Here is a 54132-nt window from a genome sequence, read left to right on the forward strand (position 1 = left end):
AGATAAGGGTTATATTACTGCACTAAAAGAAGAATTTGCAGAAAGAAACTTGCACTTAATCACTAAGTTAAGAGCTAATATGAAGAAAAATCAAGTATTAACAGAACCACAAGCCTATTATTTAAGGCATAGAGGATTGATAGAAACTGCTTTCGATGTACTTAAAAATCAACTAAATATAGAACATTCAAGGCACAGAAGCCCTAAAAATTTTCTTATTAATTTGCTGGCAGGCTTAATTGCTTATACATTTTTGGAAAAAACACCAAACATAAAAGCATATCCACAAAAATTAGAGGACAAACAAATTGTATTTATTCAAGAAAATGTAAAATAATTCACGTTAAATTAAGCAATATGAAAATCGGTGGTAAATAATCAACTGTAAATACCAATCTAAGCAAAATGACAACACAACTAATCAGCAAAGAAGAAATTATACAAGGCATCGGTCTGAAAAAATATCATTTGGCATGGATGGCAGACTTTATTATGCAAGCATTGGGTTTGCATCAAATCAATCAATTTTATGCCGCCCTACCTTCGCAGACTGATGGACTATCATTTTTAGCGACAGCTATGAAAAATCTGAAAGTGAACTTTCCTGTGCCAGAAAACGATTGGGCAAATATTCCAAGAGAAGGTGCGTTTATTAGTGTATCTAATCACCCTTTTGGAATGTTAGACGGGATTCTATTAATCATGATTTTGGGGAAAATACGCCCTGATGCCAAAGTGATGGCAAATTTTCTTTTGCAAAGGATAGAACCTATCAAGCATTTTTTTATCTCTGTCGACCCTTTTGAAACAGCCAATCAAACCACCAGAAGTTTGGCAGGGACAAAACTTACTTTGCAACACCTTAAAGATGGACACCCTGTGGGGATTTTTCCCGCAGGTGAAGTTTCATCGTATCAAAAAAAGAAAGATTTATTAGAGAATATTCCCTTTAAAATCCAAGACCGTACTTGGCAACTTCCTGTCATGAAAATCATTAGAAAAGCCCAAGTGCCCGTATTGCCCGTGTACTTTCATGGGCAAAACAGCCCGCTTTTCCACTTTTTGGGAAGGATACATCCACTTCTACGCACTACTCGCCTCATCAATGAGTTTCTCAATAAACGCAATAAGACTATCCCTATCCGCATAGGTAGTCCTATTTCAGTAGAAAATCAAAATGAGTTTGAGAAGTTAGAAGACTTAGCTGCCTTCTTGAAAAAAGAAACTTACAGTTTATCAAAAACAATTAAAAATATGGTTGCATAAAAGTTAAAGACCAATTCTTAGCACTAATTTGTAAAATAGATTCTAATTTATGATATTTGCTTAGCGATATTTTGCTTAACCTCACTTATGCCCTTGATGGTAAAAACATATATATTTGTCTTGTTGGCAACGCTTATAACGGTAGTATCTTGTACGCCTGCCGAGGATATTTTCCCCAAAGAAATTAAAGCTAAAATTGTAGGTAAATGGACATTAGAAAGAATCTTAGTGTTACAAGAAAACCGTATGCAGAACAAATGGGACACTATTACCAACCTGCCCAATAGAAATGAAGCAGTTGTACCAGCTACCTTTTCTTTTTTCGAGGATTTTAGTTACAGGGTCATAGACCCTTCTTTAGACCTAAGTCAAGGGCGTGGTTTATTTTTAAGCAGATTTGATTTTGTAACGGGCTGGGGACCAAGTTTCCCTTACGGAGGTGTATGGGAGTTTGATGCGAACTACACCGTCATTTATATTTCCAGAGGCGTATATGAGGCATTAGGGCTTCCTGCGGAGCGTTGGCGAATCGAGGAGTTAGGCACAAATCGTCTTATTCTTTACAAAGAAACCTCTTTCCCTGCCAATCAGAGAGTTTGGTTTACCCTAAGAAAGTAATAGAAATATCCAACAAAAAATTCTTATGTTTTATGAAAGTATATGAACTCGCCATCATCATTGACGATGATATTACTAACAATATCATCTGTGAGAGTATGATGCTTAACACGCAGTTAGCTAAAAAAGTAAAAAGCTTTATATCTTTAAAAGAGGGATACGAGTTTTTGGTAAATTGTACAGAGCAAAAAGAATCCCCAGATTTGATACTATTAGATTTGCGATTTCCAGAGGAGAAATCAGGTTGGGATTTTTTGAATAAAATTGGGGACGTTATGAAAAAATTTGCTAAACTTCCAGACTTATATATACTTACCTCCTCTATTGCAGGCAGAGATATAGAGCGTGCCAAGAACGAACCTCTCGTTAAAGGTTTTATTAGTAAACCGCTCAATACAGAAAAAATAAAGACAATTTTTAGTTAAATCCAATAAGCCGCCCTACTTACTGATATGGATACACATATTCAAATCGCAGCAGAAAACTTAGTTATGGCTTATCTGAAGCATGACACCTCCCAAGAGAACACTGATTTTCACTCTTGGAGCGAAACATTCATGCACTTTTTTAACCAATATTTTGGCAATGCTTATTTTTACTTATTCTCTGTTAATTCAAAAAAAGAGCATTTGACGGTAGAATATACTAATCAGCCTCACTGTGAGTTTAAAACAATTTCTTATAAAAATGACGACATTTTATCCTATTTGTCAAAAGATACTCCCTCCTTTTTTGCGCTGCCTTCTACAAGTAATTTACTGAATACTTGTACCGCCAATCTTAATTCTTTGCGAGCAGGAATATTTTTCCCTTTGTATGAAAAAAATAGTTTAGTCGGGGTCTTGTGTATATTCTCAGATATTTTATTTGCTGATAATCAAATTAAAATCTTGTATCCACTCATTAATCACAGTTTTCTTAGAACTTATCAATTACATCAACTAAAAAAGGAAATCAGCAAACTGGAATCTATGAATAGGGCTTTGGAGGCGTCCCAAGAGGCAATGCACGAAAATGCGATTAATTTTATCAAAATTCATAAAAAACTTACAGATAGCTTAGCGTATGCCAAAAGAATACAACATGCTATTCTTCCTTCTACCCAACTTTTAGACAATATCTTTAATGAACACTTTATTATCTACCTACCCAAAGATATAGTTTCAGGAGATTTTTATTGGTGCAGTCAGGTCGATTATACCTTTTTGGCAGTAGTGGACTGCACGGGGCATGGCGTACCGGGTGCCTTTATGTCCATGATAGGGCATACTTTGCTAAACGAAATTATCAATACTAAACGACAAACCGACCCTGCTACCATTTTAAAACTCTTGCACAAAGGAATCAAAGAAGTACTCAAGCAGGAAGAATCCAACAACAAAGACGGTATGGACATCAGCCTTTGCCGCTTAGAGCGCAATGCCAATTTCCAACTTAAACTTACCTTTGCAGGTGCAAAAAGTACTCTATTTATCTATCAAAATGGCACTTTGACAAAAATAAATGGAAATCGCAAAAACATAGGAGGCATACACTATAAAGAGCAGATGGACTTTGATAACCAAGAATTTGACTTGCAAGATGGAGCTATCTTGTACCTAATGACTGACGGATTTGTAGATACTGCTAACCAAGAGCGAGCAAGAATAGGTATGGAGAAGTTTCAAAATCTTCTCAAGGAATTTGCAAATTTACCGCTTACCCTACAAAAAGAAAAACTATTACAATATTTATCAGATTATCAAGGGCAGGAGCCTCAAAGAGATGATATTACTATATTAGCAGTCAGGGTATAATAAGGTACATTGCTAATCAAGCTAAAAATCTTTCACAAAATCGTTTTGGCGACGGAGATATTTGCGAATATTAAGCCAAAAAGCTAATACCAAGTAAACAAGGATAGGCGAGCCAAAAGTAAGAAAAGAAGTATAAATGAAGTACATACGAATAACGCCACTGGAAATGCCCAGCCTTTCGCCTAATTTAGAACACACACCGAATGCTCTCTCTTCCAAGAAATTATGCAAAAACTTCATCTATAATAAAATATTGATTTTCCAAAAAGTCTAAAAGAATAAAAAATTTGCCGCAAAGACTATGTTCTGCAAATATAACAATTTATTGAGATTTATTGTTTACCTTATTATTAACTTTTTATCAATCTATTTTTAAAGGCTTTACTTTGCTTATCTAAGTGCCTTCTTATCTACATACTCGCAGATTTCTCCGATAGTAGTAAACTTATTGGCTTCATTGTCTGGAATTTCTATTTCAAATTCAGCTTCTACGTGCATTACCAATTCCATGTAGCTAATGTCTTCTATGCCTTTTTTTACTCCAATATCTACTAATTTAGTTTCAGGTTTAATACTGTCCAATTCAATATCAAGTACTTCGCTGGCAATTTTTTTTACCTCAGGAAAAGAAGCATGATGGTCATACTTGACTTTGGCACTACGTTCATTTTGAGAAATAGAAATACGCTCACTCTTATTAGGTCTATCACAACCCAACAGTAATAAAAAAATAGGCAAGAGATGATAAACAAAAGTTTTCATGGTAAAAAAACTCAACAGTGAAATGAATTAAATTCGTTAAGCTATATAACGAAAAGGAGGTAAGTTTTGGTATAAAATGTAAGATATGTATGTAAGGAAGTCTAAACAATACTAATAAGTATCATTTAGACTTTAAGTAAAGGAGGTAAATTGATACAGTCTTTTCTTTTATTAATTGCAAATATACAATTTTGTTTTGATAAAAAGCAAACATAGTCTTGATTTTAAAGATTTTATTCTTAATTTTCGTTGTTAAAAATGTACAATTTTTCTCAAACTTATATTCCCATGTGGTCGCACCTCAAAGGTTCAGACAGATTCAAAGAAGAAATAGACTGGTGGCAAAAGCAGGGCTGGATTTCCCCAGAGCAAGCTAACCTATTCATAGACAGTTACGAACTCAATCAAGCACCACCTTGGTACAAGCAATCTGGGGTATGGATTAAGGCGGTGAGTATCCTAATTGTAGTGATGGGCATTTTTTTGCTTATCTCAGCAAATTGGCAAAATTTGCCAATGCCCATGCAAGTATTAGCGGGTCTGCTTCCTTTGGGAATAGCTTATGGTTTAGCTATTTGGCATTATCAAAAAAATAATATCAATGGGGCGCATCTATCCATGATATTTGCCTCGCTTATGCTTGGCGCGAACATAGCTTTGCAAGCACAGATTTTTCACATTTCTGCGTACTTTCCTGATGGCATACTTTGGTGGATTATAGGTACTATGCCCGTGATTTTCTTTTTCCGAAGTACTTTTTTAGCCATAGTTTTCCAAGCACTTTTTTTGATGTGGCTGTTTTTCCAAAATGAGTATTTTCAGTTTTCTCTTTGGAGTCCTATCTTACTCATCGCTTTTGCTTATTTTGTCTATCGCCATCCTCACTGGTTGGATTTACTGTTTATGTTGGGCAGCTTTTATATGTTCTTAGTAAACTTAATCATTGCCGTAGAGGAGAAACGATTAGAACGCATTTATGATTTTGAATTGATGCCTTTGTTTTTTGGTGCGTATATTTTGCTTTTTCTCACTATTTTCAACTTTGTGAAGCAAGATTACTCAGGTAGATTTGCAGGTAGCCTCCAAACCGCTTTGCTCACGGTTTTGGTGTTTTTCTTCTATATTTTCACCTTCAAAGATGCCACAGAAGCCATCGTAAGAGAAATTGCTACCAAAGGCGTTCCTGCAAGTTTCTATGCCATGATTATCATTGCCGTAGTGCTATACTGGCAACAACCCAAACAAGCTAAAATGAATGTTGCCTTTGGTATTATTGCTTTAGTATTTATTCCCGCGCTGTTACTTTCGCTTGTCAAAGTGAGTGATACACAAGTTTATACTGACATTCTCTTCATGCTGATGAATGTGTTATTCTTTGCTTATTGTGTATGGAAAATTTACTACGGCATTAAGCAAAAGGAAAAAGGCGACTTTATGCGCGGAATTTTCTACTTACTTGTTTGGCTAATAGGTCGTTATATCATCTTGTTTGAGGACTATTTGACTACTTCTATTATTTTTATTTTGGCAGGCGTGGGTTTGTATTACTTGAATAATTATTGGAACAAACGCATTGCTCACTAAGGAAATATTTATGGAAAAAAAACAGCAAATCCTTCTTGCAGAAGACGATGCTAACTTTGGTATGATGCTCAAGTTTTTCTTGGAAAGCGGCGGTTTCCAAGTTACGCTTTGCGAGAACGGTAATTTAGCTGTCAATGCCTTTAAGGACAATCACTTTGATTTGTGTATTTTAGACATAATGATGCCCTATTTAGATGGCTTTACCGTAGCCGAACACATTGTCAAGAGCCAGAGAAATATACCTTTTGTTTTTCTTACTGCCAAAGCTCTCAAAGATGACCAAATCAGAGGTTACAAAATAGGAGCATCTGACTACCTCATCAAACCTTTTGACCCAGAGATTTTATTGCTCAAGGTACAAGTCTTACTCAAAAATGCAGGAAGTTTTCCTAAGGCAAATGCGGTATTCCAAATAGGTAACTTTGAGTTTGACTATGAGAAGCGACTACTTACTCTTGATAAGAAGATAACAAAACTTAGCCCGAAGGAAGCAGACTTGCTCAAACTGCTCTGTGAGAAACAAGAAGAAATACTGACTCACGAAGAGGCGTTGATAAAAATATGGAACAATGATGACTACTTTACCAAACAAAGCATGAATGTTTTTATCACTAAACTGAGAAAATACTTATCTCAAGACGCTAATTATCAAATAGAAATAGAAAATTTGCATAGTAAAGGTTTTATCCTGAAAGTGAAGCAAGTCTGAGAGAAAGTTTTTTACAAACTCAATATATAACTTTTTTATATAGACTTTCATTTTTTTTCGTTGTAGATAATCACATAATTTTGAAGGTCTATTCAAACAATTACAAGACTTTTTTAGTATATACAAAGTACATCTAAACTCATTTTTTAATATCAAATCACATGGAAATCATTTCTGGCTTCTCCAAACTCTCCAAAAGTCAAAAATTAGCATGGCTTGCCGAGCAGGTAGCTGATAACAAAGAAGAATTTATTGCTGAATTTGAAAGCTATCTACATAGAGATACGCAGGTACAAAAACTCTACGATGAGTTTAGCGAAAATACCTTGACTAATTTTTACATGCCTTACGGCTTAGTCCCTAATGTAATGATTAACGGGAAATTATATGCTGTACCAATGGTTATAGAAGAAAGTTCTGTAGTGGCAGCCGCAGCAGGTAGTGCAAAGTTTTGGTTAGAAAGAGGAGGATTCAAGGCTAAAGTCATAGATACCAAAAAAATCGGGCAAGTACATTTCTTATGGGAAGGAGATTTTAAAAAGTTAGACGTACTCTTTGACGAATTGAGGGAAGTGATGCTTGACAATACAGCACTGATTACTTCTAATATGAGAGCCAGAGGTGGTGGCATTATTGACATAGACTTAGTGAATATGACGCATATAGAGCCTCATTATTACCAAATCAAAGCGACTTTTGAAACTTGTGAGTCTATGGGTGCAAACTTTATCAACACTTGTTTGGAAGAGTTTGCGCGTAGTTTGAAAGACTGGATGGCAAATAGTGAACATTTTGTAGGCAAGGAAAAAGAACCTTTGGTTATTATGTCTATCTTGTCCAATTATACTCCTGAGTGCTTGGTTAGGGCTTGGGTAGAATGTCCTGTAGCTGAGTTAGGATACTTTGACGATATGCCTCCAGAATTGTTTGCTTACAAGTTTAGCAAAGCCTTAATGATAGCCAAAAACGACCCACATCGCGCTACCACTCACAATAAAGGTATTTTTAACGGCATAGATGCGGTTACATTGGCAACAGGCAATGATTTTAGAGCGATAGAGGCATGTGGACATACCTACGCATGTCGTAATGGCAAGTACCAGAGTCTAACAGATTGTAGTATAGAAGATGGAATGTTTAAGTTTTGGATAGAAGTCCCCATAGCAGTAGGGACAGTAGGCGGACTTACTTCTTTGCATCCTTTGGTGAAAAAATCTTTTGAAATTTTGGACAGCCCTAATGCCCAAGAACTCATGCAGATTATGGCAGTAATAGGTTTAGCACAAAACTTTGGTGCTGTGAAGTCATTAATTACCACAGGAATCCAAAAAGGACACATGAAAATGCACCTACTGAATATCCTTAAACACTTTGATGCAAGCGAAACTGAGGTGAAGTACGCTATTGAGCATTTTAAAACCAATGTAGTTTCCTTCCGCGCTGTCAGAGATGTATTAGATAGTATCAGAGTAAAAGTCAAAGAATAAGCTCTTTCCCCAAATATTCTTGCTTTCTGACGAATTTGGCACTTAAATTGACTATTGATAAAAGGCAGTAGTCAAAAGTGCCAAATACTTATCCCTTACCTCCTTATTAGTAAGTAATATAGTTGCTACTCAGCAACTTAAAATTGCTTTAATAAATTTTCTCAAAACCCTTAATTTTTATATCAAAGTAGGTTTTAGTTTTCTTAATCATTTCCTTTTATCATTAAAAATGAGTAACTGACTATGGGCAAAGATAAATACCAACCAAAAAACTATGATACATCAGAGAAAATGCGTCTTTGGGTGATAGTTGTTGCATTTCTTATTTTGACAGGCATCATTTATTGGGTATTGCAACCTCCCACTTCCTCTACTGCTATTGAAACTGTGATAGAAGAACCTATTTTAGCAGTAAATGATAAAAAAGTTACCAAAGTAGATAATGCAGAGCCAGCGCCAGTACCTTCTACAGAGGAAAAAGTAGAAACAGAGCAAAAAACAGAAGCTAAAAAAGAAAAAAAGCCTTTAGAAACGAAGAAAATAGAGAAAAAAGAAGTAACTAAACCCTCTATCAATGAGGCAGAAGCACTTGTATTGGTAGATGAAATGGCTACTCCTTTGAGCGGGTACGAATCCTATTATCGCTACATCAGAAACAATATGAAATATCCAAGCGAGGCGATTAAACAAGGCACACAAGGTAATGTAACCGTAGAGTTTATCGTAGACAAAGAGGGTAATTTGCACAATATCAGAATTAAAAAAGGAATAGGGCATGGCTGTGATGAGGAAGCAATCAGAGTAGTAAAGGCAGGAGAAAAGTGGAAGCCCGCTAAAAACAAGGGAAAAATAGTCATGCAAAAAATCACACTTCCGATTTCTTTCAGGCTAAATGATAGCGATAAAATGAAAAATTAAGAGAAATGTTCTATTAGCTCTAAATCAAATAGTTCCACCAAATACTTTAACAGCGTATTTTCTACTTCCCGAAGGCTGACCTCTCTGCCAAGTTCCTGAGCCAGAGAGGTAACTGCTTTATCAGCAATCCCACAAGGGACGATATTTTTAAAGTAATCTAAATCTGTATTGATATTCAGAGCAAATCCGTGCATAGTTACCCAACGGCTCGCCCGCACTCCAATCGCACAGATTTTTCTTGGATTTTTCTGCTCCTCAAAGTCTATCCATACCCCTGTGAGTTTTTCTATTCTCCCTGCGGTTACGCCATACTCCGCCAAAGTTAGGATTACGGCTTCTTCTATGGTTCTCAGGTACTTACCAATATCAGTAAAAAAATTGTCCAAATCAAAAATAGGATAACCCACAATCTGCCCGAAGCCGTGATAGGTAATATCTCCACCCCTATTGGTATGAAAATAGTCTATATTGCGTTCTTTTAGTACTGCTTCGCTTAAAAGTAAATTTTGCTCATCGCCACTTTTCCCCAAAGTATAGACGTGGGAATGTTCACAAAAAATCAAATAGTTAGTCGTAGGTATCTGTTCGCTTTCAAGCTTTTGTCTATTACTAACCTTCTGAGCAATGACCTTTTGAAACAAACTTTCTTGCTTTTCCCATGCTTCTTTGTAAGGAATGATTCCCCAATGCTGGAATATGGTCTGGTGATTTTTCATCTTAAAAACTCTATGACTACCTCATAAAACTCCTCAGGTTTTTCTGCATGTACCCAATGCCCTGCATCTTCTATTATTTGAATGGTACTTTGAGGAAAAATCTGTTTAATTTCTTCATAATCAATTACTTGTATATAGTTGGACTTTCCTCCTCCTACAAATAGTGTAGGTTTTTGGATAACTTGCTGATAGCGTAGTTTTTCTCCTACCTTCTCTATTTTGGCAGTAAGTACTTCCAGATTCATACGCCACGCAAAGGTGCCTTCTTCTGTACGATATAAGTTCTTCATTAGAAACTGTCGCGTGCCTATGTCCAGTCCATACTGAGTCATTACATCTTCTGCTTGATTGCGATTAGTTAGCGTAGATAAGTCAATGCTATTCAGTGCTTCTAAAATAGTTCCATGATGCACAGGGTAGGCTCTTGGAGCAATATCGACAACGATGAGTTTATCAAATGCCTCAGCATAGTCCGCCGCAAATTGCATTGCTACCTTTCCTCCCATAGAGTGTCCCAAAAGAAACAAAGGGGTGCTAATAGACTGATTTCTAATAAATTCATATAAATCTAATGCCATAATCTCATAGGAAAACTCCTCGTCCCATTCACTTCGTCCATGGTTGCGAAGGTCTAAAAGATAAATATGATAGTGCTGAGCAAACTTTTTTCCCAAAGTTATCCAATTATCCAACATTCCAAAAAGTCCATGCAAAATAATAAGTGAGCCTTGATAAGTGTTATCTTCCCCTAATTCTTTAAAATTTAGATTCATGCGATTATTTTTTTCTATCATCAAAACTTATCTCTGTCATAGGAAGTGCTTCTATGATTCTCTCCTGCTCATTTCCCGGAATCTTGGTATAGCCTAAGTCCAAACGCTGTAAATTAGAGAGCTTCCCTATAGCCTTAGGCATCGCAGTAAGGTCGTTGTAGCGAAGTTCCAATACTTCTAAATTACTTAATTCGGTAATTTCATTGGGCAGGGAAGTAAGTTTATTGCTTACCAAAGACAAGAACTTTAATTTTTTCAACTTCCCAATCTCAGCAGGAATAGTCTGAATCTGATTCGTCCAAAGAGAAAGTTCTTCTAAGTTTTGCCAATTAGCAATGCCCACTGGCAGTTCTTTAATCTGGTTATCTTGGAGGTTCAACTGTACTAATTGGTTAAGTTGAACTATAGAAACGGGCAATGCTTTTATTTCGTTACCTTGCAACTGCAAAGACTTTAATTTTTTCAAATTACCTAATTCATTAGGCAGGCTTGTTAGTTGATTATTGTAAAATAGTAGAGCCTCCAAATTAGATAGTTTACCTACTTCAGGATTGATAGCTGTAATATGGTTTTCTGATAAAGACAAGAATTTTAATTTTTGCAAGGCAGCAATTTCATTAGGCAGACTTGATAATTCATTATTTCTTAGTTCTAACTCTTCTAAAGCTGTTAGTCGGGCGATATCAGCTGAAAGGTGATTTTTCAATAAGTTATGTGATAAGTCTAATACCCTCAAATTGGGCAAACTGATGATTTCCTTTGGCAATTGGGAAAACTGATTGCGATAGAGTTTGAGTTTTTGTAAATTTTTAAGTTGGCTTATCTCGGCAGGGAGTGAAGAAAGCTGATTTTCGGATAAATCCAACGCCTGTAAGTTTTTTAAGTTCCCAATACTTGCAGGCAGAGAGCTAAGCTTCTGACCAACAAGCGATAGCTTTACTACCTTATCGGCTTGTTTGAGTGCCTGCTCCAAAGAAGAAAACTCCTGCGCCGCTTCTAATTGACTATCAGATAATAATGCCTGCGCAAATATGAATGACGGAAAAAGGGTAATCAGAAAAAGAAATACTAATTTTTTCATTTTTATTAAGGTAGTTTACTCGTTTAAGATTGATATTGTATATTTATGCAAGAAATAAAAACTATGGTATGTGCAACAAATCTGTCTTTGATAAAAAAAACTACTAAATGGTATAAAAGTACCTAATTTTTAAGAATTATAAAAATATTGCTATCTTTAATTTCTTTAAGCAAAAATAAACCCAAAATTTTGACTTTGTGCGCACACTTTTATTCTTACTATGGTCGATATGGCTATATCTCCTATGTGTACAATCTACCTTTGCACAAGGGAGTTTATTACTTCGCATAGATAGTGTAAAAATTTTACTAAAAAATGCCCAAGAAGATACAAATAAAGTCATTCTGCTGTCCGAACTTTCCTATCTGCTACGAGGAGAAAAAGTTGACTCCGCCTTAGCTATTGCTCAACAAGCCCTCCAACTTTCTAATCACCTTAGCTTCGTCAAAGGCAGAGCCTTAGCTATGCACGATTTAGCCGCCACTTATTTTTTCAAAGATGAGTACGCCAAAGCCTTAGAATGGTGCAACCAAGCCCAAGATATAGTAAAAAATGGGAAAACCTACAATGAAAAGTGGGTTTTAGGCATGGTACTCAATACCTTTGGAAGAATTTATTTGGCTAAAAATAACTTTCCAAAATCTTTAGAGTATCTATTGGAGGCTCTCAGAATCAGGGAAGAAATCAATGATAAGTTAGGTATTGCTCAAAGTCATAACTATATCGCCTCGGTGTATTTTAACCAAGGGAACAACGAGCAGGCACTTATTTATCACTTAAAAGCTCTACAAGCGCGAGAGCAAGAAAACGATAAGCAAGGAATGGGGCAGAGTTACAACAATATAGGAGCGGTCTATCGGAAACTCCAAGACTACTCCAAAGCTCTTGAATATCATTTTAAAGCTTTACAGATAGATACAGAGTTGGGGAATCAGTATGGAATAGCCTACGACCTGTCCAATATTGCAAGTGTGTATAATAGGTTAAAGGAATACGATAAAGTCTTAAGCTATCATACTCAGGCTCTTGAAATTAGAAAAAAAATAGACGATAAGCAAGGCATTATCTATAACCTGAACCGCATTGCAGAGCTTTATCAAAAGCAAAAGAACCTAAAAGAAAGTACAAAATTTGCCCAACAAGCCTTTGATTTGGCTAAAAGATACGAAACCCTACGCGAACTACAAGAATCCGCATTTATTCTTGCGAATAACTATGAAATTCAAAAAAATTTGCCCAAAGCATACGAGTATCAAAAAATAGTTATTGCACTCAAAGACAGTATTTTTAACTTAGATAAGGAAAAAGAGATTGCCAACTTGCAGGCAAACTATGAGTTAGAAAAAAAGCAAGACGAAATAGATATTCTCAATAGAGATAAAATTATCCAAGAAGAAGAACTGAAAATCAAAGAGTTGTATAATTATCTTTACATTGCAGGCTTGCTAATTTTAGGGGGAGGCGCAGGCATATTAATTAGAAATAATCAAAAAGAGCGAAAGATGAACCTTGTGCTTGCAGAGCAGAAAAGACAGATAGATGAGAGAAATGAAGAACTCAAACAAGCTAACGAGGAACTGCAATCGACTTTGGAACTTGCCGAAGACCAGAAAAAAGAAATATTAAAAAAGAATGAGGATATTACTGCGAGCATTGTCTATGCTCAAAGAATACAAAATGCTATGTTGCCTTTGCAAGAGCGTATTAGTAATTGTTTTGGCGAGGGCAACTTTTTTATTTTCTATAAGCCCAGAGATATTGTAAGTGGGGATTTCTACTGGTTTGCAGAGGTAGAAGATGAAAATTTGCCACAAAAGCAGAAAGTAATTTTTGCGGTAGCGGACTGCACTGGGCATGGAGTTCCTGGTGCGTTTATGTCCATGATTGGCAATGAGTTACTGAATGAAATAGTTATAGAGAAAGGCATTACTTCCCCTGAGCTTATTCTTAATCAATTGCACAAAGGCATACGCCAAGCCCTTAAACAAGGGCAAACCAATAGCAATGACGGCATGGATATTTCTGTATGTGTAATTGATAAAAACAATGCCAATATAGAGTATGCAGGTGCAAATAACCCTATTTATATCGTACATAATCAACAACTTACAGATATAAAAGCAGATAAAATGCCTGTAGGAGGCGAGCAGAGAGGCAGGGAAAGATTTTTTACTAAGCATAATTTCCCTCTGGTCGAAGGCACTACTATTTACCTATTTTCCGATGGTTTCCAAGACCAATTTGGGGGACCTGAAAATAAAAAATTCATGGTTAAGCATTTTAGAAATCTGCTATTCTCAATGCACAACGATAGTATGGCAAAACAAGTACAGATTTTAGAAGAAAAATTGGCATCTTGGAAAGGCGAGGAGAAACAAACTGATGATATTACAGTGGTTGGTATTAGGCTGTAAATACCTATTTTTTTATAATTTTAGATGTAACGTTTTTTAACTAATTTATAAACTATGCAATTCGTATTTGTATTTCAAACCAATTCTTATTATAAAAATTTCATATTGGCATTTCTGTTGATTTTATATCCTTTTAGCTTATCTGCACAAAATCAAGCTGTTTCAGATAGCATCTGGGGCTATCGCCAAGCAGTAGAAAATAGAATTACACTGTTAAAAAACAAAGAAAGCATTTTACCTATCAGAGAATTAGCACGGCAAGAAATCGCTGTCATAGAAAAAAATACAAGTTTTAGCCAGTTATGCCAAAGATATACCCAACTTACCGCTATTGAATTAAGCCCTAATGTAAGTTTAATAAATAAAAAAAATAATATAGCTATTTTGACCATTAGCGAAGATATACCTGTCCAATTAGTTGAATCGCTCATAGAAAAGCATCAATCAATCACCATGATAGGTGTTTTTTTTACTTCGCCTTCTTATCTTATAAATATTAAAAACTTGGACAAATTAAGTGCTATTGTTCTTAGTTATACCAATGATGTTCACTATCAAGACCTTACTTCACAAGCTGTTTTCGGGGCAGTTCCCTTCAAGGGCAAGTTAGCGGACGACCTTGCGGCATATTTCAAAAAAGGAGAAGGTATAGAAACTCTATCTTTAAAAAGACTGAAATACACTGTACCGGAGGAAGTAGGGATAAAGTCAGATTACTTGAAAAAAGTAGATTCCATAGCGACCTCAGCTATTCAAAAAAAGACAACTCCAAGTATTCAGCTTTTAGTCGCTAAAGATGGTAAAGTATTCTATCACAAGGCTTTTGGCTATCATACTTACGATAGTACCCAAGCCGCAAGCATAGAAGATATGTATGACTTAGCTTCAGTAAGCAAAATTTCTACTGCTATCCCTGCTTTGATGAAACTTACCGACGAAAGAAAATTTAGTGTGGACAAAACTTTGGGAGATTACTACCCCAAAGCCCGCAAAAGTAATAAAAAGGACATGGTTATTCGTCAAGTTCTTACGCACCAAGCAGGGCTAAGGGCTTGGATTCCCTTTTGGCAAAATGCCACTGTCCCAACAGCAAGCAATTCCAGCGGAGGAGCAAACAATACCCCTAAAATCTTAGACCCTAAAGTTTTCCAAGTCCAAAAATCCAGACGCTTCCCTTATCAAGTTGCTGAAAACTTGTTTGTTCGCAAGAAATACTATCAAAAAAGTATCGTCAAACAAATTTTAGAGTCGCCCGTAGCTGAGAAAAAAGACTATGTTTATAGCGACTTGTCCTACTATCTTTACCCTGAGGTTATTAAGAGAATCACTAAAAAAGATGTAGTAAGCTATTTAGATGAAAACTTTTATAAACCTTTGGGAGCAGTTACCCTTACTTACAATCCCTTACAAAAATTTGATAAGCGAAAGATAGTGCCTACTGAGTACGATTCGCTGTTCCGCAAGCAACTCATTCATGGCTATGTACATGATGAAGGAGCGGCAATGTTAGGAGGAATTTCTACTCACGCAGGACTTTTTGGCAATGCCAACGACTTAGCCAAACTCTTGCAAATGTACTTGCAAAATGGCTATTATGGTGGTAAACAGTATATTAGCTCAGAAACTTTAGCAGAGTTTACGCGTTGTCAATTTTGCCCTACCAACTTGCGAGGCATTGGTTTTGACCGACAAAGAGGTACGAATGCCACAAAAAGCGTTTCAGAGCAAAGCTATGGACACTCGGGCTTTACAGGAAACTTGGTTTGGATAGACCCTGCAAACAGCTTGCTGTATATCTTTTTAAGCAATCGAGTCTATCCTACAAGGAACAATACTTCTTTGTACGATTTGAATATCCGCACCAATATCCAAGAGGTATTTTATGAGGCTTTGAAGGCAAATCAATAGTCTTTGTTGAGGATAAAAAAATTTTTACGCCGCTTTCAGATAAGTTACAGTTCTCTCTTTGGTTAGTTGCTTTTCTATGTAAGTTTTGTCCAAAGTAAACTCTTTTACATTGGGCATAGACGGCAGTTCGTACATAGCATCTGTCATAATAGATTCACAGATAGCACGCAAGCCCCTTGCGCCTACTTTCAGTTCTATGGCTCTATCTACAATCGCATCTAAGGCATCTTCGGTAATGTGTAGCTTGATTTTTTCCATTTCAAAAAGTTTCTTGAACTGCTTGATAATGGCATTTTTTGGCTCGGTTAAGATGCGTTTGAGAGCCTCCCTATCCAAAGGATCTAAATGGCAAACTATGGGCAGCCTGCCAATAAGCTCAGGGATTAATCCGTAGTTTTTCAGGTCTTGTGGGGTGATGTATTGTAAGAGATTTTCTCTTTGAAACTCTATGTTTTTCCCAATACTATGTTGAGAGCTTGTAAAACCTAAGGTTCTGGTATTGAGGCGTGAGGCTACTTTTTTGTCTATTCCTTCAAAAGCACCTCCACAGATAAATAGTATGTTTTCCGTGTTTACAGCTACAAGACGCTGGTCGGGGTGCTTTCTGCCTCCTTGTGGAGGTACATGCACGATTGTACCCTCCAACAATTTAAGTAAACCTTGCTGTACTCCTTCACCGCTTACATCTCTGGTGATAGAGGGATTATCAGATTTGCGGGAAATTTTATCTATTTCATCTATGTAAACAATTCCTCTCTCGGCTAAATCTACATCGTAGTTTGCCGCTTGCAAAAGGCGGGAAATTACTGTTTCCACGTCCTCGCCTACATAGCCCGCCTCAGTGAGTACAGTAGCATCAGCAATACAAAAAGGCACTTCTAATTGTTTGGCTAATGTTCTTGCTATCAGGGTTTTTCCTGTACCTGTTTCTCCTATTAAGATAATATTAGATTTTTCTATACTTACCTCGTCTTCTTTTACCCTTTGCATAAGTCGCTTGTAGTGGTTATATACCGCTACAGCAATCACCTTCTTTGCCTTATCCTGCCCGATGATGTATTGGTCTAAATACTTTTTCATCTCTGTTGGCTTGATAAGATTGAGATGAGGCTTAGATTTCTTTTTGGGTTGTTGTTCTTGCACCCAGATTTCGTGAGCTTGCAGAATACAGCTATCACAGATATGCGCCTCCATGCCCGACACCATCAAACTAACGCTTGACTTATCTGCGCCGCAAAAAGAACAGGTAATATTACTTGACTTAAACATTGGGGTATGAATAAATAAAAATAAATAGGTTGCAAAAACATCATGCAATTTAAATAAAAGTTACCTAAAAAACGCTTACAACCTAATAAATTATTCTCAAACCTTCTATCGTGGTTGTTTTTCTAAGACCTCATCTATCAGACCGTAGCCTTTTGCCTCTTGGGCGGTAAGCCAATAGTCGCGGTCAGAATCTTCCCATACTTTCTCATAGTCTTGCCCGCTGTGCTTAGAAATAATATCGTACAATTCTTTTTTTACTTTAGTAATTTCTTTGTAAGTAATCTCAATATCAGAGGCTTGCCCTTGCGCCCCGCCGAGCGGTTGGTGAATCATGATACGGGAGTGAGGCAAGGCGGCACGCTTGCCATTTTGACCTGCACAAAGCAGTACAGCTCCCATAGAAGCAGCTAAGCCTGTGCAAATAGTAGCTACATCGGGTTTTACGTATTGCATACAATCATAGATACCAAAACCTGCATAAACCGAACCACCGGGGCTATTGATATACATAATTACATCTTGCTTAGCATCTACGGATTCTAAGAAAAGCAACTGAGCCACCACAATATTAGAAACGTAATCATCAATAGGAACGCCCAAAAATATAATTCTATCCATCATCAAGCGAGAGAAAACGTCCATAGCCACTGCATTCATACGGCGTTCTTCTATGATATTTGGGGTAAGGTTGGTAATCGTGTGTAAATTCGCAATACTTTGAAAGTGATTGGCATATTTATCATAGCTTAGGCTACTAATTCCCTGCCCTTTGGTAGCAAACTTTCTAAATTCTTCTGAGTAGTTCATAAGTATATTTTTATTATTAAAAATTAAAAAGAGAAGAATACTTTTCTTAAACTCCCTTATCTAAAATTAATCCAAAAAAATGGCTATGCAAAAAACTGCCAATTCGTCAGTAAAAACTATGACGAGTTGGCTTAGGGTTATTTTAATAAACCTATAAATTCATATACTACTGCTCCGTCTGGTGTAACGGTAATGTGTGCATGACCTCTTTCTTGCATTTTATTGAGCCATATCTCGGCTTCTTGGGTTGTAATGTGGGTTTGCAGAGCCAATTGTGCAACAGAAAGTCTGCCTCCGTTTAGTGCAGCAGCCTGCAAAACTTTATTCTCTAAGTCATGGTACTTACGCCTATTACTACTTTGCCTCGCACTATATACCAGCCAAAAGCCTCCTCCCGCCATGAGCGAAGTTAAGATAAATAGAACAATCGTTGTCTGCAAATCATCTTTGTTGTGATTTAGTAAAGTGCCAGCTACTGCAAACAACCCAAATATACCTATCCCAAGTCCAATAAATGTTTTGATAATCTCAGTGATGTTCATAGATGTGTTATTTTCTAATCAAATATCAAAATAAAACTTTAAATTTGAAAGTTATGAGCAAAATATAGTCGTTTTTCCTATCTTTGCCACCCAAAAATAATTACTAATTACGAATGACTAATCATCAATCATTCCCGCAATTAGTAATTAGTAATTAAAAATTAGTAATTAATTAAACCCATGACTTCCAACGAAATACGCCAACAGTTTTTAGACTATTTTACAAAGAAAAGAGGACATACTTACGTTCACTCTGCCCCTTTGGTCTTAAAAAATGACCCTACCCTCATGTTCACCAATGCGGGCATGAATCAATTTAAGGACTATTTTTTAGGTAATAAAGTAGCTGATTTCAAGCGAGTTGCCAATTCCCAAAAATGTTTGCGTGTTACGGGGAAGCACAACGACCTCGAGGACGTAGGGCATGATACTTATCACCATACCATGTTTGAGATGCTGGGCAACTGGTCTTTTGGCGATTATTTCAAAAAAGAAGCGATTGCATGGTCTTGGGAACTTTTGACGGAGGTTTACAAACTGCCCAAAGATAGGCTTTACGCTACCGTTTTTGGAGGTGATGAAAAAGAAGGGCTTGAGCCAGACAATGAGGCAAGAGAAATTTGGCTGCAATATCTTCCTGAAAGCCAAATACTTTATGGTTCTAAAAAAGATAATTTCTGGGAAATGGGAGACCAAGGTCCTTGCGGTCCCTGCTCTGAAATTCACATAGACATTCGCGATGCAGAAGAGGTCGCCAAGGTTTCTGGACGAGAGTTGGTAAATAATGATAATCCCTTAGTCATAGAAATCTGGAACAACGTATTTATCCAGTTTAATAGAAAAGCAGACGGAAGTTTAGAGCAACTTCCTGATAAGCATGTAGATACAGGTATGGGGTTTGAACGCTTGTGCATGGTAGTACAAGGCAAAAAGTCTAACTACGACACTGACGTTTTCCAACCTACTATTCAGTTTATAGCAAGTGAAGCAAGCAAAATAAGTGGAAAAACCATAAAATATGGACAAGACCACAAGCAAGACATCGCCATGAGAGTCATTGCCGACCACATCAGGGCAATTTCCTTTGCTATCGCAGACGGTCAGTTACCCTCAAATAACAAAGCGGGCTACGTAATCCGCCGTATTTTAAGACGTGCAGTGCGTTACGGCTACACTTTCTTAGGTTTCAGACAACCATTTTTGCACTCTTTGGTAAAACTTTTGGCTGTTCAGTTTGAAAATATTTTTCCTGAAATCAAAGCACAGCAAACTTTTATTGAAAACGTGATTAGAGAGGAAGAGAATGCCTTTTTGAAAACCTTAGAAAACGGTCTGAAAATGTTAGAAAGCATTTTCCCAACGGTTAAACAATCCAATAACCTAACAATAGAAGGAAAAATAGTTTTTGAACTTTACGATACTTTTGGTTTCCCAATGGATTTGACTGCTTTGATAGCTCGCGAAAATGGCTTGAAAATAGACGAAGAAGGCTTCAAAGTAGCTATGCAAGAGCAAAAAGACCGCTCTCGTCAAGCCTCTGCCAGCGAAAAATCGGATTGGATTACTTTGAACGAAGGCGATGAGGTAGAGTTTGTTGGCTACGAATTTTTAGAGTCAGAAACCAAAATCTTGCGTTATAGAAAACTCACTGATAAAAAGAAAACTTCTTACCAACTTGTGTTGGAAAGAACCCCTTTTTATGCAGAAAGTGGTGGACAAGTGGGAGATACAGGCTTTTTAGAAGTACCTATTGCGAATGACAAATTAGTAAAAATCCATATTACAGATACTAAAAAAGAAAATGATTTAATCGTTCACTTTACTGAAGATAACTTTGAGGAAATCCTTAAACACCTAACAACAAACCATAGGCAATCAACAACTATCAAAGCAGTTGTGAACAAAACGAAACGTTCTTTGACTGAAAATAATCACTCTGCAACGCACCTGATGCACGCCGCCTTGCGAAAAGTTTTAGGTACTCACGTAGCCCAAAAAGGTTCTTTGGTCAATGATGAAATCTTGCGTTTTGATTTTTCGCACTTTGCTAAACTATCAGAGCAAGAAATAGCAGAAGTAGAAAATATTGTAAATCAAAAAATTAGAGAAAATATTGCCTTAGAAGAAAGACGCAACGTACCCATAGAAGAGGCAAAAGCTATGGGGGCAATGGCACTCTTTGGCGAAAAATATGGCGACTTTGTAAGGGTAATTGTTTTTGATAAAAACTATTCTGTCGAGCTTTGTGGAGGCACACACGTTCCTTCTACAGGCAAAATTGGCACTTTCAAAATTATTTCTGAAAGTTCCTCCTCCGCAGGAGTAAGGCGTATAGAAGCGATTACCGCAGAAAAAGCAGAGCGGTACATCAATGAGCAATTAGCAATGATGAATCAAATCAGTGAATTGCTCAAAAATCCCAAAGACTTGGTAAAGGCAGTAGAAAATTTGATTGAAGAAAAAAGTGCTTTGCAAAAGGAAATAGAAAAATACCAAGCCAAAGAAATTCAAGCAGTTAAAAACGATTTGCTTAAAAATATCCAACAAAAAGGAGAAATTTCTTTCCTTGCTCAAGAGGTAAATGTACCTAACGCTGAGAGTTTACGCCAAATTTCCTTTGAGTTAAGAAGTCAAATTCCTAATTTATTTTTAGTGCTTGCGGCGAATATTGATGGCAAGCCACAAATTTCTGTGATGATTGCTGATAACTTAGTAAAAGACAAAGGTTTAGACGCTTCCAAAATCGTCAGAGAACTTGCCAAAGAAATTCAAGGTGGCGGCGGTGGTCAGCCCTTCTTTGCAACTGCAGGAGGAAAAGATGTAAGTGGCTTGAGAAAAGTGGTGGAGAAAGCGACAAGTTTGGGGTAAAAATGCCGTACTTGGAAACCTTTTGTTCAGATAATTTATCTGTGCTCTTAGGAACTTTGCGAGGATGGTTGATTCTTAAAAAGACATGGATTAAATAACTTACTTGCCATGTTATGGAATAATATGTCCTTTTTTGATAATAGTTTGTCCTTGGTAAAATCTTAAAATTTTTCCCAGCACTTGCCAAAATTCTTTCCTTTTTATATCTGTAGGAATGAAGTACAAATCTTTGAGAAGGTAAGAAAGACGTTTTAAAATCCCTTCTGGTAGGTTATGCTCGGCTTGGTAAAGGCAATAGTAGCGTAAATAATAACGCATTTCGTCTTTACTAAGGTTAATGAAGCCTATTTTTTTGCGTCTTTGGTAGGCATCGTACATTGCCATAATGTGGAACATGCGTGCTTTTTCGCTATTGCCTTCTTGGGAGATACCTGCGGAATGTCTGCGGTAGTAGTAGAGAGGTTTATCCACAAAGACTACTTGCCCGACTTCTTCTAATTTGAGGAAAAGGTCTTGGTCGACGGCTCGCTTGAGTTTAGGATTAAAACCTGATGTTTTTAAATAAGCCTGCTTTTTAAAAGTAGCAAAATTGGTGGCATAAATCTGATGAATCTGGCTTTTGCCTTCGGGAATAGCTTGCCCAAAGAATCCTTTTTCATCTATCACCTGCAATTCACTATCACATTCAAAATGAGTACTGTAAATAAAACTTGCTTGGGGGTACGCCAAATGGGCATTGACCATTTCCGCTATTGCATTGGGCGGAAGGGCATCATCAGCCCCTAATAGCCCTATGAGTTCGCCTGTGGCATTTTCCGTAGCGGTACGAAAGGCAGCACCTGCACCTTGGTTTTGCTTGTGGCTAACCAGTCTAATTCTCTCATCGTTTAAAAATGAAGCAATGATTTCTAAGGAATTATCTGTAGAGCAGTCGTCAGCAATGATTAGTTCCCAATTTGCATAGGTCTGTTTTTGCACGCTTTCAATGAGTGCAGGCAGGTATTTTCCGTTGTTATAGTTGGCTACTACGACCGAAAATTTCATTTGCTCATTTGATTAATTGACAACAAAGACACAAGAAACACAAGTTTTATAAAAAACTCATAACTCATAACTCATAACTTTCTCTACTACATAGTTTTGCATATCTTTCGTCAATTCTGCATACATAGGCAAGGAAAGAATCTCATGCTGGTACTGACTTGCTATGGGAAACTCGCTTGCTCGGTGCTTGTAATGTGCATAACAAGGCAAAAAAGGCAAAGCAGTAGGATAGTGAATCGCCGTTTGTATGCCTTCTTTTTTCAAAAACTGCATTAATTCATTTCTTTGCTTAGTCCTGATGACGTAAAGGTGAAAAACATGATTACTATTGGGACGGATAGCAGGCGTATGAATCGCTGAGTTTTTTAATAGTTCATTATAATAAATGGCATGATTGAGTCTTTGGTCGTTCCAAGTAGTCAAGTAGGGAAGTTTGGCAGATAAAATTGCTGCTTGCAAGGTATCTAATCGGCTATTTCTTCCTTCTATTTGGTGGTCGTGTTTGCTCAGTTGCCCGTGATTGCAAATTCTTCTTGCTTTCTCGGCTAAGGCATCATCATTGGTAGCAATAGCCCCTGCATCTCCGTAAGCTCCTAAATTTTTCCCTGGATAAAAGCTAAAAGTGGCTATATCTCCCCAAGAACCCGCTTGTTTCCCTTGTAAATTCGCTCCATGTGCTTGGGCGCAGTCCTCTATGACTTTAAGTTGGTATTTTTTTGCAATTTCTACGATTTGAGGCATATCTGCCATTTGTCCGTACAAATGTACAGGAATGATTGCTTTAGTATGAGGAGTAATTTTTTCTTTTATCAGTTCAGGATTAAGCGTATAAAAATCCTTGTCAATGTCTATAAAAATAGGTTTTGCCCCTACATTGCTCACAGCCTCAGAGGTAGAAATCCAAGAAATGGCAGGGACAAGCACCTCATCGCTTTTACCGATTCCTAAGACCTGTAAAGCGATTTCTATAGCATCAGTTCCGTTGGCACAGGAAATAATGTGTTTGATGCCTGTCCATTCGCTAAATTGTCTTTCAAATAGCTTTACAGGCTCTCCTCCTATGAAAGTAGCTTGCTCAATAATGGTTTGAATGGTGCTATCTATTTCTTTTTTAATACTTTGGTACTGTGCTTTTAAATCTACAAAGGGGACTTGCATTTTTGTTTTGGTGGTTTTAAGGTTAGGCTAAATTTCTAATTTTGCGTGCAGGATTTCCTGCATACACACCTGATTCCGTAATGTCTTTGGTAACTACGCTTCCTGCACCGATGACTACATTATCGCAAATACTGACAGGTAAGATAGTAGCATTTGAGCCTATGTACACATGATTGCCGATATTGGTTCGTTTCCATTTGGTCTTATCGCCTTGTGCTGGCTTGCCGTCTTGGAACAGGTCATTGATAAACATAACGCCATGTGCCACTACACAGTCGTCGCCTATGCTTACTAACTCGCAGATGAAAGAATGAGATTGGATTTTGCAACGTTTGCCAATGACTACTTCTTTTTGAATTTCTACAAAGGGACCTATGAAAGTATCATCTCCTATTTTACAGCCGTAGAGATTGACAGGTTGCACTACTTTTACATTCTCTCCCCACTGCACATCTACAATTTGTATGTGTTTTTCTATGTACGCCATGTATTAAGATTAGTTTTTAGCACTAACCGCCTGATAGATTTTATCAATAATTTCTACTGTTTTCAAGCCCTCGAAACCATTAGTAGCAATAATGCCTTGCTTAGTCAATACTTCTACTACGTTTTCATATACTTTATCATGGTTGGACATAGAGCCTTGATAAGTTCCGTAGTTATTGGCGGTGTTGCCTTTGGGCAAGTGCTGAATCTCAAAGTTTTCTATTTGTTGATATTCAAGTTCATTCAGGTACTGCCCACCTATTTTCACTGTGCCTTTTTCTGCAAAAATAGTCAGCGAACCTTCCATATTTTTTTTGTAAGCATTAACTGTATAATTAATAGTGCCTATTACGCCGTTGTAAAACTCCAAAGCAACTACCCCTGCATCCTCGAACTCTACTATACCTTGGTGGGCATAATTTGCTGTAAAAGCATGAACTCTTCGCACATCGCCAATGAGCCAATAAAGCAAGTCTATGAAATGACTAAATTGAGTGTAAAGCGTTCCTCCGTCTAAGTTTTTCTTTCCCTTCCAGTCTGATGTAGTATAATAATCGTTATTTCTGTTCCAAAAACAAGAAAGTTGGATACTATAAATTTTACCTAATTTGCCTTCGTCTATTAGCTTTTTTACTGCCTCTACGGGAGGATTAAAACGGTTTTGCTTGACTATGAACAATCTACGATTTGCTCTTTCTGCTTCTTTTATCATTTCTCCGCAATCATAAACCGAAGTAGCCATAGGTTTTTCGCAAAGCACATGGAAGCCAGCCTTCAAGGCAGCAATAGTATGCGAAGCATGCAAAAAGTTAGGAGAACAAATAGAAATGACATCTATGTTTTTTTCATTGGCTAATAAATCTTTGATGTCTGTATATTTATTGACTGTCCAAGGCTGGAGTTTTTCTTCTTTATTATCACAAACGGCTACTAATTCTCCTACTTTATTAATATGTTCTATATGCCTTTTGCCTATATTTCCACACCCTACGACTGCAAATCTAACTGAGCGATTTCCTGTTTTTTTATCTGCCATGATTGTTGGTTCATCAAGATATGGGCATTGAGGTACTTCCAAATCTGTGTACATTCGTACCTGTCCCAAGTATTATTTTTTACTCTTTGTGCTACAAAATTAGCAATTAGCTTGCCATTCCAAAGAGGGCTTTGTAAAAAAGATTGGGAACAGACTGTATCTAAGAGATATTCTTTGAGTTCGCCACTAAACCATTCATACAAGGGAGCAGAGAAGCCTATTTTCAAAGTCCTCTGTCTAATGCCTTCTGGAATAATGCCTTGCATGGCATCGCGGAGGATTTTTTTGGTAAAACCACCACCTATTTTGCTTTCCAAAGGCAAAGAAAAAATATAAGTAACTAACCGCCAATCCATAAAAGGCATTCGGATTTCTACTCCATGAGCAAGCGAGGTACGGTCAAAATTCCTTAGAATAGTAGGCAAAGTTGTTTCATGAAAAGTCTGATACAATACTTGGTCGGCAAGGGGAAGGTGTCCCGTTTCTACAGGTTTGTCTGTAAGACTTTCTAAATATAGTATTTGAAAATCAGGTAGCCATCTGGTATTTTCTATGTATAAGACTTCATTAATTTCTTTTTTTAGTATCTTATTTTTCCAATCTTTATAAATACTTCTCAAGAAATGAGGTGTTAAGTTCTCGTATAAGAAGGTTTTGAGTTTGAAAGGAACTTTGTGGTTTTCTAATAATCTTTGTTTTGCTTTTTCTCTCTCTGCTATGGAGAACATTTGCAAATAAGTGGTTTCTATGTCTTGGGCAAATTGGGAATTACCTGCTTGCGTAGCTTGTTTGTAAGCCATTTTAACCAAATGAGGATAGCCTAAGAGCATTTCATCTACTCCATGCCCATCAAGGGAAACCCTAATTCCGTCTTGCCTCATGGCTTTGTAAACAGCAGAGGAGGAGAATATAGGCGAGTCATAAATATGGTCAAACAACAAAGTACTTTCTATCAAATTTTTGGAGATATTCTCTGCATCAGGGTATATGTACCTTGCCTCTCCCTGTGTATAATCTATTACTTGGTCTGCAAAGTGCTTTTCGTCTTGGGAAGTATTAGGAAAAACAGCAATGTATGCCCTTTGCCAATTTGTAGGTACTCTTTCAAAGCTGGTTTTTATGGCTTTTCGCAATTGATGTATGTTGCAGTAAATAGACGAAGAGTCCAAGCCACCACTGAGGGCAGTACCAATAGGCACATCGCTACGTAGCCTTAGTAAGCAAGAATTATCAAAAATTTCCTTAAATTGGGTAACTTGGTCTTCGTATTTTTCTGGTACGCTTACCAAATTGTCTAAAGTATTCCACCACCTTTTTTGTTGGATAGAGTTTTGGTTAGGTCTGATAAAGAGATAATGCCCGCCAATGACTTGGTAAATATTCTCAAAAATAGTATGCCCTAAACTGTCCAAGTGCTGATTTTCTACGATTTCATGTTGAACTTTCTGATAATCAAATCTTCTCTCAAAGCCTTCTAAATACTTGAAAGCAATAGTTTCGGAGGCAAAAGCAAAAAGTTGGTGAGGAATAAAGGTGTAATAAAGAGGAGAAATAGCAAATCTATCTCTGGCTAAGAATAAAGATTTTTCCCAGCTATCCCAAATAGCAAAAGCCCACATTCCGTTGAATTTCATCAAGCAATCTACTCCCCAGTAATCCCATGCAGCCAAGATAATCTCTGTATCTGTATCGCTCAGAAATTTATAACCTTTGCCGATTAGCTCTTTGCGAAGCTCAATAAAATTGAAAATTTCTCCATTGAAAGTAATCCAATACCTACCATTAGCATAGGTCATGGGCTGCTTGCCTCTCTCGCTCAAATCCAAAATAGATAAGCGACGATGCCCTAAAGCTAAGTGTGCTTCATTATCTATGTAAATTCCCTGCCCGTCAGGACCTCTATGCGACAACGAATTAGTAAAATCGACGATTTTTTCTTCAAAAATTGGCTGTTTGTCTAAATGCCAAACCCCCGTGATACCGCACATAAAAAGGGTATAAAGTTGTCTAATAAATAAATAGGGAAGTAGTAGCTGTGAGATTGATTTGTAGTTGAATTTTTTTTGACAAAAATAATAAGGAAAACTTGTAAATTCAAAAGAAAAAATGATTCTAATGTATTTCTAATTTGTATGAAATCACATTACATTCTCTGTACAGACAAAAAAAATGTGTATTTTTGACAAAAAATTCAAAAGTGAAAGTATGGATTTTACAGAAGTTTATCCTGAACAGGTGAAAACAGAAACACAGTGTGGATTGTCTATTGCTTTCTTTCCTGACCTTCCTAATGAGTGGCAAATTAACTTAGAAAGTCGAAGGTACATAGGCAATAAAGCCAAGCTAAGCACATGGTTGTCTGATATTCTTCTTGAAAGCACCAATTATTACAAAGATTGTGATACCTTTTTTGATGTATTTGCTGGCACGGGTTGCATAGCAAAATCTATGTTTGCAAGTTTTAAAAAGGTGATTGTCAATGACATTCTGCACTCCAATCAAGTAATTTACAAAGCCTTTTTTCTAAAAACTGCATGGGACAAAGCAAAGGTTTTTAATCTTTTAGATACTTATAATACGTTAAATACCAACAAACTGCCTGAAAATTATTTTTCTGAAAATTTTGGTGGAAAATTTTTTGACCATAAAAATGCAAAATTGATTGGATACATTCGTGAAGACTTGGAGCAGAGAAAGCGAGAAGGCGAACTGAATGAAAAAGAGTTCTGTGTTTTGCTTGCTACACTTATTTATAATATAGACAAAATAGCAAATACCTTAGGTCATTTTGACGCTTACATTAAAAAGCCAATTAGACATCAAACTTTGTACCTAAAATCCATACAACCAATTGAATTTGAAGGAATTGAAATTTATAGGGAAGATGCAAATGACTTGGTGCGAAAAGTGAAAGCAGACATTGCCTACATAGACCCACCCTACAATTCCCGACAGTACAACCGCTTTTACCATATTTACGAAAACCTCACCGAATGGAAAAAACCTGAACTTTTTGGTGTAGCTTTGAAGCCAAAACCAGAGAACAGTAGTGTGTATTGCACCACCAAAGCAAAAGAGGCTTTTCAAGACTTGGTAGAAAACCTTGATGCCAAATACTTAGCAGTATCTTACAACAATACCTATAATGCAAAAAGCCAGTCTTCTGAAAATAAGATTAAATTAGTGGAAATTGAGGAAATTTTGAAAGCAAAAGGAGAAACAAAGGTTTTTGAGTGCGACCACCCTTATTTTAATACAGGAAAAACAGAATTTAATGAGCATAAGGAATTATTATTTATTTGTCAATCAATTAGAAACTAATCTCACATTGCGAAGCGTAGCCTATTCCCAAAGTAGCTATCAATAAAACTTAACAATGAAAATCACTCATATTCGCATCATTAAGGAAAACTTAGCCCTCAGCCGCCCCTATTCCATTGCTTATCAGACAGTAAGCGAAGTAGAAAATATTTTGCTTGTCTTAGAAACAGATACAGGAGAGGTGGGCATAGGCAGTTCGGCTCCTTCTGAGCAGGTAGTAGGAGAGTCAGTAGAGCAAGCCTACCACACCTTGCAAACTCACGACTTTTCTTGGCTTATTGGCAAGGAAATCAAGTATTTCCAACAACTTTGCTACGAAGTATATCAGCGATTCCCCCAGAGCAAGGGAAGCCAAGTGGCTTTGGATATTGCCTTGCACGACCTTTATGCCAAGTTTGTAGGTAAACCTTTGGTAAAAATTTGGGGACAGAAAATCATGTCTTTGCCGACATCTGTTACTATTGGCATCAAAAATATTCAAGAAACCATAGCAGAAGCTGAGGAGTATTTGGAAAAAGGTTTTCAAATCTTGAAAGTCAAATTAGGACTGGATGTAGAAGAAGACATAGAACGCTTGGTAAAGTTAAGGCGATGGGTAGGGAAAAGAATCAAAATTCGCATAGACCCTAATCAAGGATATTCCTTACCACAATTTCTCGACTTTTATGAGAAAACAAAAAAGTTAGGCTTGGAACTCATAGAGCAGCCCCTTCCTGCAAATGCCATACAAGAAATGAGGAGTTTACCTCTTAAAATCAAAGCCAAGATTGCCGCTGACGAATCTTTGAAAGATGAGCTTAGTGCCTTTACCCTTGCCCAAAGACCTGTGGCTTGTGGGATTTTCAATATCAAATTGATGAAAAGTGGAGGGCTAACCGAAGCAAGAAAAATCATGCAAGTAGCTCGCCGCTCCTCTATGCAACTGATGTGGGGGTGCAACGATGAGAGTGTTATCAGTATCTCAGCCGCCTTGCACTTGGCTTTCTCCTCGGAACTTACGCATTACATAGACTTGGATGGCAGTTTTGACCTTGCCCATGACATGGCAGTAGGGGGCTTTGTGCTTGACAAAGGACAAATGTTTTTAACTGAAGCAAAGGGTTTAGGAGTGCGATTAGTTTCATAAGACTACCTCACTGCTCCAGTAATTTCTTCAGTTTTTCCATAGAGGCTTTGTTATACTTGCAATGTATCATTTGGTTTATGCCTTCCTTTTCTTTGGCAGTTAGTCGCCAACTCAAAGAAGCAGGTTGAGCAGACGGCGGGAGGTCTGCATTAGTCGGTTGCGCAAGCAGTTCTTCTAAATATTGAAACTCTACTAAACTCAACTTCCCTTCAAACCAAGTTGTAGCATATTCTAAATCAATCTCATTGCGCACATTTTGGATACGTGTTAAGTTGCCTAATACATCTTGTAAAGGACTAAATAAATAGTTCAAAAAGGTACGCTCTTGGTGCTTAGGGCTTATTTCTTTTTGTGTATCTCTGATAGAGAGAAAAATTACCCCAGAGGTATTGGCACTAATCCATTCTCTAAAAACATAAAGAAAACGTACTGCATTGTCTATCCCAAAATTGTCGATGAGTCCAGCGTCCATTATCTCCATTAGAGGCGAAGAGGGTAACAAGACATTAGGCGTAATATAAGGGAAGGTTGCATTCATTCGTAAAGCAGTTACAAAATGCAGGCTATCAGCATCTTGTTTTTCAAAAAATCGCCTAAACTCTATGCCTTTGATGTTAGTAGGCAGCTCTTTTTTATCAAAACCTCCTACGGAAGTAAGGTAAGAAATATTTTGAGGAGAAATCAATAACTTTCTGCCATCATTGATGATACAAGGGGAAATAATCATCATAGGAATCTTTGCTTGAGCCTCTGGCAACTGATAGTCTATCAGTCGTTTATCTAAAATATTTTCTGTGTCTGTGATGATTTTTCTTTCAAAAAAATAACTGCGGTCTTTGAAGTACGACTTGTCGCCATAGCTGACTTGTTGGAATCTAAAACCTAAGTCGCCCGTAAGTAAGGCAAAAATAAGAGGATTTAGGCGGTCTTTGGCGATGTTGTCCAAATATTTTCTGTTACTTATATTAATAGCTTGATTCTGTTGCTTTTGTAAGTACAACTCTCTAAAATAGGCCGCTCCTATCATGCCTCCAGAAGCCCCTGTCATCAGCATAGTTTGATTTATTACTTTCTCTCCAAAGGCACTGTCTAAGGCTTGTAAGCATCGCAAAGTCCAGACGGAAGCTCGCTGCCCGCCTCCGCTACTACAAATGAAAATCATTTTAGGTTTTTGAGAGGCAGGAAATTTTGCCCGCCAATTTTCCAGTATTTGTGTAGTCGCTTTGAAGTCAGCTAAGTAGTTTTCTTCATTGGCTAAGTCTTTGATTCTTTTGAGCGAGTAATCTGCTTTTTTTCTGTAATCCAAACCAAATGCTTGATTATAAGGTTTTTCTTTTCCTACTCTTAACAAACTTGTATTTAAAATAATCAGAATAAGAATAATAACAAAGCCCGACCAGCCCCTAAACCAATACGAGATAGCCCCTACCAGCATCATTAACACTGAAATGAGAATCATACTACTTGCCGCTACGGGAATTTGCATATATTCCACATCTCTGAAAATGCCTAAGACCACCAAAAAAGCAAAAGAAACTGCCTGAATTACAAGAGCATTGAGTTGATTTTGGTCAAAAATTTTTAACAAATCTTCTTTGTTATAAGAATAATTATAGCGAATTTTTTTCAAGTAAAAAGGCAGTTGAAAATAAGACTTTACTGTAATTCTATGGGTTTGTGTATAGGCTAATCTTTGCATGAGAAAAAAGCGATTTACTTTATTGCGACGCAACCGCTTGTCCACATTCTCAGCTAAATGCTTGAAAATGTCTTTATTGGTATAGCGAAAATAAGTAAAAAATACCAAAAGCATTCCTACTAAGCCTGAAACTAAACCCGCTACTTTGAACCAAACTTCGCCATAGCCATAGTCGTATTGGTATTTGATGAAGTTATATAGGTAAATCAGGGTAAAAAGCAAAGGAATCAGGCTGTTGTTGACACAAAACTTGGTAAAAGGTCGCCTAAGCGATGCCAAAAAGCCAAAGCGATGCCCTATCAGTATATAGCAGGTAATATGAAAAGACATGGACAAAATGCCCAAACCTGCTCCTACCAAGAAAAAACTGAAAAAATCTACTTTGCCTAAGTATTCCGCATCTAAAAAAAGATAGGGAATCCCTAAGTCTTTGCCAAAATAGCCCATGACAATAGCTGTAAGCATTGCCCAGAGTAAAAGAAGCACTTGGCTCTTTTTCAAGTGATAAATAAGCAGTTGGATGGGGAAAGAATAAAAAAGTAAATGAAGCATTGCGTATTGGTTATAGTATTAACAAGTCCTTAACAAAGTTTGAAAATTCATTAACAGCGAATTTCGCCGTAGTACGTTATCTTTGTAGTATTCAAAATAAACATATTTTAAACCTAAAACAAATCTTGTACTTAATCTCTTAAATTTTTAAACAATTATTTTATCATGAAAAAGTCAATGCTATTCACTTTCATTTTTGCACTTTTATTCAGTGCTGTAAGTTTTGCACAAACTAACAATGCACAAACTAAACCTGCTAATGTTGCTGCTTTCCAATGGTTACAACCAGAAACTAAGGATTTTGGCAAGATTCCGCAAGGCACACCAGTAACTGCTACATTCAAGTTCAAAAATGCAGGTAAAATACCATTAGTGATTTCTAACGTACAGGCGTCTTGCGGTTGTACTACACCAGACTATAGCAAAGCTCCCATTGCTCCAGGGGAAACAGGCTTCGTGATGGCTACTTACAATGCGGCAAGTCCTGGTTCTTTCTACAAAAATGTTACTGTAACTGCAAATGTAGAAGGTGGCTCTGTGGTATTGTACCTCAAAGGCGAAGTAGAGGCAAGGTCTGCTAATCAATAAACTTTGACCTGATAAAGAAATATACGTAAACCCTAAGGATTTATAAATCCTTAGGGTTTATGCTTTGGATTGTAAAATAGTTATACTTATTGGCTTACTTTTGTTTTCAAAGAGTGTTATATACTTAGCCAATCTATTCCTTTCCTTAATAAGGATTGTGTTTCTGCTTCATTAGAATTAGGCTCAGGCTGATAGTTATACACCCAGTTGGCTTGAGGAGGAAGGCTCATCAAGATAGATTCCGTTCTGCCGTCAGTTTCTAAGCCAAACTTTGTCCCTCTATCCCATACCAAGTTAAATTCCACATATCTACCCCTACGTACCCGCTGCCAATGCAATTCTGCTGTGCTATATGGTAAGTCCTTGTTCTTGTGCATGAAGTAAGTGTAAATTGGAGCGAATGCAAGCCCTACTTCTTTGACAAAATCAAAAAGTTGTTTTTTGGAAAAGCCTGTTTTCCCCTCATTCAAGTAGTCAAAAAATATCCCTCCTACTCCTCGGGTTTCGTTGCGATGTTTGAGAAAGAAATAATCGTCTGCCCATTTTTTGTACTCAGGATAAAAGTTTGTGTGGTACTTATCGCAAACTGCCTTTAACTGCTCGTGAAACCAGCGTGCATCAGCCTTGTCTATATAGTGCGGAGTGAGGTCTATGCCTCCTCCAAACCACCAAGTACCATGGCTCATCTCAAAGTACCTGACGTTCATGTGGATAATAGGTATCATAGGGCTGACGGGGTGCAAGACAATAGAAACCCCTGTGGCAAAGAAAGTAATTTTGTCATTTGTTGGCAGATTCATCATTTGCAGGAGCTTTTCAGACATTTCTCCGTACACTGCGGAGAAGTTTACGCCTCCTTTCTCTAAAATATGTCCATTTTGAATGATGCGAGAGCGTCCTCCACCGCCGCCTTGTCTTTCCCAAAGGTCTTCTTGGAATTGGGCTTTGCCGTCTGCTTTTTCCAATGCTTGACAAATCTGGTCTTGTAGTCCTTGAAACCAAGTGGCTATTTGATTTTTATTCATAAAATTGGGTATGTGTGCAAATTTTCAATTATGCAAAACTATTCATTTTTTTCATATCAAAGTATTTGATTTTATTCTCAGTGTGCCAAACTTTCATGCACATTTTTATATATTTGTAAAAGTGCAGTTTTACCAATTCAATTTTTTAACATTATACGACTATGAAAGAAGAACAAATTTTGCCTATCCCTGCCAATATGGAAGTAGAGGAATTTAGAAACTCCTTGACTATCAAGTACAAATGGAGCAAACTCATGGGTTATGCCTTATTAGTTTTCTCAGTAATATGGAACAGCTTTATCTTTTTTGGCTTCATTATGAATATGATACAAGACGGATTGCCGTTTTTTGTCTATATATTTATGTTGCCTTTTATAGGGGTAGGTGTCTTTATGTTCTATTACGGCTTAGCAGGTATTATGAACCAAACTATTATCACGGTTTCTTTTGATAGTGTCAATGTAAAACATACTCCTCTACCTTGGGTAGGAAATAAAGAGATTTTCAAGTACGATATAAAACAACTTTATGTAAAACAGCACATTCACAGAGGGAAAAATGGCACTTCTTATACTTACAGTGTCAATATCATAGATAAAGCCAATAAAGACATCAAATTGGTAGATAATTTGCAAAACCCTTCCGAAGCAAGTTTTATTGAGAAGAAAATGGAGCAGTTTCTGAAAATAGAAGATAAGCCTGTAAGTGGGGAATACAAAGGCTAAAAATAAAAGAAAATCGCTTTGGCAGAAATGCCAAAGCGATTTTCTTATTTTAAATTTCAGTAATGCTTACTTTTTCACTTCTTCATACTCTACATCGGTGTATTCTGCCCCGCTTTGATTATTGCCTCCTTCATTAGGGTTTTGTCCTGTTTGTCCGTTGCTTGAGTTTGCCCCTGCATTCTTGTAGAGGTCTTGAGAAGCTGCCTGCCAAGCACCATTCAAGGCTTCCATAGCACGGTCTATGCCAGCAATGTCTTTTTCCGCATGAGATTTTCTCAAATCCATGAGTGCTGCCTCAATCGCAGATTTGTGCCCTTCTGAGAGGTTTTCGCCATATTCTTTCAACTGTTTTTCAGTATTGAAAATCATGGCATCTGCCGCATTGATTTTCTCTATTTTTTCTCTTTCCTCTCTGTCTGCTGCTTCGTTGGCTTTAGCTTCGTCTTTCATACGTTGGATTTCTGCATCGCTTAAGCCTGAAGAAGCCTCAATACGGATTTTTTGTTGTTTCTTTGTACCTAAATCCATCGCAGAAACGTGCAAAATACCGTTAGCATCTATGTCAAAGGTTACTTCTATTTGTGGTATGCCCCTTGGTGCAGGCGGAATACCATCCAAGTGGAAGCGTCCTAAGGAACGATTGTCCTTAGCCATAGGTCGTTCTCCTTGCAAAATATGGATTTCCACAGAAGGCTGATTGTCTGCGGCAGTAGAGAAAGTTTGAGATTTCTTTGTCGGGATAGTTGTATTGGCATCTATCAATTTGGTAAATACGCCACCCAAAGTTTCAATACCCAAAGAAAGAGGAATGACGTCTAACAACAATACGTCTTTCACCTCACCAGTCAATACTCCACCTTGTATAGCCGCACCTATTGCCACTACTTCATCAGGATTTACACCCTTAGAAGGTTTTTTGCCAAAGAATTTCTCTACTTCCTCTTGAATTTTGGGAATACGAGTAGAGCCTCCGACCAAAATTACTTCATCTATATCTTTTAACTCTAAGCCTGAATTTTTCAAAGCACGTTTGCAAGGCTCAAGCGTTCTTTGTATCAAGCTATCTGCCATCTGCTCAAATTTAGACCTTGAGAGTGTGCGAACTAAGTGCTTAGGAATACCATTGACGGGCATGATATAAGGCAGGTTGATGTCTGTTACCATAGAACTTGACAGCTCAATTTTTGCCTTTTCTGCTGCCTCTTTCAATCTTTGTAAAGCCATAGGGTCTTTGCGCAAGTCCACACCTTCATCTTTTTGGAACTCATCTGCCAACCAATTGATAATCACTTGGTCAAAATCATCTCCCCCAAGGTGAATATCGCCGTCTGTAGATTTTACTTCAAATACACCATCGCCCAATTCCAAAATAGAAATATCAAAAGTTCCACCTCCTAAGTCGAAAACAGCAATTTTCATGTCTTTGTGCTTCTTATCCAAGCCGTAAGCTAAAGCAGCCGCTGTAGGTTCGTTAATGATACGTTTTACGTCCAAACCTGCAATCTGTCCTGCTTCTTTGGTTGCTTGGCGTTCTGCATCGTTGAAGTAAGCAGGAACAGTAATGACTGCTTCTGTTACGGTAGTCCCTAAGAAATCTTCTGCGGTTGCTTTCATTTTTTGCAAAATCATCGCTGAGATTTCTTGAGGAGTATAAAGTCTATCCCCAATACGTACACGCGCTGTATCGTTCGGACCGCTTTCTACTTTGTAGGAGATAGTTTCCAGTTCTTTTGTTACATCTTTATATTTTTTACCCATGAAACGTTTGATAGACATTACCGTTTTGTTTGGATTGGTAATTGCCTGACGTTTGGCAGGGTCGCCTACTTTGCGTTCACCGTTATCCATAAAAGCTACTACTGATGGTGTAGTTCTCTTGCCTTCGCTATTGGCGATAACAACAGGCTCGTTACCTTCCATGACGGCTACGCAGGAGTTCGTTGTTCCTAAGTCAATGCCTATAATTTTTCCCATGATGTTTTATTGTTTTTATATTTAAAATTATTTGATATTCAAATACTTGTGTTGTTATTGGCTTGTTATCAATCTTAATTCATAACACTTTTAACAATCTATATGCCAAGAGGTTTTACTGTCATTTTGACAGCAAATTTCTGACAAATAAGCGTTTTAATTTCTTATTTTGTGGCTTAAACTGTATAAAAACAAGACATTCTTGCTTAATATGCTTTTCTTACACTTCTTGATTTTTATTTGCTGACCATTTTTCTATCAGATATACGATAGCAAAACCTAAGATAATAAGAACGAAAGCAAAGAAAAGTTCAGCATCTTTACCCGTAACCTGTTCATAGACATTAGGTAAAACACTTTTGTCCAACAAAGTTTTTTCATTTCCTTTGCTGTCTATGTAGGTTTGCGTAACTTGTCGCCAAGGCCAGACCTTGTTTAGTGAACCTACCATAAAACCTGTAAGCAGGGCAATAGTCAAATTGTGGTATTTTTTGAGCATCCAATTCAAGACATGAGAAAAAGACAAAAGCCCCACTACGCAACCTACTAAGAAAGTAAGTAAAGTACTTATATTCTCAAAAGTAAATTTCAAACCTGTAATTTCCTTAATGACAGAAAAAATATAGTGGTACTTGCCCATGAGCAAAAGAATAAAACTCCCAGAAATCCCCGGTAGAATCATCGCACAGATAGCCACAGCACCAGAAAGGAAAATAAACCACAGGGCAGTGGGCGTGTCCACAGGCACAGCTACCGTAACATAAAAAGCCACAGCAATTCCTACTAATAAAGCTAAAATAGTTCCTATACTCCATTGGGTAATTTTTCTGCCTACTGTAACTGCGGACGCAAGTACCAAACCCAAAAAGAAAGACCACAACAAAATAGGGTGGTTTTCCATGAGGTACAAAACCAGTCGCGACAAAGACAGCAAAGAAGTGAATATGCCTGCAAATAAGGTAATTAAGAAGTTAGCATCTATTTGCGACCATAAACCTTTGAAATCGAACTTGAAAAGGTACTGTAAGGCTTTGCCATTGATAGAGCGAATGGCATTGATGAGCCTTTCATAAATTCCTGAAATAAAAGCGATTGTCCCGCCTGAAACACCTGGCACTACATCTGCCGCTCCCATAGCGATTCCTTTGAGGTAAATAAAGAAATATTTTTGCATTTTGATTGGTTTAATTTTTGCCTCAAAGATAAAGATAAAATTTTCTATTTTCTATTATCTTCTCCCATGACCATACTTAGGTAGCTTTCATAGCGACTTTGGGCGATTTCTCCATTTTCTACTGCCTTGACTATGGCGCAGTCTGGCTCGTGTAAGTGGGTACAGTTGTAGTACTTACACTGTCCAAAACGCTCACGCATTTCAGGAAAAAAATGACTGATTTCTTCTGCTTCTATGTCTATCAACCCCAATTCTTTAATTCCGGGAGTATCTATGAGGTAGGTTTTAGGGCGAATCTCAAACATTTCTGCAAAAGTAGTAGTATGCGTACCTTTGAGGGAATAATCAGAAATATCTCCTGTTTCTAAACCCAAATAAGGGGCTATATGGTTAATAATTGTAGATTTGCCTACGCCTGAATGTCCCGAGATAAGTGTTTTTTTCCCTTCTAAAAGTGCATTGATTTTTTGAATGTCATTTTTGTCCAATGCAGAAATTGCCAAGGATTCATAGCCAATTTTTTTATACATCTCTACTAATTCTTCTTGGAAAACTAAGCCATCACCTTCTAAAAGGTCTTTTTTGTTGAAAATCACCAAAGTAGGAATCCGGTATGCCTCTGCACTTACTAAAAATCTATCTATAAAACCCAAAGAAGTACGCGGAAAAACCAAAGTAGCTATGAGCATGGCTTGGTCTATGTTCGCCGCAATGATGTGTGCTTGATTTTTGCGATGAGTAGATTGCCTGATGAGGTAGTTTTCTCTTTCTAAAATATCATTGATAAGCACGGTATTTTGCTCTACGTTTTCTATCTCAAAATCCACATAATCCCCTACAGCAATAGGATTGTTGCTTTTCATCTCCTCCTGTTTCAGTTTTCCGCGTAGTCTTCCTATGTATTTGTTGCCCTGCTCGTCTGCAATATCGTACCAAGAACCCGTAGAGCGCATGATTAATCCTTTCATTTTTAAGTATTTCTATGATAAATCAATTTTTCCTCATTATCTCCAAATACATTCACCCTGACCGTAGGCAAGTTCAGAAAATCATGAGGGAAACCCAGTTCAATAGCACTAATTTCTGTCAATCGTTTCATCTGCTCTTGGGGAATGGTGAAATTCAGACAGCCTAAACAATCTTCTATTTGGCTTGCTTTTCGCCCTCCGATAATGGGAATTACTTGCGAATGTTGTTGTCTTAGCCAATTCAAAGCGACTTGGGCAGGACTTACTCCTAATTCTTGGGCTACCGCGCTTACCTCTTTGGCGATTGCTCTATTGCGTTCATTGATTTTCAGGCTTTTTTCTGTTAGCCTGACTCCACTGCTTGGAATGCTGTCGTTGTATTTTCCTGTCAGCATTCCTGCCCCCAAAGGCGACCAAGGCGTAATCGTCATGCCAAAGTGATGTGCCATAGGGATTAACTCTCGCTCTGCAGTACGCTGAATAAGGCTGTACTCTATCTGCAAGCCTACAAAAGCCGACCATCCTCGCAATTCAGCTAAGGTATTTGCCTTGCTGACTACCCAAGCAGGCGTATCCGAAATTCCGATATAATGCACTTTTCCTGAGCTAACTAAGTCTTCCAATCCTTTCATCACTTCCTCCACAGGCGTAGTTTCGTCCCACATGTGTACCCAAAGCAAGTCTATATATTCTGTATTGAGCCTTTTCAAACTACTTTCCACAGAGCGCATCATGTTTTTTCTGTGATTCCCAGAGGCATTGATGTCATCTCGCCTATCATAAAGCGTATATTTAGTAGCTACTACGAACCTATCTCTATCGTATGCGATGAACTCTCCTATGTATTTCTCACTTGTTCCTTCGGTGTAGCGGTTGGCAGTATCTATGAAGTTGCCCCCTTGATTTGCATAGCTATCAAACATTTTTTTACTCTCTTCCTTGTCCGCTCCTGTTCCCCATTCTTGTCCAAAGGTCATAGTTCCAAGGCAGATTTCTGATACCCTAAGTCCACTTTTACCAAAAAGTTTGTATTTCATCATGGTTAAATTTGTTGAATGTGATTTGAGTTTTATTTTCAAAATTAAGCATTTTGCTTACCATTATCAAAATTTGCAATTAATTCCTAATTTTACATTTTGATAATCCAAATAATTGAGAAATGAAGAAATTGTTTTTAGCTGTATGTATTTTCTTTTTTGCTTTACCCTCACAAAGCCTTGCCCAGTTTTCTATTTTGCGAAAAATTCCCGTCAAGCCTGTCTTAGATGTAGGATTTAGTACGTATGGCAATCCCCCTCCTAACATGGAACTGAAGCTGTTAGGTTCTCGTGCTTTTAATTTAGCCATGCTGTATGAGGTGTATATTAGCGATTACTTTACTTTTAACACGGGTTTAGGTGTATCCGTAGAGCGGTATAGTTTTGACAAAAATGTTACACTAAGAGAAACCATAAATAGTCAAAATAGTAAAATTGTTGGGATTTTCCCACTGCCTTACAGTGATATTCGCAAGTCCTTACTTTCTCCTACTTACTTAGACCTACCTGTAGAATTTCGTGCTGTAACTTCTACGGGGAGAGAAACTTTCAGATTTATCGTAGGTTTTAAAGCAGGGGTATTGGTTTCAGCAAAAACGAAAATAAAGTATGGTACAGGCGATGATATAAGAAAAGAAAAATTACACGATGATTTCTTTTTAAACCGCTTTCGCTACGGCATATACGGCAGGGTAGGGTATAAAAATTTGCACCTGTTTACTTATTATAGCTTGTCAGATTTGTTTCAAAGCGGGAAACTAAGCCCTAATCAAGAAGTAATGCCGCTGACCTTTGGTTTAAGTTTTTTGATGTTTTGATGGACATAAAAAAACTATAAGCCATACAATAGGTATAAAAAAAACCTTCCCCTCTCCCCCTCTTGCGGTTTGGAGAAATCGCTCTTTCAGTTTAGGAAACTGACTGCACGAAACTTTTTTAGATAATGATTTATGGATTGGGTTAGTGCGTTACTACTTTCTCTCGTATCTATCCTGCGTTCCTGAGCAGGAGATTTTTTGATTAATCAGAAAAGATGATAAAAGTCATCTTTTTACTGCAACAAAAGTCATTTTTTCTTAGCCTTCTAATACTCATTTTTGTAGTGTAGAATTAACCAAAATTCAAACAATGAGTGTCATTTTTATTCTTATCGGAATAAGCATCTCTGTAGCTCTTGTGTTTTTAGGGCTTTTTTTGTGGGCTGTCAGAAGCAAGCAGTACGAAGACGATTACACGCCATCGGTGCGTATGCTTTTTGATGACGAGTTGAAAAAATAGAGATTATCGCTAAGACAATGCTTAATAATAATAAGAAAGCAAAGCATTTATAATCAATAATTTATAATATATTAATTCATAACTAAACACATGACATCAGAAGTATTAGACAAACCTATTGAAAAAACGACATCGCAAGTCTTGGAAGCATTTGATTATGATAATGTTACACCAAGAAATTTTGCGATTGCGAGCATAGTTTTCGGGGTAGTCGGAATGTTGGTCGGTGTAATTGTTGCCTTCCAATTAGTCTATCCAGAGTTAAATTTTAATTTGCAGTTTACTACATTTGGCAGAATTCGTCCTTTACATACCAACGCCGTCATTTTTGCCTTTGTGGGAAATGCTATCTTTGCAGGTATTTACTATTCGCTCCAAAGACTTTGCAAAACCAGAATGTTCAATGACACATTGAGCCAGATTCACTTCTGGGGGTGGCAGTTGATTATTCTTGCGGCGGCTATCACGCTTCCTTTGGGGATTACTACTTCAAAGGAATACGCTGAGTTGGAGTGGCCGATTGATATTGCGATTACCTTGATTTGGGTAGTATTTGGTATCAATATGATAGGCACGGTCATTAAAAGACGCGAACAGCATATCTATGTAGCTATTTGGTTTTACATTGCTACTTTTGTAACAGTGGCAGTTTTACACGTAGTCAATTCTTTTGAATTACCTGTTAGTTTTTTAAAAAGTTATTCTTGGTATGCAGGTGTGCAAGATGCCTTAGTACAGTGGTGGTATGGACATAATGCTGTAGCCTTTTTCTTGACTACGCCTTACTTAGGCTTGATGTACTATTACTTGCCTAAGGCGGCGCAGCGACCTGTCTATTCGTATCGCCTCTCAATTGTTCACTTTTGGTCTTTGATTTTCATTTACATCTGGGCGGGGCCTCACCACTTATTGTACTCTGCTTTGCCTGATTGGGCGCAGTCCTTAGGGACAGTATTTTCTGTTATGCTGATTGCACCTTCTTGGGGGGGGATGGTCAATGGTCTTTTAACTATGAGAGGTGTTTGGGACAGGGTCAGGGAAGATGCTATCTTGAAATTCATGGTCGTTGCATTGACAGGTTACGGTATGGCTACCTTTGAAGGTCCGATGCTTTCCTTGAAAAATGTTAATGCTATCGGACACTTCACCGACTGGATTGTGGCTCACGTACATATTGGGGCGTTGGCGTGGAATGGATTTTTCACCTTTGCAATGTTCTACTGGATGTTCCCAAGAATGTTCAATACCAAACTTTATTCTACTAAACTGGCAAATGTGCATTTCTGGATAGGTACATTAGGCATCTTGTTCTATGCCATCCCCATGTATTGGTCTGGATTTACCCAAGGGCTGATGTGGAAGCAATTTAATGCAGAGGGTTCTTTGCAGTATCCTAATTTCTTGGAAACTGTCAATGCGATTATTCCCATGTATGCGATGAGAGGTTTAGGAGGCTTGTTGTACTTAGTGGGTGTATTCATCATGATTTACAACCTTTGGAAAACTGTAGCAAGTGGCAAGTTTACTGCCAATGAACCTGCTCAAGCGATGTCTTTAGCCAAAAATGTAGTAAATCACGGCGACCATGTTCATGGCGACCATGTTCATGGCGACCATTGGCATAGAAAATTGGAGAGAAAACCAGTCAAATTAGCAGTTTTTGCCTTAATAGCTATTTTGATAGGTACTGCCATAGAGCTTATTCCTACTTTCTTAGTAAAATCTAATATCCCTACGATTTCAAGCGTAAAACCTTATACACCGTTGGAATTACAGGGGAGAGATTTGTACATCAAAGAAGGGTGTGTAGGCTGTCATTCACAAATGATTCGTCCATTCCGCTCTGAAACAGAACGTTATGGCGAATATGCCAAAGCAGGCGAATATGTCTATGACCATCCCTTCTTATGGGGTTCTAAGCGTACTGGTCCTGATTTGCTCAGGTTAGGTGGCAAATACCCAGACTCTTGGCACTATAACCACATGCTTGACCCTACTTCTATGTCCCCCGGTTCTATTATGCCTGCTTATCCTTGGTTGTTTGAGCAAGAGTTAGACAATACCAATTTAGAGGCTAAAATCAGTGCTATGCGAACTTTGGGAGTGCCTTATCCTCTGGGTTATGAGCAGCAAGCCTTAGCAGACTTAAAGGCACAGTCCGAGCAGATTGTGAAAAATTTGAAGGAAGCTGGCATAGAAGCCAAACCAGAACAGGAAATCATTGCTTTGATAGCTTACTTACAGCGCTTAGGTACAGATATTAAAGTAAAATAACATAAAAATCTGGAATGAATATAAAATCTGGAGTCTGAAATAAAAATGTAAGATTTAAAATTCCAGATTAAAAAAACTAACATATTTAAAACTATGATACGCAACGTTTTAGAATCCATACAAGGCATAGATATTTTCCCAATCATCTCCTTGACTATTTTCTTTGTCAGCTTTACACTCATGTTGATTTGGGTACTAAAAGCAGATAAAAAATACATTAAGAAAATGTCTGAAATGCCCTTAGAAAAATAAAATCAATGTTTGGAAACATGGTTTGTGTTGTATGTAATAGCACATGAAACAATGCCAAGACCATTGAGTACTTGTTATTACGTACTAAACGCAATACAGACAATAACAAAATAAAATAAAAAAAATGAAAAAATATAAATTTAAACTTATTGGTATTGTACTTCTGCTTTTGTTTGTAATCATGCAAGCAAACGCACAAGACGCAGCAGTAACAAAAGCAAGTGGAGTTTCGCATGACGAGGTAATATGGCTAACCCTAATGGGCGCACTCGTCATGCTTGTCGTAGCCCCACTTATTGCCTTGGCAAGCCAGCTCTATGGCATGATTCAAGGACTGGAAGCACAAAAAGGAATCAAAAGAAAAATTCCTGCTCTTGGTTCTGGCAATCTGTTCCGAGAATTGCAATCCCTGTTCGCAGGCGGAGGCGACAATGAACTCATGGAAGGACATATTTACGATGGTATTCAAGAAATGGATAATGGTATGCCTCGCTGGTTATCTGCTATTTTCTATGTAACTATTATTTTTAGTATTATATACCTTCTTAATTACGAAGTATTTAAGTGGAGTCCTTCCTCAGCAGAGGAGTATAAAATAGAAGTAGCTGAGGCTAATATCAAATACAATTTGTCAGACAAAGTGAAAATCAAAATTGAGGCTTTGAAAGATAAAGATGCCTTAGATGCAGGTTTAGCAATTTTTCAGAAGAACTGTGCAGTTTGTCATGGAAAATTAGGCGAAGGTGGGGTAGGTCCCAATCTCACTGACAACTACTGGCTGCATGGAGGTAGCATAGAAAATATTTTTAATGTGATTCGCTCTGGCGTACCTGAAAAAGGCATGATTGCTTGGAAAGCACAACTCAAAGACGAGCAGATTTTACAAGTTGCCAGCTATATCACAACTTTGAAGGGAACAAATCCGCCCAATGCGAAAGCACCACAAGGCACAGAAGAAAAATAAAAATACATTTATCATTGAATCCCGCTAATATATCTTTGGCGGGATTTTTTGTTTCTTATAACAAGCAGTACGTTTCTTAAAGAGAGTAGTATCAATAGGCAACAAAACTTAGTAGGGTTTTCTCTCGTTTAAACTTATCAAGCCACCTATCGTAAACTACACAACGTACTGACAAATTTTTACTTAAAAACTATCCCACATGAACACTAAAAATTGTTTTTATTTTTGTTTATTCGTTTTTGTTTTGCTGACGGCTTGCAAAAAAGATACAGCACCTACAAAAACTGATTTGCTTGCACGTACTTGGCAAGCAGACGAAGCTACCATACAGCAAGGTGCAGTTAGTATTACTGCCTATAAAAAAGGAGGGAGCAGCAATCTGGCTGATTTCTCTAAATTTCGTTTGATTTTTAAGAAAGATGGCACTTTCAATAGTACGGACACTGACGGAGCAGCTGCCCAAGGAACTTGGAAATTCGTAAACAATGAAACACAGCTTGAGATAAAAGAAGGAAGCGACCCTATCCAACTCATCAATATTCTCAAACTAACTTCTACTAACTTTGACCTTTCCTTTGCTGAAACAGAGCAAGGCATTACTACTACAGTTACCTTGAAACTAATACCTTTGTAAAAAGGTTACAACTTTGGCAAATATGCTACTTCAGATTAGCACTTTGCCAAAGTTATCTATGTACGTTAAAATGGATTCTGACAATGCCTAAACATTTCTGCAAGTTACTGTTAAGTTCTTTTTTATTAGCTTGGTTTACCAATCTTTACGCACAAAAGCCTCAACGTTTGATGCCAGAGAAAACACGCATACTGTTTGTCTTAGATGCTTCTGGGAGTATGCTATCTAAGTGGGACGGCGATTTGCGAATCAATATCGCCAAAGACAAATTGGCTCTACTCATAGACTCACTCAAAGTAAACAAAAATGTAGAATTTGCCTTGCGGGTGTACGGTCATCAGTTTGACAGTAAACTCAAAAACTGTAAAGATTCCAAATTAGAAATAGGCTTTGAGCCTAATAACCACGCCAAAATCAAACAAATATTGGGCAGAATAGCTCCCAAAGGTACTACCCCTATTGCCTATTCTTTAGAACAAGCCACTATGGATTTCCCTGATGATAAAAACTACCGCAACGTGATTATCATGATTACTGACGGCATAGAAGCCTGCAACGGCGACCCTTGCGCCATCTCTTTGGGCTTACAGCGAAAGGGCGTGATTCTCAGACCTTTCATTATTGGTTTAGGAGTAGGAAAAGACTTTACGCAGGCTTTTGAGTGCATAGGTAAGGCAATAGATGCAAAGAACATCAGCGAATTTACTCAAGCCTTATCCTCCATAGCTACGCAAACACTTGGCAAGACTACTGTAGCTGTCGAACTCTTAGACGATAACAACCAACCTTTGGAAAAAGATGTAAACATGACTTTCATCAATCATGTTACCAAAGAAGGTGTGTATGACTTGGTACATTTTCGCGATAGACAAGGGAAAACCGACCTGCTGGAGATAGACCCAGTACTCACTTATGACTTAGTAGTCAATACTATTCCACCTGTCCGCAAAGAAAAAATCGAGATACAAGGCGGAAAGCACAATGTTATCAGAGTAAATACCCCTCAAGGCACACTCAAATTCAATATGAAAACCAGCAAAGAATATGGCAGTTTGCAGGCAGTTATCAGAAAAAGTGGTGATGTTCAGACTCTTCATCATCAGCCCGTTGATTTGTTAGAAAAGTATTTGATAGGAAAATATGACATAGAAGTCTTGACACGTCCAAGATTATATTTTAAGAATATAGAAATCAAAGCAGGACAGATAACAGAACTTTCCATAGCCAACCCAGGTATTCTCAATGTAGTCAATATGATTGATGGCTTTGCAAGTCTTTATGCGATAGATAGCCAAGGGCAGCCTACTTTTGTAGAAAATATTGCTCCATCAAGAGAAAAAAGCGAAAATATCATCATGCAACCCGGGAACTATAAACTTGTTTTTCGCGCTAAAACCGCAGTAAGCAGTGCCTATACAGCAGTCAAAACTTTTACTATCAACTCAGGAAAAACTACTTACATTGATATTTTGAAATAATCGAGCTTAGTAAGACTTTTCTTGCTCTAAAACCATTTCAGGAAACATAGCCTTGTAATAACAGTAGCGACAGCGAGGCTCATAGATGTCTTTTTCACCAAGTAGTACCTGTTTTTTGGAAGGACTAAGCCTGAAAGAGTAAGAAGCAAGACCTCCACAACAGACACAAATAGCATGTACTTTGGTAACAAACTCTGCAATAGCGATTAAATGAGGCATCACGCCAAAGGGCTTGCCCTGAAAATCCATGTCTAAACCAGAAACTATAACTCTGATTCCTCTAAAAGCCAAAGTATTGCAGACCTCTACTATATGATTATCAAAAAACTGTGCTTCGTCTATGGCTACCACCTGACAGTTTTCTACGAGGGATAGCATCTGGTAAGCATTTTCAACGGGATAGGCGTGGACATGATTGCGGTCATGGGAAACTACCTTGATTTCATCATAACGCTTATCTAATGCAGGTTTGAAAATCTTTACTTCCTGCTTAGCAATCAAGGCTCTGTTTACCCTACGTATAAGTTCTTCCGTTTTCCCAGAAAACATAGAGCCACAAATTACTTCTATCCACCCTGTTTGTGGGTGAGGTGTCCATTGAGGTTCTAAAAACATGATATTGAGATGCTTATGCTTTTAAAATAAAATATTTACTTCTCCAATTTCTAAGATAATATCTGACTTAGATTGATATTCAAGAAAAAACCGTTCTTTGGTTTTGCCCCTCAATTGCATCGCGCCCCTTGTCCTTTCCCATTGGGCAGGGTTGGGTGGGGCAGTAAAAAGTAGGAACGTTTATTTGTTGAAACCTAATGCAAGTCAGACCTACAAGGAAATAATATTTATTAAAAACTAATTAAAATTGGCAAAAGAATAAAATACAAAGTTAGCCTTCTTAGAACAGAGAAGCAAATCATTGGTATAAAAAACCCTCAAAGGTAGTTCCTACGATGTTATTGTGTTGGATATTGCCCTTGTCCAATTCATGTTGAAAATAGCGTAAATAATGAGAAGTATAAATCCCAAAGCCATTAGGTAGAAACCTAAGGGAATTAAAACGATTACTTTTCAGTGAATAGGGAAGGTTTACATGCCAGCCTACTGTTTTCTCCACTGATTTGTTTTCAGTTTTAAATTGGCGAAATGCCCACGCTCTTGGCGTATCTACAAAAATATGTATGTTGTAGATTTGATTTTTGTAGAATAACTGAAAATCTACCCCAGCCTTGTCTAATTCCTTGTTTCTTTTGAGGTTTTCTGTGCCAAAGATACACTTGCAAGCAAAGTAGGCGTGATATTCGGTCAGCAAGCCAAATTGGGTGCGATAAAGGCGTGCCTCCAAGCCTTTTTTGAAATCTTCCCAACTGATATGCGAAAAAGTTTCTTTCAACAGTGATTCGTTTTCAGATAAGTAGTATTCATAAAATTCTCTGAAGTTAAGCCATCGCTTTTGTTCAAAAAATAGAACTTGCATGAGGTTGGTAGGATTGAGCCTGCCTTTCAAATCCATTTCTATCGTCTTGGTATGAGCAAGTTGTGGGTTTAACTGTAAAGTTTCCAAAAAACTTTGATAATATTTTATCTCCTCTATTGCTTGCTTATCCATACAGCCCAAAAGGTTGAGGTACAACAAAAAATATACATAAAGTTAGGTGTTGGCAATAAAAAATCACTATTTTTACCTAAAAAACATACGAAAGTGAACATGAAAAGATATGGACACCTTATCAAACTCAAAGATGAAAAAGTAGAGGAATACAAAAAATTACATGAAGCAGTATGGAAAGGAGTACTGGAGCGAATCTATCAATCTAACATTCGCAACTATTCCATTTTTTATCGCGATGGATTTTTGTTTAGCTACTACGAATACGTAGGTATGGATTACGAGGCAGATATGGCGGCTATTGCCGCAGACCCTACTACCCAACAGTGGTGGGAACTTACTATTCCATGCCAAGAACCACTCAACACTTGCCAAGAAGGTGAGTGGTGGGCAAAAATGGAAGAAGTTTTCCACGTGGACTAATTTATCGCTAACTTTTTGATTTTTTTGATAGGACCTGGACAGTAGTTCTGATGACAAGCTACACAAGCATTCACCACTAAGTTGAAGTTTTCTACTTGGTTTTCTTTTTCCGCATAAAACTTATCTAAGGTGGCTAAAAAAGCCTTTGCCGAAGTATCAAAAACTTCACCTTTCACACTTGCATCAGTGGGAGTGGCAGTATGAATATTTTTAAATTTTTCTCTAAAATCTTCGGGCAGCTGTTTGTTCAGTACGGCTGACTTTATTTTTTCCCCGTCTTCGTACATCTGACGCATGAGCCAAGCCAGTTCGCTGTCATCATTGGGGTAAAGGGTCTTGTCCACGTTTTGTGGCTTTAAAGAACTAACAGAGGTACTGTCTTTTTGGGTGTCGTTTTCTGCACTTGTATTTTGTTGATGAGAGCAGTTGTAAAAGATACTACTTAAAAACAAGCAAGCAGAAAATATCAAAGATGTGTGCAAATGATTTTTAAATGCTTTGTTCATGGTTACTGTCAAATATTTAGTTTTAATTAATGCTATCTGTATCTGATAAATGGGTATTTTTCTCCTGCTTTAAAGTGCGTTTTTTCTGCGGGGAGTTCCAAAAAACCATCACACTCCAACAAGTTAGCAAAATCTCCTGAACCTCCACCTTCTATAGGGGTAGCTAAAAGTTGCTGATTTTCATAATTCAATTTTACTTGCAAAAAATAAGTCAGTGAAGGTTTGAAAGAAAAGTCTTCCTTTAAAATAGCTTGTGGCAAATCCAAAGAATTAGACTCAAACAGACTTGCCTTGAGCCAAGGCACCACGTACTTATGAAAACAAACAAAAGTAGAAACAGGGTTGCCCGGTAAGGCAAAAACCATTTTATTCGCTTTCGTTTTGCCAAACCAAAAAGGTTTACCCGGACGCTGAGCGACTTGATGAAAAAGTTTTTCAACTCCTAAATTTTCCAACACCTGCGGAACAAAATCTGCCTTACCCGCAGATACGCCTCCTGTGAGTAAAATTACATCAAATACGCTTTTAGGAGAAAGAATATTAGCGAGTTTTCGTTCTATAATTGCTTTATTATCAGGAAGGTGAAAAGTATCTGCCTTCATTCTCAAATTTTCCAAAGCCGCAAGCAACATATAGGTATTAGAGCGGCGGATTTGATGCATCAAGGGGGTACTTTCTATGTCCACCAATTCATCTCCGTTAGAAATAATCGCAAAAAGCGGCTTTTGACTTACCCAAAGGGCAGATTTGCCCACTGCTGCCGCTACAGCTATCTCCGCCGAGCTGATTTTAGTACTGCTCTGAACTAAGATTTCTCCCTCTTTGCTATCACTTCCTTGATGATGCACATTTTGTTGGTATTTGACTTCTACATTTTTAAGTTTAAAATATACCTTACCCTCCTTTTCTTCCTTTTCCAAATCCTCGTACCTAATGACTGTATCCGTCCCGATAGGCAAAACTGCTCCTGTCATTACCTCTATGCAATGATTCATAGAAGAAAGTTGAGTAGGCAACATTCCTGCAAACTGCGTACGTTCTACAAAAAAACTACTTATCCCTTTATTAATAGCTTGATAATCAATGGCTATTCCGTCCATGGTTACTCTGTCGTAAGGAGGTAAATCTCTGTCTGCCCTGATTTCTTCTCGGAGAACCCTTCCGAGAGTTTTCATCAATTTTACTTCCACAGGTTTAGACAGAAAAAGGTGTTGTTGAATAATTTGTGTTGCCTCTTCGGAAGAAATCATACTCTTGATAATAAACTTTCTACAATCCTGCAAAGATAGCAAATAAAAATTTGCTTTGAAAAATGGTAGAGAGAAATGTAGAGAATCGCAGAGAACAAAGTTGGATTTTGCCAAAGATACTTTATATATTTGCTACTTACTAATCAGGAAATTACCATGAAAAAACGCAACCTCTTTTTGTTTATTCCTCTGACTTTTACCTTGTTAGGATTGACTTCGGTAGAAACCAAAGATGAAAAAACTAATGTAACTGCTTATTTGAACCGCATCAAAAAAGAAATTTGGGTAGATTCAGTTTTCAATACTTTCTCCGAAGAGGATAAAATTGCCCAGCTTTTCTTTGCCGCTGCCTACTCCAATCGCTCAAAGGCAGAAGAAGACGCAGTAAGCAATTTGATAAAAAAACACCACATTGGAGGTTTAGTTTTCTTTCAGGGAAGTCCTACTAAGCAGGCAGAACTCACCAATCGCTATCAAACTGAATCAAACGTGCCACTGATGATAGCTATGGATGCAGAATGGGGCTTGGGTATGCGTTTGGACAGCACGATTAGTTTTCCCTATCAGATGGCACTGGGAGCCACAGCAGAGGACAATTTGATATACGAAATGGGGGCAGAAATTGCCCAACAGTTCAAAAGAATAGGTATGCACATCAATTTTGCTCCTGTGGCAGATGTTAATAACAATGCAAACAACCCTGTCATCAACTATCGCTCTTTTGGCGAAGACAAAGTAAAAGTAGTACAAAAGGCGTATGCCTATATGAAAGGAATGCAAGACAATGGATTGATTACCAGTGCCAAGCATTTCCCAGGGCATGGAGATACAGACGTAGATTCTCATTATGGCTTGCCCGTGATTAAGCATAGCAGAGAAAGATTGGAAGATATAGAACTTTACCCCTTCAAAGAACTGATAAACAAGGGATTAAACGGGATAATGGTAGCACACATGAATATTCCTGCCTTAGACAATACGCCCAATCTCCCCACTACGCTTTCCCAACCTGTCATTACTAATTTACTTCGCAACGATTTGGGCTTCAAAGGGTTAATTTTTACTGATGCTATGAATATGAAAGGAGTAACTGCCTACCACCCTGCGGGAGAGGCAGAGGTCAAAGCACTTCTGGCAGGAAACGACATCATGGAACTTTCAGAGAACATTCCCAAAGCCATTGAGGCGATTAAAAGTGCTGTCAAACAGGGAGTTATTCAGCAAGAATCTATCAATGAAAAATGCAAGAAAGTACTGACCGCTAAGTATGATTTAGGACTTGCTAAGTGGGAAAAAATAAATTTGAATAACCTTACCCAAGACCTGAACAATGAGAAAGCAAAGACCCTAAACCGCCAACTTTCTGCCGCTACTTTGACTTTATTGAAAAATGAAGCAAACTTACTTCCACTCAAAAACATTGAAAAACAAGAGATTGCGGTAATTTCTATTGGTTCAGGCTCAAATACATCTTTACAAAACAAAGCGAATGAGTTGGCGAAAATAGAGAGTTTTTCTTTGCCGATTACTGCCAATAGTCAGTCTATCCAAAAGGTAAAAAGTAAGTTGAGAAAGTTTGATGTAGTGATTGTGGGTTTGCACGATACACAAAAACGACCTAATAACAAGGTAGAGTATTCTGCTGATTTGCAAAGCTTTATTGGAGAGTTAGCCCAAAATCCTAAGTCAGTAATCGTAGTTTTGAAAAATCCTTATACTTTGGCAAGGTTTAAAAACATAGAAAAGACAAAGCAGTTAATCATGATGTATTATGACTGCGAGAATGCTCAAGAGGCAGCAATCAATTTTATTTTTGGAAAAGGTTTTGCCACAGGAAAAATGCCTGTTTCAGTAGGTAATTTTAAAGCAGGTGAAGGGATAGAAGTAAAGTAAAAATCATGCGTTATTTTTTAGAAATAGCTTACAAAGGCACCCACTTTCACGGCTTTCAAGAGCAAGAAGGCGTGCCTACTATACAAGGAGAAATTAATAAAACTTTGGCTTCTCTATTAGGGCATCAGGTTGATTCTGTGGGAAGTGGACGGACAGACACAGGAGTACATTGCCTCAAACAATTCATGCACTTTGATACAGATAAAGAAATTTCTGATAAAGGAAACTTTATCTATCGCATGAATCGTATTTTGCCTTCAGATATTTTAATCAAAGATATTTTTCCTGTTAGAGAAGAACTAAGTGCCAGATTTTCAGCTAATAGTAGAAGCTATGAATACCACATTACCCGAGTAAAAAATCCTTTCCTCAATGAACTTGCTTACTTTTTCCCAATGCCTCGCTTAGACGTAGAAAAAATGATAGAAGCTACTCCTATATTATTTCATTATACTGATTTTGAGGCTTTCAGCAAAGTGCATACAGAAGTGATGCACTTTATCTGTCATATCAAAAAGGCAGAGTGGAAAGAAGAAGCCAACGGGAAGTTAGTTTTTTATATTACTGCAGACCGATTTTTAAGGGGTATGGTCAGGGCAATCGTAGGTACATTTTTAGAAGTAGGCTGTGGCAGACTAAGCGTTCAGGGTTTTGAGCAAGTCATACAAAGCAAGGACAGAAGAAAAGCAGGGCGGGCAGTGCCTCCGCAAGGCTTATATTTAGTAGATGTTAGCTATCCCTCGAGTATTTTTATGTAAGAGCAAATGCGAATAGGAATTATTATCAATTCATCTTGGAATATTTACAATTTTAGGTGGGGCTTGATAGAGGCTTTTATCAAAGACGGTCATCAAGTAGTGGCGATTGCTCCTGATGATGGATTTGTAGAAGAACTAAAAGCCAAAGGTTGTGAGTTTTACGAAGTAAATATGGAAAGAAAAGGAGTGAATCCATTGAAAGACTTAGGTTTAGTTTGGGAACTCTATCAGACCTATAAAAAAGCCAATATCCAAATCGCTCTACATTTCACTATTAAACCTAATATCTACGGCACTTTGGCAGCTCGCATGTTGAATATCCCTTCCATTAACAATGTTACAGGTTTAGGCACAGTTTTCATTCGCAACAACCTCACTTCCAAAATAGCTCAAGTCCTTTATCGCTTTGCTTTTCAGTTTCCTAAAAAAGTTTTTTTCCAAAATCAAGATGATTTAGCCTTATTTTTACAAAAAAAACTCATTTCAAAAAAAATTACCGATTTGCTTCCCGGTTCGGGTATTGATATTGAAAAATTTAAGCCTACGCTCCCCAATGGTAGAAATGCTACTTTTACTTTTTTACTCATCGCTCGTTTGCTCTATGACAAGGGAATTGTGGAGTACATAGAAGCAATAAAAATACTAAAAAAACAAAACTTACCGCTTCATTTCCAACTGCTTGGAAAAATAGAAACTGACAAAGGCTTAGGAATTACCCAAGAACAGTTGAGCCAATGGACAGAACAGGGCATAGTAACTTACTTAGGAACAGCAAATGATGTACGCTCTTTTATACAAAATGCTGATTGTGTGGTGCTTCCTTCGTACAGAGAAGGCACACCGAGAACCCTTTTGGAGGCAGCAAGCATGGGTAAGCCCTTGATAGCTACTGATGTAGCAGGTTGTAGGGAAACTATCGTGGAAGGAGTAAACGGGTTTCTTTGCAAAGTAAAAAATGCGATGGACTTAGCCGAGAAAATGAAAAAGATGAGCCTAATGAGCGAGCCTGAACTCGAGAAAATGAGTAAACAAAGTCGGAAGTTGGCAGTAGAAAAATTTGACCAAGCTATCGTAATTCAAAAGTATAGAGAAGCTATCAGAAGAACAAACTGATGTTTTACTTATTGTTCTTATCGCTATAGTTTATCCCACCAGAGGTTAGATAATTTATTTATTTTTATGGAGATTTAATAAGCATTTTTCAATAAGAAGTATTAATTTCAAGACTATATGGACAAGAACCTCGATAATATTATCATTTACCAAAGATTTTTTAGCCTATGATGAATAAGTTATACTCAATAAAAATTGGTTTTGGTTTTAGGGATATGAAAATTCCAAGAAATTAAGGTTTCTAATTCCTGCTTATATTGGGCAATATGGGT

50 protein-coding genes are annotated in these 54132 nt (G+C 37.6%); 27 read left to right on the forward strand and 23 right to left on the reverse strand.

The genetic code is table 11. The features are described from left to right. The 5 genes from BM141_RS17450 to BM141_RS17470 all read left to right on the forward strand — a co-directional run. Window positions 1-337: transposase (locus BM141_RS17450; protein WP_143090840.1), on the forward strand; the 337-nt coding region annotated here is incomplete at its 5' end. 68 nt (window positions 338-405) lie between these two features. Beyond that, a complete protein-coding gene (locus BM141_RS17455) occupies window positions 406-1266 on the forward strand; it encodes a lysophospholipid acyltransferase family protein (protein ID WP_091548757.1) in 861 nt (286 codons plus the stop codon). A 96-nt stretch (window positions 1267-1362) separates the two neighbouring features. Next, a complete protein-coding gene (locus BM141_RS17460; protein ID WP_143090975.1) occupies window positions 1363-1884 on the forward strand; it encodes a hypothetical protein in 522 nt (173 codons plus the stop codon). A gap of 32 nt (window positions 1885-1916) precedes the next feature. Next, on the forward strand, window positions 1917-2309 hold the full coding sequence (locus BM141_RS17465; RefSeq protein WP_143090976.1) for a response regulator: 393 nt from the start codon (window positions 1917-1919) through the stop codon (window positions 2307-2309). Between the two features lie 27 nt (window positions 2310-2336). Next, the gene (locus BM141_RS17470) at window positions 2337-3680 is read left to right on the forward strand and encodes a SpoIIE family protein phosphatase (RefSeq protein ID WP_091548760.1); all 1344 of its coding nucleotides are present in this window, start codon (window positions 2337-2339) and stop codon (window positions 3678-3680) included. A 21-nt stretch (window positions 3681-3701) separates the two neighbouring features. Here the strand turns inward: BM141_RS17470 and BM141_RS17475 are convergent, their stop codons facing one another. Together BM141_RS17475 and BM141_RS17480 are read right to left on the reverse strand one after the other, a co-directional pair. Then, a complete protein-coding gene (locus BM141_RS17475; protein ID WP_091548761.1) occupies window positions 3702-3920 on the reverse strand; it encodes a PspC domain-containing protein in 219 nt (72 codons plus the stop codon). A gap of 150 nt (window positions 3921-4070) precedes the next feature. Continuing rightward, a complete protein-coding gene (locus BM141_RS17480; protein WP_091548762.1) occupies window positions 4071-4442 on the reverse strand; it encodes an acyl carrier protein in 372 nt (123 codons plus the stop codon). Between the two features lie 258 nt (window positions 4443-4700). Here BM141_RS17480 and BM141_RS17485 point away from each other — a divergent pair, with 258 nt between their 5' ends. From BM141_RS17485 to BM141_RS17500, 4 genes are all read left to right on the forward strand, one after another. Beyond that, the gene (locus BM141_RS17485; protein WP_091548763.1) at window positions 4701-6026 is read left to right on the forward strand and encodes a DUF2157 domain-containing protein; all 1326 of its coding nucleotides are present in this window, start codon (window positions 4701-4703) and stop codon (window positions 6024-6026) included. A gap of 10 nt (window positions 6027-6036) precedes the next feature. After that, window positions 6037-6735 carry a response regulator transcription factor gene (locus tag BM141_RS17490; RefSeq protein WP_091548802.1) on the forward strand — a complete coding sequence of 233 codons (699 nt, stop codon included), beginning with the start codon at window positions 6037-6039 and terminating at the stop codon, window positions 6733-6735. Between the two features lie 161 nt (window positions 6736-6896). Then, on the forward strand, window positions 6897-8222 hold the full coding sequence (locus tag BM141_RS17495; RefSeq protein WP_091548764.1) for a hydroxymethylglutaryl-CoA reductase: 1326 nt from the start codon (window positions 6897-6899) through the stop codon (window positions 8220-8222). Between the two features lie 243 nt (window positions 8223-8465). Next, window positions 8466-9140 carry an energy transducer TonB gene (locus BM141_RS17500; protein ID WP_091548765.1) on the forward strand — a complete coding sequence of 225 codons (675 nt, stop codon included), beginning with the start codon at window positions 8466-8468 and terminating at the stop codon, window positions 9138-9140. On the opposite strand, the gene lipB is transcribed toward BM141_RS17500, so the two are convergent. The 3 genes from lipB to BM141_RS17515 are packed head-to-tail and all read right to left on the reverse strand — an operon-like array spanning window position 9137 to window position 11710. Continuing rightward, window positions 9137-9856 carry a lipoyl(octanoyl) transferase LipB gene (gene lipB, locus BM141_RS17505; RefSeq protein ID WP_091548766.1) on the reverse strand — a complete coding sequence of 240 codons (720 nt, stop codon included), beginning with the start codon at window positions 9854-9856 and terminating at the stop codon, window positions 9137-9139. The genes BM141_RS17500 and lipB overlap by 4 nt on opposite strands. After that, window positions 9853-10629, reverse strand: coding sequence for an alpha/beta fold hydrolase (locus BM141_RS17510; protein ID WP_091548803.1), 777 nt, complete (start codon window positions 10627-10629; stop codon window positions 9853-9855). The genes lipB and BM141_RS17510 overlap by 4 nt, the downstream gene beginning before the upstream one ends. Window positions 10630-10633: 4 nt before the next feature. Continuing rightward, a complete protein-coding gene (locus tag BM141_RS17515) occupies window positions 10634-11710 on the reverse strand; it encodes a leucine-rich repeat domain-containing protein (protein WP_091548767.1) in 1077 nt (358 codons plus the stop codon). A 197-nt stretch (window positions 11711-11907) separates the two neighbouring features. Here BM141_RS17515 and BM141_RS17520 point away from each other — a divergent pair, with 197 nt between their 5' ends. After that, entirely contained in the window at window positions 11908-14124 is a 2217-nt protein-coding gene (locus BM141_RS17520) for a tetratricopeptide repeat protein (protein WP_091548768.1), read from the forward strand. A gap of 54 nt (window positions 14125-14178) precedes the next feature. Further along, window positions 14179-16032 (forward strand): serine hydrolase domain-containing protein, encoded by a 1854-nt coding sequence (locus BM141_RS17525; RefSeq protein ID WP_091548769.1) that lies wholly within the window; start codon window positions 14179-14181, stop codon window positions 16030-16032. A gap of 24 nt (window positions 16033-16056) precedes the next feature. On the opposite strand, the gene clpX is transcribed toward BM141_RS17525, so the two are convergent. From clpX to BM141_RS17540, 3 genes are all read right to left on the reverse strand, one after another. After that, entirely contained in the window at window positions 16057-17301 is a 1245-nt protein-coding gene (gene clpX, locus BM141_RS17530; protein WP_091548770.1) for an ATP-dependent Clp protease ATP-binding subunit ClpX, read from the reverse strand. Window positions 17302-17406: 105 nt separating this feature from the next. After that, a complete protein-coding gene (locus tag BM141_RS17535; RefSeq protein ID WP_091548771.1) occupies window positions 17407-18108 on the reverse strand; it encodes a ClpP family protease in 702 nt (233 codons plus the stop codon). Window positions 18109-18245: 137 nt separating this feature from the next. Beyond that, entirely contained in the window at window positions 18246-18650 is a 405-nt protein-coding gene (locus BM141_RS17540; protein WP_091548772.1) for a hypothetical protein, read from the reverse strand. A gap of 180 nt (window positions 18651-18830) precedes the next feature. Here BM141_RS17540 and alaS point away from each other — a divergent pair, with 180 nt between their 5' ends. Next, window positions 18831-21518, forward strand: coding sequence for an alanine--tRNA ligase (gene alaS / locus BM141_RS17545; RefSeq protein WP_091548773.1), 2688 nt, complete (start codon window positions 18831-18833; stop codon window positions 21516-21518). Between the two features lie 111 nt (window positions 21519-21629). On the opposite strand, the gene BM141_RS17550 is transcribed toward alaS, so the two are convergent. Genes BM141_RS17550 through asnB form a run of 5 tightly spaced genes read right to left on the reverse strand, consistent with a single transcriptional unit; the run spans window position 21630 to window position 27230 of the window. Next, the gene (locus BM141_RS17550) at window positions 21630-22562 is read right to left on the reverse strand and encodes a glycosyltransferase (RefSeq protein WP_091548774.1); all 933 of its coding nucleotides are present in this window, start codon (window positions 22560-22562) and stop codon (window positions 21630-21632) included. 57 nt (window positions 22563-22619) lie between these two features. After that, window positions 22620-23720 carry a DegT/DnrJ/EryC1/StrS family aminotransferase gene (locus tag BM141_RS17555; RefSeq protein WP_091548775.1) on the reverse strand — a complete coding sequence of 367 codons (1101 nt, stop codon included), beginning with the start codon at window positions 23718-23720 and terminating at the stop codon, window positions 22620-22622. A gap of 22 nt (window positions 23721-23742) precedes the next feature. Beyond that, a complete protein-coding gene (locus BM141_RS23740) occupies window positions 23743-24207 on the reverse strand; it encodes an acyltransferase (protein ID WP_091548776.1) in 465 nt (154 codons plus the stop codon). A 9-nt stretch (window positions 24208-24216) separates the two neighbouring features. Then, the gene (locus BM141_RS17565) at window positions 24217-25242 is read right to left on the reverse strand and encodes a Gfo/Idh/MocA family protein (RefSeq protein ID WP_091548777.1); all 1026 of its coding nucleotides are present in this window, start codon (window positions 25240-25242) and stop codon (window positions 24217-24219) included. After that, window positions 25194-27230: an asparagine synthase (glutamine-hydrolyzing) gene (gene asnB, locus BM141_RS17570; protein WP_091548778.1), complete on the reverse strand. Its 2037-nt coding sequence runs from the start codon at window positions 27228-27230 to the stop codon at window positions 25194-25196. Before asnB ends, BM141_RS17565 begins: the two co-directional genes overlap by 49 nt. A gap of 217 nt (window positions 27231-27447) precedes the next feature. Here asnB and BM141_RS17575 point away from each other — a divergent pair, with 217 nt between their 5' ends. Continuing rightward, complete coding sequence (locus BM141_RS17575) at window positions 27448-28563, forward strand: DNA adenine methylase (protein WP_091548804.1); 1116 nt, start codon at window positions 27448-27450, stop codon at window positions 28561-28563. A gap of 55 nt (window positions 28564-28618) precedes the next feature. Beyond that, entirely contained in the window at window positions 28619-29689 is a 1071-nt protein-coding gene (locus BM141_RS17580; protein WP_091548779.1) for a mandelate racemase/muconate lactonizing enzyme family protein, read from the forward strand. A 7-nt stretch (window positions 29690-29696) separates the two neighbouring features. Here the strand turns inward: BM141_RS17580 and BM141_RS17585 are convergent, their stop codons facing one another. After that, window positions 29697-31940: a patatin-like phospholipase family protein gene (locus BM141_RS17585; RefSeq protein WP_091548780.1), complete on the reverse strand. Its 2244-nt coding sequence runs from the start codon at window positions 31938-31940 to the stop codon at window positions 29697-29699. 165 nt (window positions 31941-32105) lie between these two features. Between BM141_RS17585 and BM141_RS17590 the strand changes: the two genes are divergently transcribed. After that, the gene (locus BM141_RS17590) at window positions 32106-32528 is read left to right on the forward strand and encodes a DUF1573 domain-containing protein (RefSeq protein ID WP_091548781.1); all 423 of its coding nucleotides are present in this window, start codon (window positions 32106-32108) and stop codon (window positions 32526-32528) included. A gap of 116 nt (window positions 32529-32644) precedes the next feature. On the opposite strand, the gene hemF is transcribed toward BM141_RS17590, so the two are convergent. Further along, entirely contained in the window at window positions 32645-33553 is a 909-nt protein-coding gene (hemF, locus tag BM141_RS17595) for an oxygen-dependent coproporphyrinogen oxidase (RefSeq protein ID WP_091548782.1), read from the reverse strand. Window positions 33554-33714: 161 nt separating this feature from the next. Here hemF and BM141_RS17600 point away from each other — a divergent pair, with 161 nt between their 5' ends. Then, the gene (locus tag BM141_RS17600) at window positions 33715-34278 is read left to right on the forward strand and encodes a hypothetical protein (RefSeq protein WP_091548783.1); all 564 of its coding nucleotides are present in this window, start codon (window positions 33715-33717) and stop codon (window positions 34276-34278) included. A 66-nt stretch (window positions 34279-34344) separates the two neighbouring features. On the opposite strand, the gene dnaK is transcribed toward BM141_RS17600, so the two are convergent. From dnaK to BM141_RS17620, 4 genes are all read right to left on the reverse strand, one after another. Next, a complete protein-coding gene (dnaK, locus tag BM141_RS17605; RefSeq protein WP_091548784.1) occupies window positions 34345-36252 on the reverse strand; it encodes a molecular chaperone DnaK in 1908 nt (635 codons plus the stop codon). 220 nt (window positions 36253-36472) lie between these two features. After that, the gene (locus BM141_RS17610) at window positions 36473-37426 is read right to left on the reverse strand and encodes a polyprenyl-phosphate transporter (RefSeq protein WP_091548785.1); all 954 of its coding nucleotides are present in this window, start codon (window positions 37424-37426) and stop codon (window positions 36473-36475) included. 44 nt (window positions 37427-37470) lie between these two features. Further along, a complete protein-coding gene (rsgA, locus tag BM141_RS17615) occupies window positions 37471-38394 on the reverse strand; it encodes a ribosome small subunit-dependent GTPase A (protein ID WP_091548786.1) in 924 nt (307 codons plus the stop codon). Window positions 38395-38396: 2 nt separating this feature from the next. Continuing rightward, complete coding sequence (locus BM141_RS17620; protein ID WP_245764098.1) at window positions 38397-39434, reverse strand: aldo/keto reductase; 1038 nt, start codon at window positions 39432-39434, stop codon at window positions 38397-38399. A 119-nt stretch (window positions 39435-39553) separates the two neighbouring features. Between BM141_RS17620 and BM141_RS17625 the strand changes: the two genes are divergently transcribed. From BM141_RS17625 to BM141_RS17655, 7 genes are all read left to right on the forward strand, one after another. Then, a complete protein-coding gene (locus BM141_RS17625) occupies window positions 39554-40249 on the forward strand; it encodes a porin family protein (RefSeq protein ID WP_091548787.1) in 696 nt (231 codons plus the stop codon). 310 nt (window positions 40250-40559) lie between these two features. Then, window positions 40560-40709, forward strand: coding sequence for a cbb3-type cytochrome oxidase assembly protein CcoS (gene ccoS, locus BM141_RS17630; RefSeq protein ID WP_091548788.1), 150 nt, complete (start codon window positions 40560-40562; stop codon window positions 40707-40709). A gap of 90 nt (window positions 40710-40799) precedes the next feature. After that, window positions 40800-42983: a cytochrome-c oxidase, cbb3-type subunit I gene (ccoN, locus tag BM141_RS17635; RefSeq protein ID WP_091548789.1), complete on the forward strand. Its 2184-nt coding sequence runs from the start codon at window positions 40800-40802 to the stop codon at window positions 42981-42983. A gap of 93 nt (window positions 42984-43076) precedes the next feature. Next, window positions 43077-43235 (forward strand): CcoQ/FixQ family Cbb3-type cytochrome c oxidase assembly chaperone, encoded by a 159-nt coding sequence (locus BM141_RS17640; RefSeq protein WP_091548790.1) that lies wholly within the window; start codon window positions 43077-43079, stop codon window positions 43233-43235. A gap of 124 nt (window positions 43236-43359) precedes the next feature. Then, window positions 43360-44199, forward strand: coding sequence for a cbb3-type cytochrome c oxidase N-terminal domain-containing protein (locus BM141_RS17645; protein ID WP_091548791.1), 840 nt, complete (start codon window positions 43360-43362; stop codon window positions 44197-44199). Between the two features lie 199 nt (window positions 44200-44398). Further along, the gene (locus tag BM141_RS17650) at window positions 44399-44833 is read left to right on the forward strand and encodes a hypothetical protein (protein ID WP_091548792.1); all 435 of its coding nucleotides are present in this window, start codon (window positions 44399-44401) and stop codon (window positions 44831-44833) included. Between the two features lie 83 nt (window positions 44834-44916). Continuing rightward, window positions 44917-46311, forward strand: coding sequence for a vWA domain-containing protein (locus BM141_RS17655; protein ID WP_091548793.1), 1395 nt, complete (start codon window positions 44917-44919; stop codon window positions 46309-46311). 6 nt (window positions 46312-46317) lie between these two features. Here the strand turns inward: BM141_RS17655 and BM141_RS17660 are convergent, their stop codons facing one another. Then, the gene (locus tag BM141_RS17660; RefSeq protein ID WP_091548794.1) at window positions 46318-46926 is read right to left on the reverse strand and encodes a thymidine kinase; all 609 of its coding nucleotides are present in this window, start codon (window positions 46924-46926) and stop codon (window positions 46318-46320) included. A gap of 298 nt (window positions 46927-47224) precedes the next feature. Continuing rightward, window positions 47225-47917, reverse strand: coding sequence for a TaqI family restriction endonuclease (locus BM141_RS17665; protein ID WP_091548795.1), 693 nt, complete (start codon window positions 47915-47917; stop codon window positions 47225-47227). Window positions 47918-48016: 99 nt separating this feature from the next. Here BM141_RS17665 and BM141_RS17670 point away from each other — a divergent pair, with 99 nt between their 5' ends. Next, window positions 48017-48340 (forward strand): L-rhamnose mutarotase, encoded by a 324-nt coding sequence (locus BM141_RS17670; protein WP_091548796.1) that lies wholly within the window; start codon window positions 48017-48019, stop codon window positions 48338-48340. Here BM141_RS17670 and BM141_RS17675 read toward each other — a convergent pair. Next, entirely contained in the window at window positions 48337-48846 is a 510-nt protein-coding gene (locus tag BM141_RS17675) for a hypothetical protein (protein ID WP_091548797.1), read from the reverse strand. The two genes, BM141_RS17670 and BM141_RS17675, sit on opposite strands and share 4 nt — an antisense overlap. Before the next feature lie 32 nt (window positions 48847-48878). Beyond that, a complete protein-coding gene (locus BM141_RS17680) occupies window positions 48879-50096 on the reverse strand; it encodes a molybdopterin molybdotransferase MoeA (protein WP_091548798.1) in 1218 nt (405 codons plus the stop codon). 156 nt (window positions 50097-50252) lie between these two features. Between BM141_RS17680 and BM141_RS17685 the strand changes: the two genes are divergently transcribed. Genes BM141_RS17685 through BM141_RS17695 form a run of 3 tightly spaced genes read left to right on the forward strand, consistent with a single transcriptional unit; the run spans window position 50253 to window position 53860 of the window. After that, on the forward strand, window positions 50253-51989 hold the full coding sequence (locus BM141_RS17685; RefSeq protein WP_091548799.1) for a glycoside hydrolase family 3 protein: 1737 nt from the start codon (window positions 50253-50255) through the stop codon (window positions 51987-51989). Window positions 51990-51994: 5 nt separating this feature from the next. Further along, window positions 51995-52747 (forward strand): tRNA pseudouridine(38-40) synthase TruA, encoded by a 753-nt coding sequence (gene truA, locus BM141_RS17690; RefSeq protein WP_091548800.1) that lies wholly within the window; start codon window positions 51995-51997, stop codon window positions 52745-52747. Between the two features lie 6 nt (window positions 52748-52753). Further along, the gene (locus tag BM141_RS17695; protein WP_091548801.1) at window positions 52754-53860 is read left to right on the forward strand and encodes a glycosyltransferase family 4 protein; all 1107 of its coding nucleotides are present in this window, start codon (window positions 52754-52756) and stop codon (window positions 53858-53860) included. Window positions 53861-54132: the final 272 nt, after the last annotated feature.

It is taken from the genome of Thermoflexibacter ruber, assembly GCF_900113045.1.
Classification (GTDB): Bacteria; Bacteroidota; Bacteroidia; order Cytophagales; family Thermoflexibacteraceae; genus Thermoflexibacter; species Thermoflexibacter ruber.

What these genes read in the sequence shown, in the direction of transcription:
- BM141_RS17455 (WP_091548757.1), top strand. Translation starts at nt 406, where the DNA reads ATGACAACACAACTAATCAGCAAAGAAGAAATTATACAAGGCATCGGT.
- BM141_RS17460 (WP_143090975.1), top strand. Translation starts at nt 1,363, where the DNA reads ATGGTAAAAACATATATATTTGTCTTGTTGGCAACGCTTATAACGGTA.
- BM141_RS17465 (WP_143090976.1), top strand. Translation starts at nt 1,917, where the DNA reads ATGAAAGTATATGAACTCGCCATCATCATTGACGATGATATTACTAAC.
- BM141_RS17470 (WP_091548760.1), top strand. Translation starts at nt 2,337, where the DNA reads ATGGATACACATATTCAAATCGCAGCAGAAAACTTAGTTATGGCTTAT.
- BM141_RS17475 (WP_091548761.1), bottom strand. Translation starts at nt 3,920, where the DNA reads ATGAAGTTTTTGCATAATTTCTTGGAAGAGAGAGCATTCGGTGTGTGT.
- BM141_RS17480 (WP_091548762.1), bottom strand. Translation starts at nt 4,442, where the DNA reads ATGAAAACTTTTGTTTATCATCTCTTGCCTATTTTTTTATTACTGTTG.
- BM141_RS17485 (WP_091548763.1), top strand. Translation starts at nt 4,701, where the DNA reads ATGTACAATTTTTCTCAAACTTATATTCCCATGTGGTCGCACCTCAAA.
- BM141_RS17490 (WP_091548802.1), top strand. Translation starts at nt 6,037, where the DNA reads ATGGAAAAAAAACAGCAAATCCTTCTTGCAGAAGACGATGCTAACTTT.
- BM141_RS17495 (WP_091548764.1), top strand. Translation starts at nt 6,897, where the DNA reads ATGGAAATCATTTCTGGCTTCTCCAAACTCTCCAAAAGTCAAAAATTA.
- BM141_RS17500 (WP_091548765.1), top strand. Translation starts at nt 8,466, where the DNA reads ATGGGCAAAGATAAATACCAACCAAAAAACTATGATACATCAGAGAAA.
- lipB (WP_091548766.1), bottom strand. Translation starts at nt 9,856, where the DNA reads ATGAAAAATCACCAGACCATATTCCAGCATTGGGGAATCATTCCTTAC.
- BM141_RS17510 (WP_091548803.1), bottom strand. Translation starts at nt 10,629, where the DNA reads ATGAATCTAAATTTTAAAGAATTAGGGGAAGATAACACTTATCAAGGC.
- BM141_RS17515 (WP_091548767.1), bottom strand. Translation starts at nt 11,710, where the DNA reads ATGAAAAAATTAGTATTTCTTTTTCTGATTACCCTTTTTCCGTCATTC.
- BM141_RS17525 (WP_091548769.1), top strand. Translation starts at nt 14,179, where the DNA reads ATGCAATTCGTATTTGTATTTCAAACCAATTCTTATTATAAAAATTTC.
- clpX (WP_091548770.1), bottom strand. Translation starts at nt 17,301, where the DNA reads ATGTTTAAGTCAAGTAATATTACCTGTTCTTTTTGCGGCGCAGATAAG.
- BM141_RS17535 (WP_091548771.1), bottom strand. Translation starts at nt 18,108, where the DNA reads ATGAACTACTCAGAAGAATTTAGAAAGTTTGCTACCAAAGGGCAGGGA.
- BM141_RS17540 (WP_091548772.1), bottom strand. Translation starts at nt 18,650, where the DNA reads ATGAACATCACTGAGATTATCAAAACATTTATTGGACTTGGGATAGGT.
- alaS (WP_091548773.1), top strand. Translation starts at nt 18,831, where the DNA reads ATGACTTCCAACGAAATACGCCAACAGTTTTTAGACTATTTTACAAAG.
- BM141_RS17550 (WP_091548774.1), bottom strand. Translation starts at nt 22,562, where the DNA reads ATGAAATTTTCGGTCGTAGTAGCCAACTATAACAACGGAAAATACCTG.
- BM141_RS17555 (WP_091548775.1), bottom strand. Translation starts at nt 23,720, where the DNA reads ATGCAAGTCCCCTTTGTAGATTTAAAAGCACAGTACCAAAGTATTAAA.
- BM141_RS23740 (WP_091548776.1), bottom strand. Translation starts at nt 24,207, where the DNA reads ATGGCGTACATAGAAAAACACATACAAATTGTAGATGTGCAGTGGGGA.
- BM141_RS17565 (WP_091548777.1), bottom strand. Translation starts at nt 25,242, where the DNA reads ATGGCAGATAAAAAAACAGGAAATCGCTCAGTTAGATTTGCAGTCGTA.
- asnB (WP_091548778.1), bottom strand. Translation starts at nt 27,230, where the DNA reads ATGTGCGGTATCACGGGGGTTTGGCATTTAGACAAACAGCCAATTTTT.
- BM141_RS17575 (WP_091548804.1), top strand. Translation starts at nt 27,448, where the DNA reads ATGGATTTTACAGAAGTTTATCCTGAACAGGTGAAAACAGAAACACAG.
- BM141_RS17580 (WP_091548779.1), top strand. Translation starts at nt 28,619, where the DNA reads ATGAAAATCACTCATATTCGCATCATTAAGGAAAACTTAGCCCTCAGC.
- BM141_RS17585 (WP_091548780.1), bottom strand. Translation starts at nt 31,940, where the DNA reads ATGCTTCATTTACTTTTTTATTCTTTCCCCATCCAACTGCTTATTTAT.
- BM141_RS17590 (WP_091548781.1), top strand. Translation starts at nt 32,106, where the DNA reads ATGAAAAAGTCAATGCTATTCACTTTCATTTTTGCACTTTTATTCAGT.
- hemF (WP_091548782.1), bottom strand. Translation starts at nt 33,553, where the DNA reads ATGAATAAAAATCAAATAGCCACTTGGTTTCAAGGACTACAAGACCAG.
- BM141_RS17600 (WP_091548783.1), top strand. Translation starts at nt 33,715, where the DNA reads ATGAAAGAAGAACAAATTTTGCCTATCCCTGCCAATATGGAAGTAGAG.
- dnaK (WP_091548784.1), bottom strand. Translation starts at nt 36,252, where the DNA reads ATGGGAAAAATTATAGGCATTGACTTAGGAACAACGAACTCCTGCGTA.
- BM141_RS17610 (WP_091548785.1), bottom strand. Translation starts at nt 37,426, where the DNA reads ATGCAAAAATATTTCTTTATTTACCTCAAAGGAATCGCTATGGGAGCG.
- rsgA (WP_091548786.1), bottom strand. Translation starts at nt 38,394, where the DNA reads ATGAAAGGATTAATCATGCGCTCTACGGGTTCTTGGTACGATATTGCA.
- BM141_RS17620 (WP_245764098.1), bottom strand. Translation starts at nt 39,434, where the DNA reads ATGATGAAATACAAACTTTTTGGTAAAAGTGGACTTAGGGTATCAGAA.
- BM141_RS17625 (WP_091548787.1), top strand. Translation starts at nt 39,554, where the DNA reads ATGAAGAAATTGTTTTTAGCTGTATGTATTTTCTTTTTTGCTTTACCC.
- ccoS (WP_091548788.1), top strand. Translation starts at nt 40,560, where the DNA reads ATGAGTGTCATTTTTATTCTTATCGGAATAAGCATCTCTGTAGCTCTT.
- ccoN (WP_091548789.1), top strand. Translation starts at nt 40,800, where the DNA reads ATGACATCAGAAGTATTAGACAAACCTATTGAAAAAACGACATCGCAA.
- BM141_RS17640 (WP_091548790.1), top strand. Translation starts at nt 43,077, where the DNA reads ATGATACGCAACGTTTTAGAATCCATACAAGGCATAGATATTTTCCCA.
- BM141_RS17645 (WP_091548791.1), top strand. Translation starts at nt 43,360, where the DNA reads ATGAAAAAATATAAATTTAAACTTATTGGTATTGTACTTCTGCTTTTG.
- BM141_RS17650 (WP_091548792.1), top strand. Translation starts at nt 44,399, where the DNA reads ATGAACACTAAAAATTGTTTTTATTTTTGTTTATTCGTTTTTGTTTTG.
- BM141_RS17655 (WP_091548793.1), top strand. Translation starts at nt 44,917, where the DNA reads ATGCCTAAACATTTCTGCAAGTTACTGTTAAGTTCTTTTTTATTAGCT.
- BM141_RS17660 (WP_091548794.1), bottom strand. Translation starts at nt 46,926, where the DNA reads ATGTTTTTAGAACCTCAATGGACACCTCACCCACAAACAGGGTGGATA.
- BM141_RS17665 (WP_091548795.1), bottom strand. Translation starts at nt 47,917, where the DNA reads ATGGATAAGCAAGCAATAGAGGAGATAAAATATTATCAAAGTTTTTTG.
- BM141_RS17670 (WP_091548796.1), top strand. Translation starts at nt 48,017, where the DNA reads ATGAAAAGATATGGACACCTTATCAAACTCAAAGATGAAAAAGTAGAG.
- BM141_RS17675 (WP_091548797.1), bottom strand. Translation starts at nt 48,846, where the DNA reads ATGAACAAAGCATTTAAAAATCATTTGCACACATCTTTGATATTTTCT.
- BM141_RS17680 (WP_091548798.1), bottom strand. Translation starts at nt 50,096, where the DNA reads ATGATTTCTTCCGAAGAGGCAACACAAATTATTCAACAACACCTTTTT.
- BM141_RS17685 (WP_091548799.1), top strand. Translation starts at nt 50,253, where the DNA reads ATGAAAAAACGCAACCTCTTTTTGTTTATTCCTCTGACTTTTACCTTG.
- truA (WP_091548800.1), top strand. Translation starts at nt 51,995, where the DNA reads ATGCGTTATTTTTTAGAAATAGCTTACAAAGGCACCCACTTTCACGGC.
- BM141_RS17695 (WP_091548801.1), top strand. Translation starts at nt 52,754, where the DNA reads ATGCGAATAGGAATTATTATCAATTCATCTTGGAATATTTACAATTTT.